Genomic DNA, 57,671 nt, shown 5'->3' with positions numbered 1-57,671 from the left:
GTGTACCCAATCCTCGATCCGAAAACACGTACGTTGCGTGTGCGCCTTAAATTCCCTAACCCAGATGGCGCATTGAAGCCAAACATGTTCGCCAACATTGCCCTTCAACCTGTCACTGATGACGCAGTATTAACGATTCCTAAATCATCTGTTATCCGCTCTGGCGGTATGACTCGCGTTGTTCTGGCGGAAGGTGATGGCAAATACCGTTCTGCTCGAATTGAAGTTGGCCGCGAAGCTGGCGAACAAATCGAAGTATTACAAGGACTTAAACAAGGCGATAAGATCGTTACTTCATCTCACTTCATGCTCGATTCTGAATCAAGCCAGTCGGCGGATCTGTCTCGCATCAATGGTGTAGAAGCAGCGGCAGAAACAGCATGGGCCAAAGGTGAAATCACAGACGTAATGAAAGATCACCGCATGCTGACCATCAACCACCAACCTCTACCAGAATGGGATTGGCCGGGCATGGTAATGAACTTCACTTTCGCAGATGGCGTTGAAATGGGTGACTTGAAAAAAGGTCAGGCTATCGAATTTGAAATGCAAAAGACGGAGTCCGGTCAGTACCAAATCATCGACTACAAGGCAGACAACAGCGTCATTGCCGCAGAGGTTTGGCTAACTGGTGACATCACAATGCTGATGGCTGATTTTGGCATGATCACCTTAAACCACCTACCGGTTGCAGAATGGAACTGGGATGCTGGCGAGATGAACTTCTCTGTCGGTGAAGATGTTGATCTATCGGGTTTTGAAGAAGGACAGAAAGTTCGGTTTCTAGTTGAAAAACAAGGATCTGACTACGTTCTTAGACAGCTAGTTCCTGCAACAACAGCCGTCGAGGGTTAATTATGATCAATGCTATTATTCGTTGGTCACTGAGTAACCGATTCCTAGTGTTGGTCGCGACCTTAGCCCTTATATTAGGCGGACTTTACAGTGTAAAGAATACGCCTGTTGATGCGATTCCGGATCTTTCTGATGTGCAAGTGATCATCAAGACAAGCTATCCGGGTCAAGCTCCTCAAGTCGTCGAGGATCAAGTTACTTACCCACTCACCACCGCCATGCTTGCCGTGCCGGGAGCTGAGACGGTTCGTGGCTACTCTTTCTTTGGTGACTCTTACGTTTATATCATTTTCAACGATGATACCGACATGTACTGGGCACGTTCACGCGTGTTGGAGTACTTAAGCCAAGTAGCACCAAAGCTGCCACCGAACGCAAAACCAACCCTAGGTCCTGATGCAACGGGCGTAGGCTGGGTTTACAGCTACGTATTACAAGACAAAACCGGCAAGCATGATTTGGCGGATCTCCGCAGCCTGCAAGACTGGTTCCTGAAGTACGAATTGCAAACCGTGGATGGCGTTTCTGAAGTCGCTACCGTGGGCGGTATGGTGAAGCAGTATCAAGTGCAGATTGATCCTGCCAAGCTGCGTGCGTACAACCTCACTTTGCAACAAGTGAACATGGCAATCCAAAACGGCAACCAAGAAACCGGCGCGTCCGTTATCGAAGTTGCGGAAGCCGAACACATGGTTCGTACCACGGGTTACCTAACCAGCATTGAAGACATCAAGTCACTGCCGCTAAAAGTCACTGAGAAAGGCACGCCGTTGCTATTAGGTGATATCGCAGACATTAACCTTGGCCCACAAATGCGCCGTGGTATCTCAGAGCTGAATGGCGAAGGTGAAGCGGTCGGTGGCGTTATCGTGATGCGCTTTGGTGAAAACGCCAGTGAAGTGATTGCAAAAGTCAAAGACAAACTCGCAGACCTACAACGCAGCCTGCCAGAAGGCGTGGAAATTGTTGCAACTTACGATCGCTCTACCCTTATCGATTCAGCGATAGAAAACCTCTGGAAGAAGCTTGCAGAAGAGTTCATCGTCGTTGCGATTGTGTGTGCGTTGTTCCTGTTCCACATTCGTTCTTCATTGGTTATCGCTCTGAGCCTACCGGTTGGCATTCTCACTGCGTTTATCGTAATGCATTGGCAAGGCATCAACGCCAACATCATGTCCCTTGGTGGTATCGCGATTGCCATCGGTGCCATGGTAGATGGTGCAATCGTGATGATTGAAAACGTTCACAAGCACATTGAACGAACGCCACTTACCGACAAAAACCGCTGGCAAGTAATTGGCAAAGCCGCAGAAGAGGTTGGCGCACCGCTGTTCTTCTCGTTGCTGATTATTACTCTTAGCTTCGTACCGGTGTTCGCCTTAGAAGGCCAAGAAGGCAAGATGTTCTCGCCGCTTGCGTTCACTAAGACGTACGCCATGGCAGCGGCAGCAGGTTTGGCGATCACACTCGTCCCTGTTCTTATGAGCTACTTCATTCGCGGTAAGGTGTTACCGGAACACAAAAACCCGGTTAACCGCGGCTTGGTCGCGCTGTACCGCCCGCTGTTGAACACCAGCTTAAAATACCCTAAGACCATGATTGTTATCGCATTAGGCCTAATGGCATCGGCTTACTACCCAACCAGTAAACTGGGTAGCGAGTTCATCCCTCCGCTGGATGAAGGCGACTTGATGTACATGCCAACGACCTATCCGGGTATCTCAATTGGTAAGGCGCGCGAGCTTCTACAACAGACCAACAAGCTGATCAAAACCGTTCCAGAAGTGAAAACCGTATGGGGCAAGATTGGCCGAGCTGAGACCGCAACCGATCCAGCACCACTCACCATGATCGAAACCGTGATTCAGTTGAAGCCACGCGACCAATGGCGTGAAGGCGTAACAACCGAGTCACTACGCAAAGAGTTCGACAAACTGGTTCAGTTCCCTGGTCTTACTAATGCTTGGGTAATGCCGATCAAAACGCGTATCGACATGCTGGCAACGGGCATCAAAACCCCTATCGGCATTAAGATCGCCGGACCCGATCTGAAAGTGATTGAGAAGATCGGTTCCCAGCTGGAGCCAATTCTTAATGGCGTACAAGGTATAGCATCGGTTTACGCAGAACGTGTCGCAGGTGGTCGTTATGTCACGATCGACATTAAACGTCGTGCCGCAGCGCGTTATGGCTTAAGCATCAAAGACGTTCAACAAGTGATCTCTACTGCGGTAGGCGGTATGAATGTGGGTGAAACCATCGAAGGCTTGGAGCGTTACCCAATCAACGTTCGTTACCCACAAGACTACCGTGACTCAGTGGTAAAATTGCAAAACTTACCGTTAGTGACACCAAATGGCGCTCGTATTGCACTGGCTGACGTAGCGGACATTCGTTACGAAGACGGTCCTCCAATGATCAAGACAGAGAACGCACGCCCGAACGGCTGGGTGTTTGTCGACATCGATGGTCGTGACCTTGGCTCTTACGTCGTGGAAGCACAGCAAGTCGTGGCCGATCAGTTGGAGCTTCCTGCGGGTTACTCGTTGGCTTGGTCTGGTCAATACGAATACATGGAACGTGCGAAAGACCGCTTGAGTGTCGTGGTACCAATCACTATCGCCATCATTATGCTGCTGCTTTACTTCAGCTTCCGTCGCGTTGGCGAAGTGATGATCATCATGCTTACCCTACCGCTCGCTATGGTTGGTGGTTTGTGGCTCATGCATATCCTCAACTACAACTTCTCGATTGCTGTTGGGGTCGGCTTTATTGCCCTCGCAGGCGTCGCGGTTGAAATTGGGGTCATCATGCTCGTCTACCTCAACCAAGCATGGCACTACAAAAAGCTGGATGCGGAAGAGAGCCAACAGAAGCTTGAGGCGAAAGACCTAACCGATGCCATTCGTGAAGGTGCAGGCCTGCGTGTCCGCCCAGTAATGATGACGGTACTGACGGTCATTATTGGTCTGATTCCGATCATGTACGGCGAAGGTACAGGATCAGAAGTAATGCAACGCATCGCCGCACCAATGATTGGCGGTATGGCATCGGCACTGCTGCTGACGCTGTTGGTACTTCCAGCCATCTTCAAGCTGTGGAAACAACGTGAGTTGCGCCCAAACAACTCAACTCCGAGCCAAACAAGCACGCAAACTGGCAACCAAATCGAAAACGCCGACAGCACAGATCGCACTGATAACAAGGCTTAATCCTTACCTTCCTCTCAAACATGCCGTTTGAGGGGAAGCAACCAAGTTATTAATGAATTAAAACAAGGATATAAAAATGAAAAAGACACTAATCACTCTTGCTCTAGCCCTAACAACAACGACTGCGTTTGCCCAAATGGATCATTCAAACATGGACCATGGCAACATGAAGCATGAAAACATGGACCACGGCAGCATGAAGATGGACCACAGTAAAATGGACCATTCAAACATGATGGATATGCCGGGCATGTCGGCAGTAGGTATGCCAGCAAAAGGGGCAAAGCCAGACAAGGTGGTACACGTAATCTTGGGTGATGACATGACCATCAAGTTCAAAAAAGACGTTAAGATTGAGCCAAACGATGTGGTGCAGTTTGTAGTCATGAACACCGGTAAGATCAACCACGAGTTTACGATTGGTTCGGCTAAAGAGCAGCTAGAACATCGTGAAATGATGAAGACAATGAGCGGTGATCATATGCACGACTCGGGCAACTCTGTGACGGTCGAACCAGGCAAAGCGAAGCAGTTGTTGTGGCACTTCCACGGTGACAACAAGGTTGAGTTCGCGTGCAACATTCCGGGCCATGCAGAATCGGGCATGGTTAAAAAGATTGAACTGTAAGTAATTATCCAACTAGACAAAGGAGCTGATGATTCAGCTCCTTTTATTTCTGGATCAAACTATTCGTTAGCTCATGATAAGAAATTCTGAGCCAGTGTCTCACGCTAAGATATTTTTGTGACCGAATCACCGACGTAATATATAAGCCAAACTACAGGCCTTGATAGCAACACTCTTCTCCCCATATTGAGACCGTTTAAGCGTATTGCAAAGAATCCTACATAAAATAGACATAGATTTAACAGTGTTTAGAGTATTGGCTCGTTATAGTTTACGTGACATCGCTACCGTGCGAACTAAAACTAAAATTGAAGAACACGATCCATGAAAAAGTTATTTTTGTTGGCTGGGCTAATGGTTTGCTCAACCCTAAGTTACGCGTCCCAACTGAATGAGGACATTTCTCTCCTCGAGCAACAAACCTCAAGCAGAATTGGGGTGTCAGTTTGGGATACCCAAGCAGACGAGCGTTGGGATTACCGTGGCGATGAACGCTTCCCACTCATGAGCACATTCAAAACCCTAGCTTGTGCCAAAATGTTAAGTGATATGGACAGCGGTAAGCTAAGTAAAAATGCGACCGCAAAAGTCGATGAGCGCAGTATCGTTGTATGGTCTCCAGTGATGGATAAGCTCGCAGGCCAAAACACACGCATAGAGCACGCGTGTGAAGCCGCTATGTTAATGAGTGATAATACTGCAGCCAACTTGGTATTAAATGAAATTGGCGGCCCTAAGGCCGTAACAATGTTTCTGCGAACAATTGGAGATAAAGCAACGCGCCTAGACAGAATAGAACCTCGCTTGAACGAAGCCACACCAGGCGACAGCCGCGACACAACCACACCTAACGCCATACTAAACACTCTACGAACTTTGGTCGAAGGCGAAACGTTGTCTTATGAGTCTCGTGTGCAATTAAAAATCTGGATGCAGGACAACAAAGTTTCAGACTCGTTAATGCGTTCTGTATTACCAACAGGTTGGTCTATTGCAGACCGTTCTGGTGCGGGAGGTCATGGTTCGCGTGGCATTAACGCGATTATATGGAAGGAAAATCATCGACCTGTTTACATTAGTATTTATGTCACAGAAACCGAGCTCTCACTTCAAGCTAGGGACCAACTCGTTGCGCAGATAAGTCAGTTGATTTTACAAAAGTACAAAGACAATTAACTCACCACTCACCTGACCCTATTTGTATCCTTTTCTAGCCCTTCTCTTCCAGAAGGGCTCATTCTGCACTTCCATCTTAAAAACACCACTTATTGAGTAATGACTTACTTATAAATAGGTATAAGATTTACTTATTTAGGGTGAGTTAACGCCCACATTAAGCAACCAAATGCACAAAAACGGCGATAATTGAACCATACTCTTACCAAGAAGCACATTTTCTACAAAATAGCTTCACGTAATTTATTGTTGGTATTTGCAACATTGCCAAGGAGATGTCTATTGAGACTTGAAAGAACTTTTAACCCTGATGACTTATCGATGCAAAACATGGAAAGTCCGATATGTATGCCGATAGGGTTTGTTCACTTTTTAGCTCAATCGGAAACACTACAGCAAGTACTTGATACGGTGGCAGAATGGATAAATCGTATATTTAATTCTGACCGTGCGAGTATCACACTTTATGAAAACAATGATCATTTAAAGGTCTACTCTTTCTCTGGTAGTAAAGCGATTCCCGCTGAATTTTTAGTGCCCATTCATCAAGCGTTTGTTGGCCGAGTGTTCAAAAAGCAACAACTGATGATCTGCGACGATGTTACGCAATCTGATGAGATCGATTGTGTGATGCTCGCATCCAATGGTATGGGTACGTGTATGGACGCGCCTTTAATGCACGGTAAAGTCTGCCTAGGAACGCTTAACGTTGCGCATCATCAAACGCACATTTACACAAACGAACAAGCGGCACAGCTTCAGTGCATCGCTAATTGGATTGCTTTAAACATTGCCCTTCATATACAGATTATGAAAATGGAGCACCTCGCCACGACGGATGATCTAACAGGTATTCCAAACCGCAGAGAGTTCATGCGACAAATCGAAAGCCGCCTAAATGAATACCGAACCCAGGGCATTGACTTCCATGTTGCTATTTTAGATCTCGACAATTTTAAAAGCCTCAATGACCGATTTGGTCATGACGCAGGCGATAAATCACTGATCCATGCAGTTAATACTATTAAAAGTCATCTACTTGATTGTGACTTACTTGCCAGAGTTGGCGGTGAAGAGTTTGCCATCGTATTAAGAAGTCGCTCATCACAGCAAGCTCTAGACACATTAGAAACGATTCGTAATGCACTAGAAACGACGACCGTTCAACATTCAGGTTGTGATATGAGCTTCACCGCGAGTATTGGGGTAACTCAAGTCTGTCGTCTCGACGACTCATTTGAACCACTCGTTAAACGCGCCGACTTAGCACTTTACAAGGCAAAAGAAACCGGAAGAAATCGCGTTGAGTTTCATATTGGTGAAGAAAGGTAGAAAAAATAAAAAAAGGTAGTGACTCATTGCGCTACCTTTTATCGATTCTAACCCGCTTAAAATAACTAATACGAACTTTAAGCCAGTTAAAAATAAGAATGAGCAAATTTAATTATGCTTTCTTAAGATCTTTAGCTGGGTAAGTTAGTGTTTTTTCGCCTGCTTTTACATGTGTGTAAAAACCGCCACTGCTTAAACCTGTAACAACCATTTCGCCAAGATCGATACCTTTAGTCGCTACTACTACGTCACCGATTGAAAACATATTGAATACCTTGTTTGTTTAGATTAAGACACTAAGTCGTTGCGCGGTATTTAATACGATATTAGGCAAAGCACCTAATCGAGTTTTTTATCGTAAAGATTAATTTATATTTGTCGTGAACTCTAAGTTTCCACATTGAAAATCACAGGATATTTTCCAAAAAAAGATGCGCGATTCTTGTGAAATACGGTAATATTTTCTAGCATCAAGTGCGGAGGTATTCTCCGCCCTCATTGGAGAAAAATGATGAAGAAAGGCCTAAAAATGCGTGCATTAGAGCGTTCTGATTTGCGCTTTATTCATGAACTGAATAACAACCGAAATATCATGGCCTACTGGTTCGAAGAACCTTACGAGTCTTATGACGAGCTCGAAGAACTTTATCGAAAACATATACATGATGACGCTGAAAGGCGTTTTGTCGTCGAAGATGAAGACGGCATCGTAATTGGCTTAGTTGAGCTGATCGAGATTAACTACATTCACCGCAGCGCGGAATTTCAGATAATCATCGCCCCAGAGCATCAAGGCCGAGGTTATGCGACAGAGATGATTAATCGTGCGTTAGATTACTCATTCTCAATTCTTAATCTACGTAAAATCTACTTATTAGTCGCAGTGGATAACGAAGTCGCTATTCACTTATACAAAAAGTGCGGCTTTATCGAAGAAGGTCACCTTGTAGAAGAATACTTTATTAACGGCGCTTACAGCGATGTTAAGCGCATGTATATATTAAAACACCAGTACCAGAAAAAGATCGAAGAAAACAACTCAATTCACTAGTTCATTCTATCAAAGTAAAAACGCAGCTATTTGGGCTGCGTTTTTATTTATTCAAATTGATATTGATATGATAATACGATGCGCTTGTCTGCTTCATCCAAATAGGTGTTGTTGTCCATGACAAACGTCATTACGTTAAAAGAGTGGCGTTTGCTCACGAGGTAACCAAGACCAATACCACCAAAGAAGCCTTTGTAGTTCTCTCCTTCACTGTTTTCTGAGCCGTAAGTGCCTGCTGCGAAGCTGATTAACGTCAGCTCTTTGGTAAACGATTTCAGCGCAAATGCACCAACGTAACCGCTACTGCCTGAAGAGCTCATCATATTGAAGCCATTCTCTGCACTTGGCGTACCCGTAAAGTTAGGCTCGCTACAGAGACTACTTTCTGCACCGTCACAAACAGGAAGATCACCAGTGTTGTACGTATAGCCTGCCATTGGGAAAATTTGGAAGCCTGCTGGCTCAATCCCGAAATAACTTAGCGGCATAAAGGTACCAACGCTGTAGTTGGTTTGATCCGCGCCGTTTACGTATTCATTTTTACCGAAGTTGAAGTTCACGATACCGACCGGAAACAGCCACGAGCCACCAATACGCCACTCGCTCGCATCATCATTGATACGCAGGTTAATTTTGCGCGCTTGGTCAAGCGCAAGTGAGCCCGAGAATGAGATGTTTTGATCATCAAAATCGTAGTTGTTTGCGTAAGACGCGCCAAATTTCGTGATGACTTTTGTTGGGTCATCCGCCAACTTGTTTTTATTGCCTTTTACTCGATGCTCGGCACCATGAGCCAACGTACTGACCAACAAAGTCGTACACACTAACGCTAGTTTGTTTTTCATTTTTTAGTCCTTTGAGATGTTGAATACCCGCACTTAGCTGCGCAGATATTTTTTGAATCATCACTCACTGGATGTGACAGAAGCGCCCTAACTACCTTAGATGGCGTGACAGCATCCAGTGCAGGTAGTTAGGGTAGAATGGCCTGTAAGGAAGGCGTTTTAGCGATTAGGAATGATTAGTTTTTCCAGTTGTAGCTCATGCTCATGAAGTACAGCGCAGGCTCATCAAAGCCAGCTTGTAAGCGTGGCGTTTCTGACGATTCCATCAAGATCGCTTCAAACGCGAAACCAATTGAGTTTTCTGAATCCAATTTGTAATCAATGCCTGTACCAATGCGGTACGCCTTGCCAGTAGGAACGGTAATGTCACCGTTTGATTGACTTTCATACATGCTGGTATCGAATGCAAAACCTGCATTCCACATCATTTTTTCATTCAGTTTGTACTGAGTACCCAATGCGATTTGGTAAGTGTCTTGTGTCTCTACGTTCAGCGTGGTTGTGTATTCGCTCCAGTCTTGCCAGTTCACGTTCCACATCACCGCTAGGTCATCATTCACTTCATGGTAAGCACTGAAGATCAGTTGTTGTGGAGCAATGGAGTTACTCTTGTCGAATTCAAATTCGGTTTCAGAAGAGTAAGACAGACCAAGACGCGTGCCTGGTGTTGCCTCATAAAGCACACCTACTCGGCCGTTGAGCTGAGTATCTTGGTCTTCGTCATTGAAGTTCAAGGCTCCCTTCGTTTCCACTTCATACATACCGTACTGAATGCCAAGCGCCGCACCCACAGACCAGTGATCATTGATGCGGTAAGAAGCGGAAGGTTGAATGGTCAAGGCTTGCGTCGTTGCTGTAGGAATATCTAAATGATCACCCAAAAGACCTTCGTACTCGAGGCCAAGGCCGTAGTTGCCATACAGACCAATACCCAGCGTCCATTTGTCGTTCACTTGTTGGCTGTAAAATGCCGACGCCATAGGAACAAAACCAATCACGTTGCCCGCATCGCCAGTCATCGTGTCTAATTGCGCGTCACCGTAAAGGCCAATCAGGTTACCAGAGAAAGATTTACCAGAAACATTCGCCAGACCAGCCGGGTTTGCTGCCATTACTGAGGCATCTTGCGCACGAGCCGCCATACCAGCGGATGCCAAACCAATATCCGATGCTGTTGTTTCGTAAAGGTATAACCCACCCGCTTGCGCAGCAGCACACGTCAGTAAAGAGCTCGCTACGACGATTTTTGAAAGATTTTTCATGTTAAAACCTATTATTGTTTGGGAAACCCACGCTGCGACGGTGGTTGTATATCAATGAAAGGCATTGGCCAATCGCACACAGCGTGGGGGTGTTGTGGAGTCAGTCAGTTGAAATCAGCGTTATTGCTCGCTCACCTCAAGTTCAGTGGGTTTCTTTCGCTTAAACTTCTCGCGCAGAGATTGCATCATCACGAAGAACACTGGCGTCAGTAACGTGCCAACAAACGTAGAGAGAATCATGCCGCCGAATACCGCAAAGCCCAGTGAGTGACGAGATGCCGCACCGGCACCCGATGCAATCACCAACGGGAATACCCCCCAGATGAAGGCGAATGCGGTCATCTGTACTGCACGGAAACGGACTCGAGCAGCTTCTTTGGCAGCATCAATGATGGATAAGCCCTTTTCTTCTCGCAGAACTTTGGCAAATTCCACGATAAGAATCGCCACTTTGGCGGACATACCGATCAAGATGACCACACCAATCTGCACGTATAAATCGAACGGTTGTCCCACCAGCAATAGCGTGCCCATTGCGCCGAGAATCGCGACTGGAACCGCCATCATTACCGCAGCAGGAATGGTCCAACTTTCGTACTGAGCCACCAAGAACAAGTAGGTGAACAGCAAAGACAATGCGAACGCGATTGGTGCCATGTTGCCTGCTTTCATCTCTTGGTAAGTCATGCCTGACCACTCGTATGAGTAACCACTTGGCAAAGATTCCGCAGCCAGTTTTTCAATGGCTTTTACAACATCACCCGAGCTGTAACCTGGCGCTGGCGCACCGTTCACGGTTGCAGAACTGAACATGTTGTAGTTCGACAAGGTATCTGGGCCGAAGATCGGCTTCACTTTCACTAGCGTTGCCAGTGACACCATTTTTCCAGAGCTTGAGCGAACAAACAGATGGTTGATGTCGTCGATATTGTCACGGTATTGCTCTTCTGCTTGCACTTTCACTTGGTACGAACGACCAAACAAGTTGAAGTCAGAAATGTAGGCACCGCCCAACTGCGCTTGCAGTGTGCTGAAGATTTCATTCAACGGTACGCCCATCGAAATCGCTTTATCGCGGTCAATATCGATGTAACGTTGCGGAATGTTCGCACGGAAAATCGAGAACGCACGTGCCACTTCAGGCAGTTGATTGATTTGGGCAACAAAATCAGCGGTTGTTTTTGCCAACTCTTGTGGAGAACGGCCCAAGTTGTCTTGCAGCACAAGGTTGAAACCATCCACCGCACCCATGCCTTTGATTGCCGGCGTCGCGAAAACGAACGAAGCGGCATCTGGCGTTGAGTTCAGCATTTGGTTAACTTTGTTCATCAACGCACGTTGGTGTAGCTCAGGGTCTTTACGTTTGCTCCAGTTATCCAGTTTGATGATCAACATGCCCGAGTTTGGAATCGACGCCATGTTAATTACCGAGAAGCCCGCAACCGAAACCACGTTCTCCACACCTTCCATCTGTTTTAGCTCATCAACGTACTTCTTCATTAATGGTGCAGTACGCTGCAATGCTGCTGCGTCTGGCAAACGCATTTCGACCATGAACACGCCTTTATCTTCGTTCGGTACGAAAGAAGAAGGTACGGTCATGAACGCAAATGCCAGCACCGCAATAAGCGCGCCATAAACACCGATACTCAGCACAATACGACGGCTCAAGAAGCCAACTAAACCTTGGTATTTGCGCGTTATTGCTTCAAAACCTCGGTTAAACGCACGCAAAGGCGCAATAGGTTGCGAGTGAGTAGATTTCAACATCAACGCACAAAGCGCTGGCGTTAACGTCAATGCGTTGATCGCAGAGATCAGCACCGATACACAGATGGTGACCGCGAACTGGTTGAACATTCGACCAGAAATACCCGGCAATAGCGCAACCGGTACGAATACCGCCAACAAAATAAGCGTTGTTGCCAATACTGGCCCCGTCACTTCTTTCATAGCTTGGATAGTGGCCGGAATCGGGTCTAAATGCTCTTCATGGATAACCCGCTCCACGTTCTCTACCACGATGATCGCATCGTCCACCACGATACCGATGGCGAGGATCAAGCCAAACAACGAGATCGTGTTAATGGTCATGCCCATCACGCCCATGATTGCGAAAGTCGCAATGATGGAAACCGGAATCGCTAAGGTTGGAATGATGGTCGCTCGCCAGTTCTGCAAGAAAACGTACACAACGAAGGTGACAAGAAGTACCGCAATCACCAGCGTCTCATACACTTCATCAATCGATGTCTCTACGTATTCGGTAGAGTCATACGCGATGTCATAGACCAAATCATCTGGGAACGATTTCTCGTACTCTTTCATGGCCTCTTTCACGCGTTCCATCACGTCTAGCGCGTTCGCGGTCGGCAACTGGTACAAGGCCAGAACGGCTGCTGGTTCGTTATTCATACGACCATCAGCTTCGTAACCTTGTGCGCCAACTTCGACACGAGCCACATCTTTCAAGCGAATCAAAGAACCTTTCTTGCTCGCACGAATGATGATGTTCTCGAACTCTTCCGCAGAAGTGAGGCGGCCTTTGGTTTGCAAAACATATTGATATTGCTGGTCACCCGGAGCTGGCATACCACCGATCTTACCCGCCGCCACTTGGATGTTTTGCGTTTTAATTGCGCCAATAACATCGCTAGCAGAAAGCTTCAAGGTAGCCAGTTTATTTGGGTTCAACCAAATACGCATTGAGTAGTCTTTCTTACCCAGCAGCGTAATGTCACTCATACCTTCGATACGTTTTAGACGCTCAACGATATTGAGATCCGCGTAGTTAGAAAGGTAGATACTGTCGTAAGACTGTTTCGGAGAACGCAGTGTGATAACGCCCAGCATGTCGGAAGATTTCTTCTTAACCGTCACACCGATTTGGTTTACTTCTTGTGGTAGAGACGACGTCGCCTGTGCCACCAAGTTGTTCACACGAACCTGCGCCATATCGCCATCTGCGCCCACTCGGAAGTAAATACGCAATGTGTATGAGCCATCGTTACCAATCACAGAAGACATGTAAATCATGTCTTCAACGCCGTTGACTTTGGCTTCTATCGGTTGTGCTACGGTCTTTTTAACCACGTCCGCATTTGCACCCGGATACATGGTGCTCACCGTAATTACCGTTGGAGAGATTTGAGGATACTCAGAAATTGGCAAGACTTTCAGGGCGATCATACCCATCAATGTCATCGCCAGTGAGATCACCAAAGCAAATTTCGGCCGGTGAATGAAAAATTTACTTAACATCAGTACTCACTCAGCCTTGTTCACTCTGTAGCTCAACGTCTTTCACCGTTGCACCCGGACGCACTTTTTGTAGACCATGGACGATGACTTTTTCGTTAGCCGCCAAACCAGTCAGCACAGCACGTTTCACACCGTAGGTCTGACCGAGTTCAACGTTACGACGAGACACCACGTGATCATCACCAACCACCATGACGTAGTCACCCGCTTGGTCTTGTTGAACAGCCGCCGATGGGATAAGCAAACCATCAATGGTTTTGTTGCGCAGCTTGATGGTCAAGTTGCCATATTCACCCGGCATAAGCGCGTAAGTTGGATTATCGAATTGTGCTTCTGCTCGAATTGAGCCTGTTTCTAAATCGATCTTATTGCCAACGGCGTAGATCTTGCCATCAAGCGGATACAATGAACCGTCTGAAAGCGTCAGTGTTAAATCAACATCCAGTTTGTCATCGTTACGATGAGCCACATCAATGGCACTTCTTACTCGGCGGTAGAGCTTCTCATCCACATCAAAGCCAAAGCGAATTGGGTCTACTTGAGTGATCGAAACAAGAGGAACGATTTGAATTTTCGAAATACGGTCACCCACTCGGAAGTTGCTGAAACCCACGCGGCCAGAGAAAGGAGCGCGCACAGAGCTAAATTCAAGATCGAGCCTTGCTGAAACCAGCGTCGCTTTCGCCTCTTCTACCGAAGCAATCGCTGCGGCGTGCGCAGCAATGGCGTCATCGTATTGCTGCTCACTGATGCTTTTATCTTTGATGAGTTTCTTCACACGTTCTGCATCACGCGTAGTTTGAACGAGTTGTGCTTTTGCTTTTTGCAACGACGCTTTTGCATACGCCAGTGCCGCTTTGTAAGGACGGTCGTCGATTTCAAACAACAATTGGCCTTTTTCGACCATATCGCCATCTTTAAAATGAATCGCGGTTAATTCGCCACCGACTCGCGGCATAATATCAACGTCATTTACCGCTTCAGTTCGACCGATAAAAGTATGATAAGGAGTGATTTTTGTTTCGGTTAGGGTAACGGTTTCAACAGAGGGTGCTTGGGCTGTTTTCGTTGCGATATCGCCAGTTTTGCATCCTGATAGTAATGCAGAAGATATAGCAATAGATACCAACGCAAATTTATATTTGGCTTTCATGATAAACCTACTTTATTTAGAAAGTGCCCTAGCCTAAATATTTAAATATATGGATAAACACACTTTCTATTCTGGAAATAAACGAGGGAGTTAGAATTGGTAGTTAAATTCGATACGGTGATCACCATCACCGAAATTAACGTGCTCATTCCAGTTTGCAAAGTAACGAATATTTGCGCGAGGATTAATTTGATAAGACAACGCAAACTCATGAGTCAAGATATTATCTTCACCCGCGTAATAAGTATCTTTATATTGACTAGACCCTGACAACGTATGCATATACATTGGGTTGTAGTTAATCCAGATTTTATCGGTTAATTCAATTTTTGAGTACATACCCACAACAGTGAAAGTACCTGGAATTTCATAACCTTTGTCATCACCACTAAAATCATTAGCAATAGTGACACCCGCACCAGCTAAAGGAAATAGCTGCAACATACCAAACTTAGGTAGACCTTGAATAAAGCTATAAGATGCATCTAATTTATCGTTATCAACGTCGTAGTTTACATCTAATTGACGGCCTAGACCTTTTGCGACTTCTACTTGGAAATTACGTAGTCTGAAAGAGTCAATGCTGTCATCAACGTTGGCATATATTGGATCGTCATTGTCGCGAATGCCAAATAGCTCACCACCAATGCCTTTCATTTCAATGATGTTCATCGCCATGGTACCAGGCTGGCTAGATTGATAAGTTTGACCGATTTTGATGTTCGCGCCTTTATCAGTAATACCAAAGCCCGCTTGGGTGTATACCGCAAGTGGGTCAGACATATCTTGTAGTTCTTCGTTATTGTTTGTCTGCGCATAGGCAGAAGACGCGAGTTGTAGGGCTGCAACCATAATGGCAACAGACGGTTTCACTAAATTCATAAAACTGTATCCATTTTAATGATTATAAAATTATTCACGTCATGAGGTCATCATAAATAGCAAGCAACACAACTCGCTTTGGATAACATAAATTATCAAAGCAAATTCAATAATGACGAAACATTCGACGTTTTAATTAAAATAAAATAAAGCATCGTAAAAGTTCAATCACCGCTACTTATATCTTATATAACTTGAAATTTGGTAATACCAATGAAGAAGGAAATATTAAAACTTATGAAAATTCAATTATCATTAGAACAAATGATTAATTAATTTTACCATATAAATAGAGAGTGCAATGGATTTAGGTGATCGCGATCAATGTTTCATTTCGATCGTACAACACTCTTCAGATTAATTAGAACATTATAATAATTTAAAAAACCTTAGTTTGATTAGCCTAGCATCAGATTAGAATAGTAGGCCTATAATAAATAAAAAGGGAGTCACTCTCTGTGATTCCCTTTTATTATCGAGCGATAAAGCGCCGATGCGTTTCGATAACTAAAACGCAAACAATTCGCACTATTGCAGTTTCTCTATTCCCATATTGAACAGTGCAAAACTATAAATATCTGCATTTGTCTCAATTATTTTACGCGTTGGTGTGCCTGCACCATGTCCTGCATTGGTTTCGATGCGAATTAAGGTCGGATTTGACCCCGCTTGCTTCGATTGCAACTCAGCAGCAAATTTGTATGAGTGAGCAGGAACAACACGGTCATCATGATCACCGGTTGTAATCAATGTTGCTGGGTATTCCACCCCTGCTTTTACATTGTGCACCGGCGAATAACTTTTCAGATATTGGAACATCTCTTTACTTTGCTCTGCCGTGCCGTAGTCATACGCCCAACCAGCACCTGCGGTAAAAGTATGGTAACGCAGCATATCCAGTACGCCGACTGCTGGCAGCGCCACTTTAAACAGCTGTGGACGTTGCGTCATAACGGCCCCCACTAACAAGCCACCATTCGATCCACCGTTAATGGCTAACTTGTTTGATGACGTTACCTTTTCATCAATTAGGAATTCAGCCGCAGCAATAAAGTCATCAAACACATTTTGCTTTTGCATTTGAATGCCAGCGTTGTGCCACTCTTTACCATACTCCCCACCGCCACGAATGTTCGCTACCGCGTAAACACCACCAAGCTCCAACCAAGCCGCACGTGTCGGGCTAAAAGATGGTGTGAGGCTAATGTTGAAACCACCATAACCATATAGGATGGTTGGTGCACTGCCGTCCATCGGTGTCCCTTTTTTATAGGTGATGATCATCGGCACTTTTGTTCCGTCTTTTGAGGTGTAAAACACCTGGCGAGAGTCATACAAAGCTGGATCAAATGGCGCTTTAGATTTGTAGTACACCTCGCTATCACCATCTTTGATGTTCAGACGATACGTAGTGCTGGGCATCTTGTAGTTGGTGAAAGAATAGTAGACTTCGGTTTCATCTTTTTTACCCGAGAAACCGTATGCGCTGCCAATATCAGGCAATTTGATTTCTCGGATGAGTTTGCCGTTCATGTCGTATTGCTTCACCATCGAGATCGCATCAACAATATAGCTCGCAAACAAATTGCCACCCGCGGTAGAAACACGTAACACGTTCTTTGTTTCAGGAATCACATCTTTCCAGTTTTTGGGTTGCGGCTGACTCGCATCCACCGTCACGACGCGTTTGTTCGGCGCATTAAGGTTCGTAACCAAGTACAGTTTCGTGCCTTGGTTGTCTATCACCCAAGTATCAGAACTGGTGTTATCTAAAATGGTTTTAAGCGGGCTGTTTGGCTTACTCAGATCTTTAAAGAACAGTTTGTTACCCGATGTCGATACGCTGGCTGAGATAAACAAGTAGCGTTCATCATCCGACGTATAGCCGCCAACATAACGGTATTTCTCTTCCTCAAAGCCGCCAAAAATCAGCTGGTCTTCACTTTGTTTCGTTCCAAGTTTATGAAAGTAGAGCTTGTGTTGGTCTGTCTTCGCGGAAAGTTCACTCCCTTTTGGCTTGTCATAACTTGAGTAATAGAAACCTTGATTGCCGAGCCAACTGATGCCACTGAACTTAATATCCACCAGCGTTTCACCGACGGGCTTTTTGGTTTCTGTGTCTAACACAATGACTTTGCGCCAATCGCTACCGCCTTCCGAAATGCTGTATGCAACCAAAGATCCATCTCGTGAAAAGCTCACTCCCGCTAACGATGTGGTGCCATCTTCACTAAAAGTATTTGGATCGAGGAAAATTTCTGCTTCACCATCACCTAGCTGCCGATAAAGCACGTCTTGGTTTTGTAACCCGTCATTTTTGTAGAAGTAAGTGAACTTACCCTCTTTGAACGGCTGGCTTTGTTTTTCGTAATCCATGAGCTTAGTAATGCGCTCTTCAATCTGCTCGCGGTAAGGGATTTTCGCCAGATAATCAAACGTCACTGCATTTTGCGCCTTCACCCATTCTGCGGTTTCTGGGCTGAGATCGTCTTCCAACCAGCGATAAGGATCACTCACTTTTGTACCAAAGTAGTCATCGACAATATCCACTTTTTGTGTGGTTGGATACGTGATGGCTTTCGGGCTTACCTGTTCAACCGACGATTGCGCCGCTTCATTGGCATGCGCCACAGACAACACACTTCCGAGTGCGAGAGCTGTTGTGAGTGCTAGGGTGTTCTTTTTCATGAAATTCCTTTTTATTTTTCTGTTGTCTTTTTGTGCAATACATCAGAACTCTACTATATATCGACAAAATGAATCTAATTTCATTAAACGAGTTGTGAAAGCCATCCTAACTCCCTCATTTCCTTCCAGTTCTACAAACTAGTAAGTGGAAGTGTAGAACTTGGGAACAATACTGAAGAGCCACGATGGCGTTTACTCTCTTTCGTCTAAGTCAGCTCGATTTGGCGCAAAACCCCAGACTCAGAAGCGAAATCTTGGTCGTGACTAATCAGAACAAATCCACCTTTGTATACATTTAACGCCTGACTAAGCATTATTTTTGACTCGAGGTCGAGATGGTTATCTGGTTCATCAAGCAGCAGCAAAGGCTGAGAATTTTGGTGGCTGACTATCAGCATCGCGAGCTTCATCTTCTCGCCACCGCTCAGTAGGCGCCCCAATCGAAACACTGCATCTCGACGAAAACCGATCCCGGCCAATAAGGTCCTCGCTTCACTTTCCGTCATCTCTTGGCAGCTCTCCATTACGTTCTCAAGTAACGAAAGATTTGGATTCACTGCACCAAAATGTTGGTCGAGATAATACAAAGGCGTATTCACTTGCAACTCACCACTCTGCAACGATAACTCGCCAAGCAACGTCTTTAACAAGGTTGATTTTCCGCAGCCATTTCTCCCTTTGAGATGGACTTTGTCGTTCGCAAAAATCTGCAACGTGATAGGCGTAGAATTCCCAAAAGGTAATATACCTTCTTGTATCGACAACACTTTTCGCGAACGGTTCGGATTATCTGTAAGATAAAGCTTTTGCGCCTTGAGTTGCTCATGTCGCGATTGCAACGCCTGTTCTTTGGCTTGTAAATGCGCTTGTCTGAGTTGCTCATTCTTATTGCGATTTGAAGCGCTGGCGGTCGCGCTATCCTTTTTTCCATCAAGCAAAATTTTGGGCTGACTGCCGTCTTTGCGCAGTTTGTTCCCTTGCGCGGCGCGTTGGTCTGCTTTTTCACGATTTTTCTGGGCTTGCTCGGCTAACCGTTTTTTCTGTTTATCGACTTGCGCTAACTGCCTCTCGACCGCTTGCAGTTCAGTGCGTTTTTTCTCGGCGTACACATCGTAATTTCCACCAAAAGCCTGTAAACCTAGGCCCGATAGCTCCCAAATTTCCTCCATCTCTCGCAGCAGCTCACGATCGTGACTGATGAGTAAAATCGCACCGCTGAAATGCGTCATAGACTCTATCAGCCATTGTTTCGCCTCGGTATCGAGGTGATTGGATGGCTCATCGAGAATCAAAAGATCCGTTTCGTTTTCAAATAACTGCCATAACTGCAAACGCGCCAACTGACCACCACTGAGCCGAGCACAAGAGAAATCAGGGTCTTGCGGCAAGCCCATCGCAGCAAGCTGCTGTTTGAGTTTCAGTTCAATATCCCACTGTTCGCCAACCAGTTCGAACCAATGCTCAGAAACATCACCTTGTTCAATCTGCTTCAAAGCATGTAAGGCCGAGTCTGTTCCCAGAAATTGGGCGATCGATTGCTGACCTGAAAGCAGATCAGACGGCTGCTGGCGATACATCATGAAAGAAGAGGGAGCAGTCACAACACCGCTGGCAGGCTGAATTTCTCCCGCTAAAATGGAAGTCAAAAGCGACTTGCCGATGCCATTGCGCCCAACCAAACCAACACGTCGTTTAGTCATGGAACAAGAAATAGACTGGAATAGCGTATCGCCATTATCAAACTGATGGCTAACATTAAAAGCTTGTAAAACTGGCATAATTTGCCTCCTGTATGACAGGGACAACAGCCGTAGCTATGATTTGAAATGGCAACAAAACGCGTGCACAAACGCATTAAGCTCTATGTAAAGCTCGACGATATACGTCAAATCAAAAAGTCGTCTTGTTGCAAAGAAATATCGGAAAGTGAGCTACGCCTACTAACCCTGCAGATCCAAAAAATAAGTAAAAATATGGATGACAGGTTTAGTTCTTCATGTTGGCGTAATCTCCTAGAGAAATGATGCACAGAGTGTAGCCGCTTTTTTGTTCAAAAAGCAAGCTTTCTAACCAAATGTGAACAAAAAGAAAGTTTCACAGTAAGTTGTTATATCACATTAACTTTTTAACAAGTCTTTGAACAATTTCGAGATCTTAGCAACACAATTTTTATCCAAGCCATACTATGCTTAGGGTAAAGATAATCCACATAAGGGCGTGGTTATGAAATACAAACATATCCTTGTTGCACTCGAACTGTCAGATGAAAGCACCGTGCTTATCGACAGAGCGGTATCAATGGCAAACTATCTCGACTCCGATATCTCCTTTATTCATATTGATGGTACGCACGGAGAAATCTATCGTGAGCTTGTAGACATTAAAGAAAACCCGGATCAAAGGCCATTGAATGAGCATTCAATGGAATGTTTAACAACATTTAGTGATTACATGGATTACCCACTTAAACATTTCTTCGTAGGTACTGGCGACTTGGCTGATAAATTAGAGGTCACCATTAAAGAGCAAGAAGTGGATCTTCTGATTTGTGGCCACCACCAAGATTTCTGGAGCAAGATTATTTCTTACTCGAGACACTTAATTAACAAGTCACCGGTGGATATTCTAGTCGTCCCTATTCATGATTAGTAAAACGTAACGCTTCCCAAAACCACCAATTTATTTGGTGGTTTTTTATTGATATTGAAACAGCTTAAACAGTTTTCCAAACTAGCTTGGCGATCATTTATGAGTTACATTTTCTAACCAACCCGCGCTCCTACTGGGCATGGTTATTTAGATAGCAAGGATCCCTATGGCAAATAAAAAAGTACTCATTCTCTTTGCTCATCCTTCCCAGCATCGTTCAGAAGTGAATACTCCACTTTTCAAAGAAGCTCAAAAAATTGAAGGCGTGACATGTGTTGATCTCTATGGCGAATACCCTCGTTTCGATATTAATATCGACCGTGAGCAGCAACGCTTACGTGAGCATGACGTGGTGATTTTCCAATTTCCACTATATTGGTATTCAACGCCTGCGATTTTAAAAGAGTGGCAAGATCTGGTTTTGGAATATGGCTTTGCTTACGGTACAGATGGCACAGCACTGCAAGATAAGACCATGCTTTGTGTGCTGTCTGCAGGGGGTAAAGAAGAAGCTTATAAGGCAGAGGGCTACAACCACTTTACGATTCGTCAACTGCTTGCGCCTATTGAACAAATGTCCGCACTGACCGGCATGAACTACATTGCCCCTCTCGCGATGTTTGGCGCACGTACAGCAGATGAAGAAGGGCGAATCCCTCGTCATGTCGAGCGGTACAAGAGCCTGCTAACAGCTTTAGTCGAAGATAGGTTGGATGTTGAAGCTGCGGCGTCATTAATCAAGCTTAACAGCGCATTGCCAGAGCTCATTAAGGAGGCTTCATGACAGGGATATTCTTACAAGCCTTCGTATATTTGATTGCTGCTGTAATTGCAGTCCCACTTGCTAAGCGTTTGGGACTTGGGTCCGTTTTAGGCTATCTCATCGCAGGTGTGGTCATTGGCCCAATTATCGGTTTAGTCGGTGAAGAAACAACGACAATACAGCACTTTGCCGAGTTTGGCGTGGTGATGATGCTGTTTCTCGTTGGCTTAGAGCTCGAACCCAAAATGTTGTGGGCGATGCGCAATCGCTTAATGGGCTTAGGAGGTCTGCAAGTCGGCGGTACCGTCGCGGCGATTATGGGTATTGCCTTATACTTTGACCAGCCTTGGACCATAGCCTTAGCCATAGGTTTGATCTTCGCTCTCTCTTCTACTGCGATTGTTTTGCAAACTTTTAGCGAAAAAGGATTAACGAAGACGGAAGGTGGACAAAACGCTTTCTCCGTGTTGCTTTTTCAAGATATTGCAGTGATACCAATGTTGGCGTTCATTCCCCTATTGGCCTTACCTGAATTAATTGAACAGGCACAGTCCGCAGCACAAACAGCCGCAGCGCACCATGAAGAATTAAGCCTCGTTGCGGGGTTGCCAGGCTGGGCATACGGCATCGTAATCACAGCATCGATAGCAATCGTCGTCGTTGGTGGACACTTTTTAAGTCGACCGCTGCTCAATTATGTGGCTAGCTCTGGTTTGCGAGAAATCTTTACCGCAACTGCACTCATGCTGGTCATTGGTATCGCTGCGCTGATGAGTTTAGTGGGCTTATCTCCTGCCCTAGGAACCTTCTTGGCTGGCGTTGTATTGGCAAACAGTGAATTCCGCCACGAATTAGAGTCCAACATCGAACCATTTAAAGGCTTATTGCTGGGTCTTTTCTTTATTACCGTTGGCGCAGGGATCAACTTCTCGGTTCTATTTGGTGATTTCTGGCTGATCATGGCGCTGACCATTGGCGTGATGGTTTTGAAAGCCTTGGTGCTGTTTATTCTTGCACTGATATTTAGGGTGAAAGGCAGCAACCGCTGGCTGTTTACCCTAAGCTTGGCTCAAGCAGGTGAATTCGGCTTTGTGCTTCTAAGCTTTTCAGTGCAAAACCACGTCATCCCATTTGAACTCTCACAAACTCTTGCGTTAGTGGTTGCGATTTCGATGTTCCTGACACCAGGTTTGTTTATTCTGTTTGATAGAGTGATTCTGCCGCGCTTTGAAAGCCAGTCAAATGAACGCGAAAGCGATACGATTGAGGAAACAGGCACGGTGATCATCGCCGGCATCGGCCGCTTTGGACAAATAGTGAATCGCCTATTGGTATCAAACGGCGTGACTACCGTGGTACTTGACCATCAATCTGACCAAGTCGATAACATGCGCCAAATTGGCACTCGCGCCTATTTTGGCGACGCGACTCGACCAGATATGCTACATACAGCCGGCATTGAGCACGCCGCTGCTTTGGTTGTGGCGATTGATAACCAAGAATCGAGTGTAGAACTGGTGAAGTACGTTAAGCACACGTACCCAAAAGTAACAGTGATTGCACGTGCCTTTGACCGTGGACATGGCTATCTTTTGCGTCAAGCGGGGGCTGATATTATTGAATCAGAGACCTACCATTCTGCATTGGAGATGGGCGGTCACACAATGAAAGCCCTTGGCATTCACCCCTTCTTTGTTGAACAACAGAAGGCGACATATAAGCGTGTTGAAGCACGTAAGTCAGAAATACTTTACAAAGCTTGGGAGGATGATTCTGAAGGTGAACGCTATGACAACAATTTCCGACAACTGTTTATTCAGTTAGAGGAGAAAATGGCGGAAGAGATGCAAAAAGATCGTCATGACAAACTATCGCGGTCAGAACGTGGTTGGACACCGCCACCTAAAGGTTACGCCGATGACTTTAATGAAGATAACGTCCAAGAGCTAACACCACCAAGAGAAGAGCCTATCCAACGATAACGCACTCCATATTAAAAACCTCCCGCTTGGGAGGTTTTTATTTTTTCAGTACAGAGCCACACGCCGTGCAGGATAAAATGATCTTCTCGATATTACATAAGATCATTCATTAAAATCTCATACTCTTCGTTTGCTTCTTCCACTAAATGAGAAAGCTCTAACGCATCAGTAACTGCAAGATTGAACTGCCACGGAGTTGTGTCTTCTTTACCACAGATTCGAGTTTCACACCCACGACTCTCAAAAGACAAATCATCAAACTCTGTGGTGTGGCGCTCTTGAAGTTCAACAATCTCAACTTCTAATTTACCGACAGGATTGACTTTAACGTGGGCATGTAACTCCGAACTGTTAGACAAACAATAATCTCTATGAACCGCAATCATGGCCGCCTCCTTGGTCTGCCAACTGACAACTCAACATTGAGTGTAGACGAGGGATTTTGAACGTGGCGTGAAATAATAATGAAGATTGATCTGTCTCATTAGAACAGACAACTGTTGTCATGAAGGCATGAGCCAGTATGAATCTCATCTGATTTAAATTGTTCTGAGATCGTAATAGTTGGCATTTACTGAGACTTTCCCTATTATCGAAACAAAATTACTGTGGTCATTCTTTAGAGGTCAGTATGGAGCTTGAAGCCGTTGCTAAAGCACTAAAAGAGTTAGGGCATCCGACTCGTTTAAGTATTTACAAAGAAGTCGTCAAAGCGGGATACAAAGGTATCGCGGTAGGCGGCGTACAAGAAAAGCTTGGCATTCCAGCATCCACTCTCTCTCATCATATCTCGAGCCTTGCTTCAGCTGGTCTTCTCACCCAGCGCCGAGAGGGTAGAACCCTTTTTTGTGTTGCAGAATATCAGTGCTTAGATGACGTAATTGTTTTTTTAAAAGCAGAATGTTGCGTTAACGAGTGCTCATAAATTTCTAGCAAAAACGAGAGAGTTTGAGTTTATATTGAATTTCAGCAGAACGTGAATGACGATGATAAACATACACACCGAAATTGCTAACCTCGGTGTGTACATCTTCTAGTTCGCGACGAGTAACATCGACGACTTAGATGGTACGATTAACTTACCGTCACTTGGAATGATTTGTTCTGTCATCAAATCAACCCAATCACCATCGATTTTTAATGTCAAAGACTGTTGACGCTGTGATTTATTAAGCACCACAATACCTTTGTCACCTCGCTTAAGTACGAGCATGTCATCGTTACCTTCAAGAACACTCATCGGCTCGCCATGCGTCATATTATGGAACTGGATCATTTTTGCCATTCTCGGATCGCTCCATGCACCCTGCCATCTTGGCTGACCATTTTTACCTTTAATACCGCTAGTGTTTAAGTCGGTATAAATCAACGGCACACCACCATCTCGGCCTAGAATATAGGCATAAGCTAACCATTCGTTTTCCTCGTCCATGATGAGCTCAAGAAAGACATCATTGTTAGGAATATCATGTGTGATAGCAAATGTAATCGCACGACCGGGGGACAGAGCCTGACCAAAACAATAGGGATCAATCAGAGACTTGAAGCTACCCTTTTTAGCAAACGCCTTAAACATGGTTGAGAACAAAGGGAAATCGTACGCACCTAGGCGAGTTTCCTGTAGATACGGCTCAAGAAACAGCTGATACTCTTCTTCCGTCGCACCGCCATCGGTAATAATTTCGCCAAATATGTGCACATCCCGCGTGATGTCGTCTGTCCAAACACGCTTAAGATGCTCTAACGTCATGTGTTTCGCAGCGTCAATACGAAAACCTTTCACACCAATAGCTTTCAGCGCCGTTAGGTACGCTCGCTGCTGTTCAACGACATGGTCACAAACACGAAGAGTTGGCAAGCCAGGGTCGGTTGGCCCACCTGTGATACGTCCGTTTTGAACCTGCCACTTATCTTTCCAGTCTTTGATGCCGAATGCTTCAACAAAGTCCTCTTCATCAAAAAGTGGTTGAGATAGATCGCCAAACAACGCTAGCGACTGATATTTCTGTTTGTTGTTCTGGTATTCCTCCAAGACCTCTTGTCTTGGGTACTGAAGGTCTCTGCGAAGGTGGGCCTCATTTGCCATATGGTTAAACACTACGTCGGCATAAACCCACACACCAACTTGCTCCAGTTCACGAACCATATGAATAAAATCTTTGGTATCACCCAAGGCATTATCGATAACACGATAATCCTGTGGTTGATAACGCTGCCACCAGCGCTCATCGTGTGCGCTTTTCATTGGTGGCGAAACCAACACAGAGCCATAACCAAGCTCGCGGATTTCTTTTGCTCGTTGGGCAATGTCAGCATACTTCCAATCAAACGCATGTAAGATAACGTTTGCACCGAATGATTGTGTTTCCTGTGAGCCACTCATGTTGTTCTCCTGCTCGTTTCCACTCACGATTACTTGTTTGCATTTTTTTGTGAGTGAATTCAATAATCGAAATTATAAAAGCTATTCATCAGAGGCACTCACCCTTTTAGCACTAACTCAAGGCTGAAATCGAAGGCGTAGCGACTCATCCATTGCACAGCGATAAATCGTTCTGAGTGAATAACGGGCACACGACATACAACCCGAACAGACCAACACAAAACTAAGGCATTGTTTTGATTAACAAAAACTTAAATTCAAAAAGATAGAACATAAGACCTATGTACGCCCTAAAATAGGCCCAAAGGATAAAAATAGCCAAGCCAACCCGTTGAGTAATCAATTGTTAATAAAACGAAACTGGCAGATGGATCACGTTTGGCGCGTTTCAAAAATCCAGTAAATCACCATACCTAGCGTTAAAAGACTAAAGATTTCTGTTTGTATCTGTCCCGAAATGACTTCAAAATGCGAAACTTAGCTTATCTCTATGGGGTATGCTCTACCTTGGAGGATAATAATGAATATCAAAGAATTTTCTGACCTCGTCGGGCTATCTGCTCATACACTTCGATACTATGAAAAAATCGGTTTACTTAAACATGTCCATAGAAACGCGAGTGGACATCGAATGTATAGTTCGAAAGATCTAAACTGGATAAGCTTTGTTAAGCGTTTAAAAGAAACTGCAATGCCACTTGAAGAGATTCTAGAGTATGCCAAATTAAGGGAAGTCGGCTCTCAATCTGTACCACAACGTCAAGCCCTGTTAGAACGCCACCAAGAAAACCTCAAACGCCACATTGAACAACAGAAAAAGCACTTATCGGCTCTAGAAGAAAAAATTGCCTTGTATAAAAGCGGAAAAGTTCGTTGACTTAGAGTTAACTCTAACGATTAAGGTGTGTTTACGTTTATTCACTAGGAACATACCGATGGAACAATCACGCTTTAACAAAGGATTAGAACTACTCTCTCAAATTGATGGCGACGCTGGTCATAATGTCATCGAAAGCTTACAAGATATTTGTCCAGATTTAGCTCAGTACACCATTGAGTATCCGTTTGGCGATATTTATGCTCGCCCGGGCTTAGACCTAAAATCGAGAGAAATCGCAACCGTCGCCGCGCTAACGGCAATGGGGAATTGCGCGCCGCAACTAAAAGTGCACTTAAATGCAGCGCTGAATGTAGGCTGTAGCGAGGATGAGATTAAAGAGATCATTTTGCAGATGTCCGTCTACGCAGGGTTTCCCGCGGCATTAAACGGCATGTTTGCATTCAAAGAAGTGCTAGCGGAAAGAGCAGAGCAATAACGACGTTGAAATCAATTTAACCGCAATTAAAAACGGCCCTTGGGGTTCGGGCCGTGATTAAAACAACGAGTGAATTAGCGCTCAGGAGTTTCAAGCAGTTTAACCGCGCAATCTACCGCGTTGTTAATGCCTTGACTGCTCTCCAACTTGCCTGAACTTGCAGGACCAAGGGCACAAGAATACAAAGCCAGCTGCTTATCGAACGGCAGATCCAACTGTTCATAGAGATTTTGTCGGATTCTTGCATGTTGTTCTGGTTCTTGGTTAGCAAGGCTAATCAACGTTTCATAAATAAGCGTTTTCATGTCTTTCCCTTTTCACTTTATTGCACGGGGTGCATATATATTGTATCCATTTGGGAAACACAAATCAGAAGCTAGGTCACAGAACGCGTCGCTAAAAAAGTTTATGTGCGCGGTAAATTGCAATACAAACCTAAAGCCGTTTAGAAAAAGGGCAACTGATAACTCGATAGATCAGCCGATTAACTAGCATTCGCCGCTGTTTGTTTATAATCGTGTCCGATATAAACAAAAACGTCGCTGTATCAGCGACGTTTTATCTCGACTTTAGTTAATCGAACCTGTTTAGTTGAAGTGCACTAGCATTTCAACGTCATCGCCTTGCTCTGGAGCCTGAAGAGCGAAGTGCACGTACCCTGCTTCAGTAACAGGAATCGCAAGGTATTCATTGCTGCCTGCATAGTTGGACGCATACTCGTGCTGCTCTACTGTAGGCCAATGCTCCCTACTCGCGTATAGATCGACATTACCAGTTTGAGAGTGAGCCGTTAGCCATACACGAACCTCTTCTACACCTTCAGGCACATGAACTGCTGCATAACGCTGCTTGTGAACGGTAAGCATTTTGGCTTCACCAGACTCTAGTACCACAGGTGCTAAATCATCTTGCACTTGGGTTGGCGGTGTTTGCGCTTCCACTTCTAACGCAGCCACAAGATTTACTGAGTCATAGCTATCACGTCCAGTTAAGCTGATGTAGTAACGACCCGCTTTAACGTAACCATCTTGCTCTGGTTCAAACACAATCTCTTCATTGCTGCCATCAGCATATTGACTCATTTCGAAATCATAGTAATGCGCGACTTTGTTGTAGCTCATGTAAAGATCCGCATCACCCGCACCCTCAATAGATACATTGAAGTTAACGGTGTTGGCTGGAACATCAACGTAGAACAGTTTTTCGCTGTATGCTTCGCCACTGAGCTGAAGGCTTTGGTTCGCCGTCAATTCAGTCACTTGTGCTTCAGGGCTTGTTGGTTCTGTTGGCTCTTCTGGGTCTGTATCAGGTTGCTCAGGTTCCACTTTTAATGTGTCCAACCAACGTTCAAACTCAGCATCGTATTGTTGACCTAAAGACGTCACCTGCTGTGCCCATTGTTCGAACTGGCCAGAGCGCGACAATGCCAACAAGCTTTCGACGTCTTGTGGATGATTTTCTAACATGAATCGAACAGCTAGATAACCCCAACGATAGATACGATTGGTATCGTGAGAGTACGTGGTATCAAACACAGTGGAAAGGCTCAGTTTACCATCTGCAATCAGCTCAATCGCAGCTTGGTAACCTTGCTTGTAATGCATGTATTCAGCAAAACCTTCTAGCCACCAAACAATATGACCATGAGCCAAGTTATCGCTGAACGAACCGTATTGGTTAAATCGTGCATCTAAATAGTGCGTGTATTCATGTTCTAGGTTCAAGATAGAGAGATCTTCACCATTCGCGTAGCGATAAGCGACGAAACGCGCAGTATTGTCCGCTTTTGAAGGGTCACCTTCTAGGTACTGACCACCGTTGTCCGTTGTATTACCAAATAGGAATGAAGAGTAATCAACGTAACTAGTGTTACTCGCGAATACCGCCACTTCAACACGATCATTCAAATCATCAGCGACAGGTTGATTACCCGTATTCGCAACTCGATGGAAGTCGGCTTCTTTTGCCGCTAGCACTTCACACGCTTTCGCTGCTTGAGCATCGGTCAGATCCTCAGAGCGAATAATGGCAGGTCCCTGACATTCAAAACGATTTGGCATTACACGTGCAGCTAAATCTTGCTTGGCTTGCTCAATATTCAGACCATTTAGGCCTTCTGGTGCGTAGTAGCTCATCATTTCAACGGCAGCAAGCCATAGTTTGTCATGCTCACTACCCAGTGGATAACGCTGCATCACCTGTTGCATTACTGCCAATGCTTTGCGTTTGGTCTCCTGATCTGGGCTCGCGAGCAAACGACCAGTTTCACGTAATGCATTGAAAACGATAAAGCTTGCATCCGTATCTAATGCCCAAGCATTATCAGATGCGAATTTCACCAACGTATCAATATGGTGTGTATTGTTTGCCATGTATCGGTAGAACGCATCGTTCGCCGCATGGCCTGCCATAGAGCGGAACAAGTTGTTTAAACCATCGACCCATTGCGTGTCCTGCGCGGTTTCACGATTAAAGTGCATCAACGCGGCCATCATGCTATCCATGGTCAGCGGCAACTGCTTAACGTTATCAACCATCAAAGTCAGGCTCTTCATTGCACCAACTTGTTCACGACCTTGATCCAAAGCATGAGGGTTGTTTAGGAATAGGTTCGTCGACTGAGCAAAACGCTGACTCAACGCTTGCGAAAACTCAGGTGTACCAGTACCAGCGTTGTAGCGAACGTAGTAGGCCGCTCGAATAAATTCGCCTAGGTTCTCTAGAATACGAGCTTGATCTGCTTCACCACGATAGCGAGCGATTTCTTGATCCAGCGCGACTTGGATACGGCTTAGGCTCGCTTCACTATAGATATCATTCAGCGTTTCTGAAGGTGCTGAAAACCAAGCGTGGTAGCAATCATACTCAGCACCAGAAACGGCAGTAGCCAGATCTCGCGATTGTTGTAAATCAGCAACAGCACACTGATTTTGTGCAAAAGAGAAGCCAGACACACTCGCTAGCATACAAGCAAGCGCCAAACGATGGCGCGGGAAAAAACGGATATGAGACATAACAACACTCATTGATTATTAACATACATTGAGTGGGGGTTTATATTCTTTACAGCTCAAACAGTGAAATCAGTGTCATAAAATTTATGAAACCGCTCCCAAAAATAGGTCTTTTACTCTAATTAAATGGGAGCAGTCCCACTCCAAAAAAACTCACAATTATCAATAAAAACATTAATTTACCTTTTTCTAAATAACGACTTTATGAGGAAAATTGCCCTTAAACGCCCCCCTTAACTCTTCCAGATAGAGTTCACGACAATCAAAGGTTCTAAATTAAATTTTGATGCTTGATACCATCTATTTTTATTTGTGACTCATTCCCAATAAGTCATAGAGTGCATATCAAAAGGTTGGCATTAATGGTAAATTCTCCGCCAAATCAAACACATTTACTCCTCCAGTCATTGATGAGTGAATAAAGCAGATATTTGGCTAGGGATAATACATGTCACTTTGGGGATTTTGGGGAGCGGGGATTGCCTACTTCATGACAACGTTTGCCTTTGTTTTTGGCGGCATTTTTTGGTTATGTTCTGAAGGTAATACATTAAGAGAAACAAAGCGCCAATCATCAATAATGTCCGGGGTTATTGCTTGTACTATTGGAACTTGGGTGCTTGCTTTTGGTGTTTACGTTTACGGTTACTTTTGGGATAACTCTTCTCACTATTATTTTTATTTGCTCGCTCCATGGGGACTTGCCATTTTTGGGGTAAAACTTCGTAACCGCTGGGTTAAGCAATACGCGCGTGTAAAACACGCAAAAGAAGAACAGTGGCAAAAGCGCTGGCGAGAATTATTAGGGGAAGATACTGAAGAGCTTCCACCATATACACATGATTACGAGCTCTACTCGGGCATTTGGCAAGCCAATGAAGCGCTCCAAGAACAGTGTTTTGCAGCCCTTCCTCACGGGAAAGCAGTCTACGAGAGAGTGAAAGACTTCCAAACGATGGCCTCCCCCGCTGGTGACATAAACAATCAAGTTTTGCTGAGTAAACTCGATCAACTAGAGGATGAAATCATTCAAGTTCTTGAGCAACACTCGCAAAAGAAAGTAAGCATTGAAACTGGCGCAGGTACTTTACACAAAGAGTCAAAACGCAATGTTTATCACCATGAGAATGGCCCAACAGAAGAGCAACTGTACGACTCAATCAACCTCCAACATGATTTGGATCGAGAGCTACGCAACATTATCTATGATCGGCTCGGTTACGATGGCGAAGATGAGTACTTTTTCCTCCAAGCGCCACTCGAAGAGCTTACCGAGAATGAAACCGCAATCAACTGGATGCTCTGGGGGTTAGTAAGCGACCATTTTGCTGTTGACCCATACCAAACGGCGTTGGATCTCAGCCTAATGAATGCGGAACCAAGATGGGGGCAAAATGAACGGTTTGTAATGATTACGGCTCAATAAACGCAAGTACTAAGTCTAACTTTAATACAACCTATTCTGAGACCACCCTCGCGTTGGTTAACTTAGCCAGTAAGCGGCCAACGCGATCGCGCATTTCACGTCTATCGACAATCATATCTAGCGCACCATGCGCTAGTAAAAATTCACTTCGCTGAAACTCGTCTGGTAGCTTTTCACGTACCGTTTGCTCAATGACCCGTCTTCCCGCAAAGCCAATACTTGCTTTAGGTTCACCAATATTGATGTCTCCTAACATGGCTAAACTCGCCGAGACGCCACCATAAGTTTGGTCCGTCAATACTGAGATATAGGGTAATCTGTGCTCAGATAAGTGGTTTAACGCGGCGCTGGTTTTTGACATTTGCATGAGTGCCACCAAAGACTCTTGCATGCGCGCCCCTCCGCAAGCGGAAAAACATACTAACCCAGATTTTGTATTAATTGCGCTTTCAACTGCTCGGACAAACTTCTCGCCAACCACTGCGCCCATCGAGCCTGCCATGAAAGAGAATTCGAATGCACACGCAACAACAGGCAGCCCCAATAACTTGCCCTCCATCACCACCAACGCATCTTTTTCTCCAGTCGTTTTCTGTGCTAAAGCAATTCGCTCTTTATATCGCTTTAAGTCTTTAAAACCCAAAATATCTTGTGGCTCCAACTCACTTGCCAACTCTTGTTGTGTTCCATGGTCCAGAAAAGAGATCAACCTTTGACGCGCAGCCATTCTCATGTGATATGAGCATTTAGGGCATACTTCCAAATTTTCTTTTAACGCGGCACGATAAAGTATTTGTTCACACACAGGACACTTTGTCCAAACGCCCTCAGGGATAGACGCTTTGCGCGAACCTATTATATTTTTATTCTCAAATAACCGTTCTAACCAGCTCATAAATTCACCACTATTGATTACGTTCTAGCGCGATATCTCGTTGTTTGTTCGCTTAAACTTGTAAATAAAATTGTATGTAACTTAGTACAGAGATAAAGTGCGATATGCTGGCTTGATAATCCAATAAAGTGGGATAATGAAATGTTTGATAACGTTGACCAAATCTGGTTAAAAAGTTTTCACTGTGTTTATGAGAACAACAGCTTTAAGCGAGCCGCTGAGTGTTTGAACATACCAACATCAAATATCAGCCGACACATTGCCCTGCTTGAAGAAAAGTTAAACATTAGGTTGTTCAATAGAACAACAAGGCGAATGACGCCTACCGAGGCTGGAGAAGAGCTCTATAGCAGCACTCATCCGTTATTGGAGCAACTCAACGCCGCACTAGAAACGGTAACGCGCCACTCACACACGGTAACAGGGAAACTGCGAATTCTTATGCCAGACACACCTGTACTGGCCAAAGCGGTTGTCACCTTTTGCACGCAATACCCGTCAATCTCTTTGTCTTGCGATACAACGCTAAACCCTAAAGATGATGTTATTGACAGCTTTGATGTCATTTTGAGTTTTCATAGAGGGACTTTGTCAGACAGTAACTGGGTGGCGAGAGAGATAAAACGCTGGCCCAGTGCCATTTTAGCCGCGCCTCAACTAATTGAGAAATACGCCACCCCTTACAAAATTACGGATCTAAGTCATGTTCCCTGCATCACGACGCTTACCGCAGTAAATGGTGCACCATGGGTATTCAGAAACCCTGTTGGGGGCCATATTACTCAAACTGTGCAATCTTCATTCAAAGTAAACAGCGGTCATCTCGCCAGATATGGCGCGTTATCAGGGCTTGGATACGCAATATTGCCAATTGAGTCATGCCAAAATGAGATCAAAAATGGTGAGCTAGAAATCGTCACTCTAGAGTACGAACCTGAGGATTTAGTGCTTTACGCCTTTTACTCGTCTAGAAAACATGTAGCTAAGAAAATATCTATATTTGTTGAACATTTAAAGCAAAATGCGAAACTTAACGCTTAGCTAAGCTTTACTCAACTAATTTATCATATTTTGTTTTATCGTTTAGAAAGGACAGACACCGCTAAGCGATTTGAGACTCGATTTTTTCAAATAAAAAAGCCAGCAATTAACATTTACTGGCTTTTTATTAAAGAGGGTCAGTTGGCGTTTAGATTCTAAACGCTCCCACGTGACGATCGAGTGTTCGCGATAGCTCCGCGAGTTGTTGACTTGATTCTTCTAGTTGCTCACTCGCCGTTAGCGCACTTTTCACTGAGTGGCTGACGGTATCCATGTTCATATTAATTTCGTTTGCTACCGTTGATTGCTGTTCTGTTGCGGTTGCTACTTGAGTATTGATATCTGAAATAGTCGTCACTTGTGCAGCTATTGCTTCTAAAGCCTGTCGAGCTAACTCAGTTTCTGCCGTTCCTTCTTCAATAAGAGTCTTACTATTACTCATTGAATTCACCGCACTTTGAGCTTCAGTTTGTAGCTGGTGAATCATATTGTCAATTTCATCGGTAGAATGAGCCGTTTTAGTCGCTAGGTTGCGAACTTCATCAGCGACTACTGCAAAACCTCGGCCGGCATCACCAGCGCGTGCAGCTTCGATAGCCGCATTGAGAGCCAATAGATTGGTTTGCTCCGAAATACCTCTAATCACCTCTAGAATACTACCAATCGACTGAGTATTTTCAGCAAGACTCACGATAATGTTGGAAGTGCTGTTCATCTCGTTTTCAAGATTAGTCATCGCCGTTTTGGTTCTTTCTAGCGTCGTGTAGCCATCTTGCGCTTCATTACTTGCTGCACTCGCAGCATTTGCCGCTCCGGCAGCATTGGAGGCAATTTCATTGACCGTCGCAATCATTTCGTTCATGGATGTGACAACCAGCATGGTTTGCTCGTTCTGCTCTTGCCCTCTTGTGAGCGCTTGCTGAGATTGCCCACGCAAAGCGACAGCTGAACTATTAAGCTCCACACCAGTATTTACAACTTGTGTAATAATCTCATGTACTTTCCCAACAAAAACGTTGAAAGCAGAAGAAATTTGCGCGACTTCGTCATTACCTTTCGCTGGCAAACGAACGGTTAAGTCTCCGTCTCCTTTTGAGATGTCTTGTAGAGCGTCTTTAAGCGCAGAAAGCGGTCTCATCAGTTTATTTAGCAGAAGTGACAGAATCAAAACACACATAACGAAGATCGCCACCATAGAGATCAACTGGTAAGTAATAATTCCATTCGTCGCTTGGCTCACTTCGGTAATAGGAATACCAATATCAAAAGTACCGTATAACTGACCATCCACATAAATTGGTGCCATGATGTCAAACACCCATACTTTCTGGACATCGGCATACCACTTTGAGTACTGTTGAACACCTCTCGTCGCGCCTTCAACAGTATATTCATCGTTATAGGTTTTGTTCAGCTTGTGCTTATCACTGTGGGCTACTGCCGTTACGTTACGGTCAATTACAACGGCATAACTCACGTCTGAACGTTGTTTCAGCCCCTCAACAAGCGATTGTAAATCTTGCATTGGATTGGCTGAGTTCTCCAAAATATAACTCGCATTTCCCGCTAGAAACTCAGCTTGAACTTGGGATTTGTTTAAGATGATGTCATCGATTTTCTGACTCGAAATTAGGTACGTTGATGCCATACTCGCCACGACAGCAATACCAAACATGGCGCAGACTGCTAATAAGATGATTCTTTTCATTATAATTGTCTCAATACAATTCAATTGATGCTCATTAATCGAGCGCTAAGCCTTTCTTCTCCAAAACCAACCAAACTGCATTTTGGGTCTGTTTGGCAGAGCAAGACATAACTTTATAACTATGTATCTGCTTGGTTCCCGATTACTTTAGACAGAAGGAAAAAAAGTCTTCAAAACGTCACATTTCTACGAGGTTTGGCGAAGGGACGAGTACGCAAAAGGAAACGTTTGCATAGTTAAATTTAACTATGCGACCAAATTGGTATCGAACATTAAAGAAAAGACTTCTAATTAGCGTTTTGACCGTCGGGAGCGCTGTGGTCAGTGCTCCCGTTTTATCATTTAGTATCTCAGGTTCAGATATTAGAGCCACAATCGCAGCGGTTGTAATACGAGATGTTTGGTGAAGCGAGAATGACTTGGTTTGTAGATATGGCAGCGATGTCAGATCGAGTAATTCTCAATCAAGAATCGGCAGCAAAATATGCAAACCAAGGCATGAAGCCATTGCCCATAAAAAAAGAAAGGAAAAAAATCTTTACCACAGAGTTTAGCTCGTCAGCGATATGTATCCATGCATACCCATGTATAAACCAACTGCACTGATCAAGACGCCCGATAAGTAAGGAGCTCGACGTGCAACATCATTCAAACCGCTCCATTTAGATGTCGCTTTTTGCACGCCCACTGCTGCCACAACGCCAACAGCAACCAGAGTCAAGGCTAAGCCAATACTGAATGACACAACTAAAGTCGCACCAAGAGTCATTGCCTTAAGCTGCAAACAGATAAGCAAAACCGTTACCGCAGCAGGGCATGGAATCAAACCGCCCGTTAATCCAAACAGCAGAATTTGCCCATTCGTCACGTCTCGATTCTCAAAGCGCTTTTGAATGTCTAAAGCGTGAGCGCGCTCGTGAGCATCTTGATATTCCTTATCTTCGCTTTCTAAATGAGAACCAGGACGGAAATGTACATCAAAGTCATGGGTATGATCATGGTGCCCGATGATCAAAGTGACAGAAAGTCCATTAGAGACTTCAATGCAAGACGCCGATTCCAAGTATCCATCACGCTCTATAAAGTGATAAATATCAGCAGGTTGATAACCATCACTCGATACCGAAACCTTGATACCTTCAGCAGTTAAAGGTTTACCGATGAGTGTTCGCAACTGGAAACGGTGATGCTCCCCTTCCTCTGTAATCGAAAGCGAAACATGCCCATGTCCTGTATCCACAACTTGCGTCGTCCAATCGCGAGCATGATCCTGAGCTTTGTTCCAAGCTCGCTCATCGCTCCATGTCCGCCAAAACATCCATACGCCGGTTGTCACGATAATGACCCCAGACATAAGTTGCATCCATGGTTCAGCCGCTTCAGCGGTGAATTTCTGGCTAATATACATCCCGCCAACAGCGATTAACCATACAATTACAGTGTGAGAAAGTGTGGCAGCTAAACCCAGCATCACGGCTTGTTTGACCGTTCCTTTCACCGCGACAATGAACGCCGCCATCATCGTTTTAGAGTGCCCAGGTTCTAAACCATGCAAAGCGCCAAGCAAAATGGCACTGGGAATAAAGAACCACCCATTACCTTGTTGTAGTAACGCGACAAAATCCATTGTTGTTCTCTGTTGTTGATTCTAATTTATCGCAAACTATACTCCCCCCTAGTATTAAATACTACCCCCCAGTATAAATTGAGTGCTACATTATCAGTTAGAATAACTCTGCCCGTAACTTAAAGAAGATAAGACATGTCGCATACAACCAGAGATCAAAAGAAGCTCAACACTCGAGTCAGTAAAATACAGGGTCAGGTGAATGGACTTAAAAAAATGCTGGAAGAAGAGCATGAATGCCAAGATGTGTTGCAGCAGATTGCCGCTATTCGGGGGGCAGTAAATGGTTTGATGCGAGAAGTAATTAAAGGTCACTTACTTGAACACGTCGTACTTGAGGAAGACAAAACTCAACGTGAAAAAGATATGGAAGTCGTATTAAAAGTACTGGACTCTTATATAAAGTAACCCTACTTCGCTAGAGTAAAGTCACTAAGGTTAAACTCGAATAGATCCTTTATAGGTAATCGCTTACTAAGCGGGAAATAGCAATGGCAGATATAGACCATACTACCTGCCATTTACATAACAATATATTCCGTAACAACCTCACATAGTGCCGTAAATTCCCTAATAATGCTCACATCAATCATTCTGGCTGCAACTTTAACCAGAACCGACTTGATACACATAGGGGCAAAATCTATTCAGGTTGGAAAGTACTTATATCCATCAGATGGATAACTTTAACTCACACAAATTGAAAAAAGCCAGCTATCTAGCTGGCAAAAGGCATTGTGAAAATTTGAAAAGGCTTTTCTTGGGACTCAAACTTTATTTGTGAGCTCTTTTAATGTTTTACGCAATGTATTGATACCGAGAGCACCCGGTACAACCCACCCTTTATTGATAACCAACGTTGGCGTAGAAGTGATGTCATATTCTTGAGCCAACTTTCTGTCACGCTGTATCTCAGCTTGTCGCTCCGGAGAAGCAAAGTCCTCAAGAAAACGAGCCTTATTCAGCCCAACCTCACCAGCAATTTCTGTAAGCTCGTCCAAATCACCAATATTTCTGTTTTCACTCATATGTGCATGTGTAACAGCATCAAAATAGTCCCAGTAAGCACTGGATCCTCCCTGTTGTTCAGCCGCCTTACATGCCACCAAACCTGGCGTTGAAAATGGGTATTCAAACGTCTGCTGACGCATCCCTTCTACGTTTACGCGCTTTTTATCGTCGGCACGCGCACATTGCTCCCAGTGTTCCAAAATAATTTGCTTCGCTTGTTTCATTGAGCCAAACTTGCCAATCATTTCTTCCCGTGAGGCAGACAAAGCAAATGCATGATGATGGATATCTAAATTAAACTCTTTTTCAAGCTGGCGTAGTCGAGGTGACAAAACATAACACCACCCACAAATGACGTCGTGAAAAAAATCGACTCTAATTTTTTTGCTCATTACTTTTCTCCAAGATTGAAAGTATTACTGGCTTACCAACTAATGACCGGTCCTGCTGGAACAATTCCATAAGGGTTAATGTGCTTGTGCGAGAAGTAGTAATGCAACTTCATGTACTCGATATCGATCGTTTTTCTGATGCTCTCATGACTGAGTAAATCCAGCATATACTGGTAAAGGTTATCGAAGGCTTTTAGTGGCTTTTTATTGGCCTTAAAGTGAACTTCATAAACGGCTTCAAACCTGACAAGTGTGGGTAACAGAAACAGATCCGATAGTGTGATATTCGAACCATACAGATAACGAGTTTGACTTAGCCTGTTGTTCAACTGCTCCATAGCATCAAATAAGGTGTCACTGGCTAGATCATATTCTGCCTGCTCTGTGGCAAAACCAACGTGGTAGACCTTTCGATTCACATTGACGTGTAACCACTCGTTGAGCTTTTCTATTTCTTCTCGCAGACTATCTGGAACCAACTCAACTTTGTTCTTAGCTAAAGGTAGCCAGTTGGTAGCAAGCTCCATTGCTATCGCAGAGGAATCATTACCTACAATTGCATGATCTTGTCTGTCCCATAGTATCGGTACTATTGCTCTTCCCGTGTAATTTGGATTTGCTCGTTGGTAAAGCTCTATCAAGTTTTGAGAGCCGTACAAAGGATCTGAGTTAGCATCGTCAAATAACCATCCGTCGGAATATCGCTTTGCTGCAACAGAAGAAACAGTTATTGCGTCATTCAATCCTAGGTAATTGATCACCAGATAAGGCCGATGGGCAAAAGGGCAAGCAAACGACATGTACAAGTGATAACGCCCTTGCTCAGCGACTTTTGGCAATTCAAAGCTGTCCTCATGAGACAGGTCTTTTACTTCTTTATTTGGATACCAAATCCCTTTTTCTAAAACAGCCATGGGGTGCACCTACATACTTAAATTAAGGAAACATATGTAATAACGCGAGCTTTCGCTCAACGTTACATTGTTAAGGTATACAGCGACGAATTTGACTCACAGCATTGAACGTAACATCCAGGCTGTTTTTTCATGCTCTCGCATTCGATCAGAAACCAATGAAGCAGAAGATTCATCATCCCCATCCTGAGCCAATTTCAGAACGTCTCGGCAAGTCTTGACCACTTGCTCATGAGAACGAACAAGAATAGACACCATTTGTTCTGCTGAGGGCACGCCATCTACTTCAGAAACTGAGCTAAGGTCGGCGAACGCTTTGTAAGTCCCTGGCGCAACTTCACCTAGTGTTCGTATTCGCTCAGCAATGTCATCGACGGCGATTGCCAATGCGTTGTATTGCTCTTCAAACATAAGATGTAGCTCGCGAAATTGGGGGCCAGTAACGTTCCAATGAAAATTATGCGTTTGCAAATACAAAGTGTAGGAGTCTGCCAGAAGGCGTTTAAGCGCTTCTCCAATCACAACACGATCCTGTTCGTTTATACCAATATCCACTTTCATACCTACGCTCCTATAGTGCGTTTTCAAAGGAAGACATCAGCGCTTCCAGTTCAACTTTAGTCGCTACGTCAAACTCACCATCGTGAATTTTCTCCTGATAACTCCCTAAACTGTAGATTCCTTTAACGTCGCCACCCCACCATGGCATTAGCTCCGCCATCGTTCTGAGATTGGTCGCACCGCCATTCGGTCCAGGAGAAGTACTGACTAAAAGAACGGGTTTCTTATCGTCACCAAAGAAGGATTTACCTGATTCAGCAACACGTGAAAGCCAGTCAATGACATTCTTTAAAAATGCGGGCATAGAGCCGTTGTGCTCAGGAGAAGCAATAATCAGCGCATCGTGTTCATTCATCATTTGTCTCAATGTGATGGCGTCGGCTGGTATACCTTTTGACTCTGCATCAATGCCATACATTGGCAAATCGAAATCTTTCAATTCGATGATGGTCACTTTAGTTTGGGTGGCTTTTTCAGCCAAGGAACGAATCAGAGTATTATGGATTGACTGACTGTGATTACTTCCCGAGAGCGCGAGTATCTTTTTCATGAGTTAGTCCTGTTAGGTATTTAAGGTCAACACCTCAGTGTTGGTGATTACAATAAATACTAATTGACTAGCATTGGTGAATAAACTATATGTTAGTAACTAAATAGTTTACTTTTGGTAAACAATAAGAGTTTAAATGAGGTCGAAGTGGATAAAATAAGGGCGCTAACCGTTTTCAGAAGGGTTGTGGAACTGGGAAGCTTCAAAGCAGCAGCTGAAGATTTAAGTCTGTCAAAAGCAGCCGTTAGTAAGAATATCAATGAGTTGGAAGACTATCTTAAAAGCCCTCTGATAAACCGAACTACGCGTAACATGCACATAACGGATAATGGTCAACTTTACTACAATCAGGTTTGCAACATATTAGATGATTTGAAACATGCTGATTTGTCAGTCATCGAGTCGTCTCATACGTTAAAAGGATCACTGAAAATAAGCGTTCCTATGTCGTTAGGAATTTTAGAAATTAACCCCATCATTTGTGAATTCATGCACCAATATCCTGATTTGTCTATTGAAGTTGTCATGAGTGACCAATATGTCGATCTCATCGACTCAGGCATTGATATAGCGATTCGAGGAGGGGGAGAATTAAGCAATTCTAGTTTAAGATCCCGAAAGCTTATCGATATGAGACGAGTGCTTTGCGCTTCTCCTGAATATCTTTCAAAATCCAGCGAGATTCTTAAGCCAGAAGATCTCGCTCATCATAAGTGCCTCATATACAGTTTTTCTTCGTCAGCAAGACGTTGGCTATTCAGAAATGAGGATGAAGTCAAAGAGATCGAGCTTCAATCAAGTTCTTATGTCGTAAACAATGGATTAGCGCTCAAGCAAACAGCGTGCTCAGGCCATGGTATTTTATTGCTGCCGGATTTATTCGTTAAAGGCGAGTTAGAATCTGGGGAATTAGTTGAGGTTTTATCGATGTGGCAAGCTGATAGGCATTCACTGTATGTTGTTTATCCTTTCCATAAAGAGCAATCTCAAAAAGTCAGAACTTTTATTGATTTTGTCGTTAAACACTTCGAAAACAAACAGCACTAGCCTTCATCTTCTCCTGTCAAATTGATTACCTGAGCATGAAAACGCAACCTTTGTGAGAAGGTGGCCAGATGTGAGAAGGTGGCCAGATTTTTCAACAGACTTGATTTCGCTCGGCCTGACTATTCGACACTTGCAATACCACAGTAGAAAGAATGGATAGTGCAATACCAGGATATACAGCTGTGGGTATACTCTTTCCATCAAATAACAACATGATAAAAGCAACAAATACAGGACTTAGATAAATATAAGCCATCACTTTTGCAGGCCCCAGTACAACGGTGGCTTTGTGGATGATAAAGGTTGAGAGCAATGTCGCAAACAAAGCGAGGTATAGCATGTGCAAGGTAAGCTCGGCATTTAATGCAAACCAGTCTAGTGGTTGATGGAATACAAACAATGCCAGCAACATCCAGAAGGCACCGCCAATCAGAGTACAAAACACGGTAACAATGGTTTCTTCTCCACGATGAAAAACTTTCATCGAGACAGAAAAACACACCATAGACATACACCCGAGCAAAAACAAAATATCTCCTTTGTTGAGGTTTAGTTTCAATAATGTCTCTAAATCTCCTTTCACAACCACCCAACATGTCCCGACAGTCCCTACCAAATAAACGCCAAGCATCTGAATAGATAATTTTTCCTTAAAGAGGAAAACACTAACAATGGCAGTAATAAATGGCACTAATGTATACAGTGTGCCTGTGTTTAATGCCGTGGTTGTCTGCAAAGCCCTGAACATACATATAAAAAAGATCGCAAAGAAAAGGCTCATGATAAGACTTCTTGGAAACACATCTTTTGCCATTTTGATGCGATGTTTCTTTGTCAGAATAAAAGGAAACAATACCAGTGCTGCAAGCAGGAATCTCAATAACGTTAAGGAGAATGGATTGATTACACCGGATAGTTTTTCTGAAGATAAAAAAGATCCTGCAACCAGCGCTGTCACTAATAAGGACAAAAGGTGATATTTAATATTTTTCACATCAAGGCCATCTATTTTAAGGGGATAAATACTCTACTAGTGCTCAAGCACTAAAGACTTAACCATAACAGCCGCATTGAGTAATTAAAGCTCCATTTAGTAACTTAACTGTTTACCAAAGAGAAATAGTTTGTAGTAATTGACTCCTTATTAATACACCTCCACATCGTCAGTTCACTATTGGTAAACAATTTGTTTACCTGAGTGCTGTTTATCTGATTTAGCGCGACTTCTACACTTAGGCCTGAAAACACAACTCATCGTCCTATAATCAAGCAGGAGACCGAATGATGAAAAAATGGATCAATTTAGTATTAGTGAGCATGATTGCCACTATGCCGATCGCACAAAGCGTAGCAAAAACAATGTCAACAGAGGGTCAGCTGACTCTGTCTTACAGTGATGGTAGAGCGCCAACTCAAGGCGTTGAGAAGGTCAACGAAGTGCTCAAAACTATTGGTGTGCGAGTTAGTACCGTTTCGCTGCCTGAAGAAGCCAAACCTATTCTGGAAATATCCAAAAAAAGAGCTATTACAAAGGAAGAAAGTGAAAAACTAATCTCACTATTTTCTATGCACCGTGGTGACTTACTGGATCAAATCGAAAAAGCTGGCCGATTACCAGAGGCACACAGAGGCGGTTTCCTATCGACGTCTGAAGTAGGCGTTGCTCCATATCCAAAGGTTTATGATATGAAAGCAATGACTCCAGAAGTTATGCACTTTCTACAAGAAAAATTCGGCAAGTTACATGTTAATAGCTCAGAGAATGGCGTAGGTATCGATGAAGTGATGACCATCGTGTCTGGTGGGCCATGGACTTGGTTCTTTGTATTACCAGACAATGTGATTGGTAAACTGACGCTGAGTCACGTCTCACTAGATGGTGATGCGTGGCGAATCAGCTACCCAGGTCTCGTACCTCATGGTGGGTTCTTAGATGCACCTTATGGCTTGGTTGTCGCTTATGCACACGGCCCTAAAAACTTTGTTATGCGTTATGAAGAGCCGAGTGTTGAAGGTACGGAAACGCTGGGTACTAACTCATGGATCGACTTCAGCGGCGATATTCCAAAGCTACTGGATTAATATCAAAAGTACGACAAACCAAGACTAACGAAAAAAATGACTCGGCTTACTTGCTGAGTCTTTTTTCATTTTTAGGGGATATCACTCCTTTGGTTAACGAAGTGTCCTTGGTAAGTATAACTTTTCTTTAACTAGCAACAGCTTAGCGATAGAAAAGCCAACTGTATAGGTAATAAGTGGGGATTGAGCGCTTCCAATATACATAGACCGTGCTGTGTACTTTCTGGCAGAAAACACATCCTTTTGTTTTCTAAATTACCAAATTACTGATTACATCTGGATATGGAAGCTCACTTCGCTTTATCGCTGCTCGTCACTTGTCATCAAAAATCAAATTCACCGCAATTGCCATCAAAACTAAACCTGAGATTGGCAGCAAGACACCCAATGGTGAGCGCTCGATGTAAGGCAAGTTTTCCGCAATCAATAAACCCCACTCAGGTTCTGGCGGCTTAACGCCAAGTCCGATAAAACTCAGAGAAGTCAGGCTGAGCGTAATGTACGGCAAACGTAGAAACGCATGACGAATCAATGGCGGCAGCACATAAGGCAACAAGTAGTAACGGAGTACTCGCCACTGACTGGTTCCCCAAATGGGCGCAAGATGCGTGTAAGGCTGCGCTTTGGCTTCCATCAACAAACTTGCACAGTGCGCTGCTAATGGTGCCCATGACACCATAACAATCGCAATCAAGGCACTGTTTGGGTTCATCCCCGTTAGACCAGCAATCAGCAGACCCGCCACAATGTATGGCACACCTTTGGTAATCTCAATTAAGCCTTGGCTATAACGAGTCACAAAGCCGAGCAGCAAACCAATCACCAAACTAAGGAAGGTTGCGATGATGCCCATTTTGATTGTCGACATCATACCGCCGCCAACACGAGCAAGCAGATCTCGACCAACCGCATCGGCACCAAACGGTGCTGCTAAGCTAGGCGATTCAAGGCGAGTAAATTGGATAGTGTAAGGATCGCGCATTAACGCCCATCCCGCACAACCAATCAGCAAGGCAAAGATTGTTGCACTGACGATACGTTTGGTGGTGCTTTGGGTAAAACGGAACGTGCTGTGACTGCTGATCAACTTGCCACTCGTGACACTGTGCCCGAGTAACCAGCGTTGCAATAAGATGCTCGCACTGCTGATCAACATCGAGAACACCAGCAACACCAACAAGCCACCTTGCAGCATCGGTAGATCTTGTGACTTCGCTGCGCCTAAGATTAGTCGTCCGATGCCCGGAATGGAAAACACTTGTTCCACAGCAACCGCGCCGCCGGTTAAACCAATCACCGTCATTGCGATTTGAGGAATCAAGTTACTAACGGCACGCCACAAGGCAAAGCGTAAGATTTGAAACTTACTGACGTTTGCCGATAGCCAAGTGATCACCCAAGGCTCATCTAATACTCGCTTGAGGCTGTCATTGAGCAAGCGCCCGAACAAGCCAGCAGCAGGCAATGCCATTGCCAAACTTGGTAGCCAGAGGTTTTGCACGCCTTGCCAACCATAAGGCGGGAACCAGCCCAACCAAATGGAAAACACCATGATCAGCAACGAAGCAATCACGTATTCTGGCAATGAGACCAACACCGAACTGAGCGTGTCATGATGCTTGTCTAAACGATTCTGTTGCCAACGACGCACGGTGTAAAGCACGCTCGCCATGCACATTACAAATGCCATACCTAACGCTGTAAGCATCAGTAATAGTGACGTTTTTGCGGTTTGTTGAACGCTCTCCATGACGGACGCCCCGCTCACCCAAGAGACACCTAGGTCACCTTGCATGGCAAGCGTCAACCAATCCCACAGTCGCTCAGCAGCGCTGCGGTCAAGTTGAAGATCTTCTCGAATTGCTTGCAGAGCTTCTGCCGTCAGCAATTGTTGAGCCCCCGCACGGGCACGGAGGATTGATTGGCTTGGATCGATACCGGCAATATCCGGCATCAAACCCACCAGTACAACCACTACCCCGAGTGACAGGAAGCGCGACAAAAAACGCGCAAACCATTCGGGCATACAAGCGCCCCAACGAAAGCGCATGTTGGCAACAGACGACATCGAGTTAGTTCACCTCAGTAAACTGGTCGATCAGGCGACGCTCACGTGGGTCACGTTGTGCATTCTTCACGCGGTCACTCTCACCTTGGATTACACGCTCGTGAAGCAGTGGAATCACAGCGTATTGCTCAAGGATTTTGCTTTCTGCTTCGATTATCGCTTGTTGGCGTTTCTCACCCAATGGCTGACGATCAGCGTGTTTCAATGCTGCGTCCACTTCTTCAGAGCAGAACTGACCTAGGTTGTAAGAACCTTTACAACTAAAGTCACTTTGCATGTACGCTACTGGGTCACCAGAATCCAGCACTGTTGCACGTGACAACAAGAACGCATCGAACTTACCTGCTAGTGCATCGTTTTCGATTTGTGCGTATTCACGAACATCTAGCTCAACCACAAAGCCAGCCGCTTCAAGTTGTTGCTTTAGCAGCACCGCTACTTCTGGCAACTCAGCACGGTCGGTAAATGTACCGATGGTGATCTTCTCACCGTTCGCGTGGCGCATTTCCATGGTTTCCATACGAGGGTTCGCATCACGAATTGGCTGAGCCCATGCCAATGCAGGACCTAACAAACCTTTTGCTGAATCGGCGTGGTTCTCGTAAACCGTTTTGATGATTTGCTCACGGTTAACCGCTTGAGCCGCTGCTTTACGCAAACCGAACTGGCTAAACACATCTGATTTGTTGTTTAGGTAAAGCGTGTTGGTACGCGGCATGGCGACTTCGTGCAGCTGTGAAGATTCCATCATCGCGATTTGCGATACAGGAACCGCTTCAACTACATCCGCCTCACCGGTACGCAGCGCTGCAGCACGAGCAAAACCGTTTGGTACGTATTCAGCAAAGATACTGTCTACTTTTGCTTTTTCACCCCAGTAACCGTCAAAACGCTTCAGTTTTGCGCTGGTTGTCCCGTTGATTTCTATCAGAACGAATGGACCCGTACCCGCATTGATTGGCACAACACGACCGTTTTCTTGATATGCAGCACCAGAAAGGATCGCTAGCTGTGGGCTAGAAAGACGGCTTGGCAACAGTGGATCGTTAAAGGTCGTTTTGATTTCAACAGTGAAGTCGTCCAATGCGCGAACTTGCCATTCGATACCATCCAAAATGCGTGGCTTAGGAGCGGCATCTAATGCTTTTTGTAGAGAGTTCACAACCGCATTGGCATCAAGGTCAGAACCATCGTGGAATTTCACGCCCTTACGTACCGTAAATTGCCACGTCATCGGGTCAATTTGTTCCCACTCTGTTGCCAGCATAGGCTCTGCTACCGACTGATCGTTTAGGTTCACCAGCGTTTCTGCCGTGCTCCAACGTGACAGTTTGAACGCGTCATCTGAAAGTGGTGACAAACCTGTGCGTGGTGGTTGCATCATGGCAACGCGAATTTCCGTTGCTTGCGGTGCAGCTGCTTTTTCCGCTTCTGGCTTGCTTTCGCCAGAGTCAAAACAACCCGTCAGCAGTGCGCTTAAAGCCAGCGACAAAGCTAACTTGGGAGTACTAAGGTGCATAAGAAACCTCTCCAATGGTTTTTGTGAATTCATTACTTTTGTGTTGAGCGCTCATCAAGGCTCTCGTGATCAAGTGCGATGGGTTATTTGTCACGTTCTGTGCTGTGCCGTGCTCGACAACGCGTCCTTTGTCTAACACTAGGATTTCATCGCATAGGGTTTGTGCCGCATCGAGGTCATGTGTCACCAAAATCAAGCGCATCTGACGACTCTTTTGAATGCCTGCCAACAAGTCGAGAATCTGTTTACGACTGACGGGGTCTAAGCTACTGGTTGGCTCATCGGCAACCAACACGCAAGGCTCAACAATCAAAGCTCTGGCGATAGCCACACGTTGAGCTTGCCCAACTGATAATTGCTGCGGGTTACGATCCAGCAATGTGAGATCCAAACCGACATCCGTCAAAACCTTTTCCACCTTCTCGTTAAGCTCTTGCGTCAAACCAATGTTGCTTAGCGGCTCCAGTAAGATCTGGCGAACGGTGTAGTACGGATTCAAGCTCGATTGCGGCTCTTGAGGAATCAGTTGAATGTGCTGACACAACTCTTGACGCTGCTTAGCCGAGCTACGCGATAACGGATAACCACACACATACACTTCACCAGATGTGGGTTTACGAAGACCAAACAGAAGTTCAATCAAGGTCGATTTACCCGCACCAGAAGGACCAACAATCGCAATGTTCTTTGTGTCGATGGCAAGATCCAGTTGTTCGAGCGCTTTAAACGGTTTGCCCCCTAACCAACTTGGTTTGGAGTAATAGTGAACACTGGCTTGCTCAAAGCGAACTTCCGCCGATTTAGGCTGCGTGTGCCCGCTCAAGTTGTGCTTAGTCAAAATAGGCTCCAGAGATGAGGTTAAGGCAGCAGTTGCGCAAGTTGTTGGCAGAAAGGATGCGAACTTTGCTGAATGGCTTGCCATGGTGCGCCATAAGCCACCATGGTGTTGTCCGCAATCACCAAAACTTTGTCACACGCCAAAGCCGCAGATAGATCGTGCGTGATCAACAAACCACTGATGTTGCGTTGCTGAACACTGCTGCGGAACAACTCAAGGATCTCCGCTTCGGTGATTGGATCGAGCGCACTGGTGGGCTCATCCGCGATGATCAAGTTGGCACTACCAAGCAACGCGATCGCAATACAAATACGCTGACGTTGACCACCAGATAGCTGGCTTGGATGCTGCGCTAATGCTGCTTTTGGATCCGTAAATCCGAGTTGAGACAGCAAGGTCGTCACCGTTTCTCGGTTTGCTGAAGACAAACGTGTTTTGTTGCCCGTCAATGCCAAACACAGTTGTTGCTCGACAGAGGCCAATGGATTCAGTGCTTTAAGTGCATCTTGGAAAATGACCGCAGGACGCTGCGATTGACTGCGTTGCAGCATGGCAGTCTGTGCGACTTCACTGCTGTTAAGCTGGATACTTCCGTCTACCCAAATATCAGACGGCAAAAAACCTGCGACGGCTTTCGACAACATGGATTTACCAATGCCGGAAGGTCCCATAATGGCAAGAACTTCACCTTGAAACAGCTCAAAAGAAATGTCTTTGAAGAGTGTGCGTTCTGAGTCTGTAAGGCTGAGATTATTAACGGAGAGTATTGGTCGAGAAATCACGGCATCAAACTAAATGTAATAATATAACATCACAAATAATATCATGCGGGTTAAAGCAAGGAAACCAGTCGGAAAGGTTATTTCATCACCTTTTTCAGATTTATCAACAAGGGCAGATAGCTCCCCCCCCCCTTGTGATAAGAACATCTAAGTTAGGTCATTTGTGACAGTGTGTATTAAAGACACTTTTGTTTAACTTGACCGAGGTATGGAAACAAGAAGACAAAGCGCCCAACGTAGAACAACGTGAATGCCAGCCATAAACCGTGGTTGCCCCAATATTGCACCGCAATAAATTGAGTCACTAAGAACAACACCATGGTTAGAAAGGTAGAGTTACGCACTGGTCGCGTCGTCCCTGTACCGGTAAAGATGCCGTAAAACGTAAGACCAAAACCAGCAACCAACGGGAATGCCAATAACCAAGGGCTCATGTCCAAATACAGCTCAACAAGATTTGGCAAAGTGGTAAATAACGACACCACTTGGTGTTTGAACTGCGCTAGCAGCAAGGTCAAGACAACAACGAACGCTGCGGTCCATTGCGTGTTTAGCTTAATCACGTTATCAAGCAATGTCTTATTCTTCTGCCCTACTGCTTTACCTGCAAAGACGCTCGACGCGTTCGCTACACCGTCGAACATGTAGCTGACGATAAAGGTCACTTGCATCATGATTGCGTTCGCCGCGAGCACATCAGAACCAAGCTGAGAGCCCACACGCGCCATCATGTTGAAGAACACCAATAGACACACAGTACGAAGCAGCAGATCCATATTGGAAGACGCAATGACTCTGAAATCTTTACGCGTCATTTTTGCTGTTTGAATGTAATCAAACAGCGGGAAGCGACAAGTTTTCAGCACCAGTACCGCACCAATAACAAACGTCGAAATTTGCGCGATAAGTGTCGCTACCGCAACGCCAGCAATGCCCATATCGAAGTACAACACAAAGACGATATCCAGCACGATGTTCAGCACGTTACCAAACACTTGCGTGAACAAGGTTTCTTTGGCTTTCGCCTGCCCCATCAACCAACCAATCACGGTGTAGTTCAGCAGTACAAATGGCGCACCAAAGATCATGATATCGAAGTAAATCTTAGCGTTTTCTGCCACGACGGCATCAGGGGAGATAATCAGCTCTGCCCCCATCCAAATCACGGACTGCAACGCAATGAAAATCAAGCCAAGGCAGAGCGAAAGCACGAAAGGACGCAATAAGCTGCTCGCTTGATCCTCTGGGCTATTTTTACCTAATGCGATTGCACTTTGCCCGGTAGTACTGACGCGGAAGAAGCCAAACAGCCAATACAAGGTATTCATGATGACGGTGCCTATCGCTACACCACCAATCATCTCAGCCACACCGAGTTTACCGATCACCGCGGTGTCCACCGCCCCCAATAATGGTTGGGTTACCGTAGAAACGATGAAAGGAAATGCGATTTTAAAATAGTCTTTATGAGTCAGGGACATCTTAAATTATGAACAGGATTAATTTTTATAAGGTCGCTATCATATGCGAATGGCGTCCGAACATGAACCAAAGTTCGCCAGCAAGGAATAGCATTGATAATTGATACAACCAGCAAACGTATTCTCATACCAAAGCTTGAAATAGGATAACAACTTATGAGAAAAGCCAAGTTAACTGCATATAAATGAGTTTCTAGTTTGGAAAGATTAGCGTTTGGTTGAGCATGGCAGATCAGAATGTATCTGCCATGTCATAACGGTAGTGATTGGTGAAAAGAGACCGTACAGATGATATTTAATGCTTGTGGGTTTCATCTGACAATGTTTAGGTCGATACCAAGCCTTATGTTCTGTAAAGCACCTTCACAACATGCCAACCGAACTTGGTTTTAACTAAATGCGGCGTTAACACTTCGCCAGAAAAGCACACTTTGTCGAATTGAGGTACCATTTGACCACGGCGGAATTCACCAAGGTCACCACCGCGTTTGCCTGACGGGCAAGTTGAATACTTCTTCGCTAATGTCTGAAACTTTGCGCCTTTTTTCAGTTGCTTGATTATGTCTTCCGCTTGCTCTTTGTGCTTCACAAGAATATGTAATGCGGCTGCTGTATTTGCCATTGTTCTATCTCTCACTATTCTGGTCGCGCAAGTGTACCCAATCCTTTTTAACAGACCAAACATTTCTTAATAATAGCTCAGCGGTAAAGGCCCAAATACACGAGGAATATAAAATCGTCTACATAATGAGTTTAAAATACAAACAAGTTTTGCTCAGTTAATCACTATTCTCTAAAAGATTGTCTAAAAAGCTCACATTTGTCTCTCCGATGGTTGAAGCCTTCGTCTGATAAGATTAGATTAGACACAATTCGGTGGTATTTATAAGGTTATTTTCATGGCAAAAGTCGTTAGCAAAGCGAATCAATCTCAGGGCATGTTGATGTTTAAGCTCACCCTGCAACAGAGTTTCGCTATCGGTACGCTAAAAGTCCGTGAAATCGTCCCGTACATGCCAACGACAAAGATCCCTTACTCGCATCATCACGTCATTGGAACCGTTACGATACGTAACTTAACAGTACCAGTGATCGATATGTCAGCGGCTGTTGGCTTTCGTCCTATTAGTGAAGAAGAATATAAAAGCTGCTACTTGATCGTGACAGATTGCTTGCGAACCGTGGTTGCGTTTATGGTTCGTAGTATAGAGAAGATCATTGAGTGCGATTGGAAAGCTATTGAAACGCCACCTCCGAGCGCTGGAAAAAATATTTTCGTGACTGGAATTACTCGCTACGAGGACAAAACTGTTCAAATGCTGGATGTGGAGCTGCTACTTTCCAAAATTTATCCGCAGTACGAGAATTCAAAGATCCCAATGCTGACAGATATTGAGCGAGAACGCCTAAAAGCACTCAGTATTCTATTGGTGGATGACTCTTCCATCGCTCGTAAACAGCTGTGTGACGCACTCGATAGCATCAATATTGGGTATCAAATCTGTAAAAATGGTTTAGATGCATTGGAACTGATGAAAAGTGACGCTGCGGCTCATCGCCCAATTGATATTCTGGTCAGCGATATTGAAATGCCCGGATTAGACGGTTATGAATTAGCATTTGAAGTTCAGAATAATTCCTCTCTGAACCATTCATACCGCATTTTACATACATCGTTATCGAGCGAAATCTGTGTAGACAGAGCTCACCAAGTTGGCGCGCATGAGGCACTTGAGAAATTCAATGCAGGAGAACTAATCGAAGCGATGCTTCGCGGAGCAAAAGAGCTAGAAGCCAAAGCTATGACTTCTTAACTCTTATTGGACGAGTTGATTTGAGAATATAATGCAGTACTTGTCCTATCCCTGATGCTCACATCCGCTAATTTCTCAGCTCACTTCTTTGGCATCGCGTAACTACGAGAAACGAATTCCGTCTCTTTGACTTGGTGAGCATGATTAATATAAGAAGCTAGGCTGTAAAGTACATTCGCTAATAAGTTCGCGTAACGAAACAAAATAGGTGCGGGCTGCTTCTTACCTGTATGTTCAACGGCAACTAATGCTCGTACCGTTTTTTTAGCTTGGCAACGGCACAAATGCAATTGACTGGCTGCCGGGTGCCCTCCGGGTAGAACAAAGCCTTTGAAGCCGCCATCAATACGTTGCTTGAGCAAAGCATAATCGGCCTTTAACTCTTCGACTTCCGTCTCTGTAATCGCTAATTTTCCGCGAACCGAACCATTTAGATGATAAACATTAGGCTGCATTCTTGTCAGTATATCGCGGCTAAACTCGTCCAACTCCATAGCGAGAACAAGGCCAATACGACTACAAAGTTCATCTGCTGTAATTTCAAAGTCACAAACCGGACTGTCCTCGTAAATAAACGGATAGCAAATCTCGCTCAATTCCTTGCTTACAGGTTTCATGCTTTTGTTCCAATATAAAAAAGGGAGTCAGTATAACCTAACTCCCTTTAAACGTTCATTATGCCAAATGATCGACATTCATATGATCGGTTTACAATCAGGCACTTTCGACTTTCTTGTGACCTTCTTGAAGGTGAACAAAATCGACTAAATCATCACCAGACACTTGATACGCCTGACCAAAACCTTTAACAAATAGCCCCGATTCTGGCTTTAAGTTAAACAAAACGAAATCCTCTAGCTGGCTTAGACCATCAATAATCTCACCAAAACGCTCTTTCATTTGTTCAACAACTTGTTGCCACATCTCTGTGTCTCGCTCAACTACATTTGCTACCGCATCAAAAGTTAAGCGCTTACGAGCAAACAGCTGCTTTGAAGACTCTTCATCTTCGATCATCATCAATGAAACATTTGGATTTTCTAAAAGGTTACGGGCATGACGAGCGATTTTAGAAATGAGAACGAAATAACCTTCCTGGTTTTGGACATAAGGCGCGTAGCTTACATTCGGGCGACCTTCTGCATCGACAGTTGCAAGCTGAAGTGTACGGCGCTCCTGACGAAACTCTTTGATCTCTGGCCCTAAACGACCTTGCAAACGCTCTTGTTTAACTTGTTGATCCATATTGATACCTGACTTTACTAATTAGTATTCGAGTTAAGCCTCGATTATGTTTGTGATTACTTTTTTAATTCGGCTTGTAGGGCGCGAAATGCGGTTACTTGCTCTACAATCAACTCGCGCTTTTCGTTACGGCCTAAATAAACCTTGAAAATATTGCTTCCGCACTCTGAGAAAAAACCAAAATAGTGACTCTCTCTACCCATAAACGGTTTACTGACTAATGCGACATTTTTAACGTTATCTAATTTAAGGTGGCCGTGCAGTTCACCTTCTCTACCCATTAAATTGTAATAGCCACGCGCCACTTTTCCTTTTGGAAACGGCGCTTTAACTTCAAAGATAGAACCAAAAGAGTGGACGATGGTCGTCACCGGGCCAAAACCAACCAAACTTTCTAGGATGCTTTGCGCTTGCTCTCCTGGTGCAATAGCCACCATTTCCTGAGGTAGAGCCGCAACAACCTCAAACTCGGAAATGCCAAGACGCTCTGCCATCGCAGCTGGCAATAATTGTGGTTCTTGCTCTAGTAATACTTCAACTTGTTGCTTGATTGATTCCATTGTGTCTTCCGTTTTTGTTCAATTTGTTTTCATTAATTATTGGATGCTTTCGGTACGGTTTCGTGCATCTCTGACGTGAGTACCTGAATACAACTTTGAGCCAGTGACACTGCCCAGAAGCTGCCTGCAAGAGTAAGGATTGCGCTACGTTCATGTAGTTGTACTAAGCCTTTCGCTTGCCACACTTTAAATAGAGGCAATAAAAACCCGAACGCGTCCTCTCCCATAAATGATGGAAGTTGATTTGCTTGAACAATGCCACGGTCAAACGCAGATTTGAGTGCAGAAAAAAGTGGTTCTAGAGGGCTTTGCTTCATCATCATCGCGATGGTGCTTTGACCTTCTTTGACCGCTTTAATATAGGTCTCTAGTGTGCGGTGTTGCATCATCCCGTAGCCACCGATATTACCTCCAGCACCACAGCCAATTGGCAATACCTCTGCATAAGTCTTGGCTAAACTATTGTATAAACTACGCTCGCGGTTATCGATTGCCCAATGGTTCACACTCAGTTGCTTCATATGGTGTTTGGCCATAAAGTTCACACCGAGCTCATACATTCCCGCTTTTTCTGGTGTGGTCGCAGGTGGCGGGATTTTTCCCTTTTCTACGAGGTTGAGCATGGGAGCTGACCCGCCAACCACTAACTGATACAAATCCAGTCCGTGTGCGCCAGTCGAGAGGAAATCATTTAAATCTTGCTCTAACACTTCTTTGGTTTGATAAGGTAAGCCATAGAGTAAATCGATAATGACCGGAATTTTGTCTTCTTTGGCGATCTCGCTCACTCGTTTGAGGACATCTTCCCTATCATCTAAACGTTTTGCGCTGCGGCGCACTTGTGTATTAAAACTTTGCACACCAAAAGAGAAACGATTAAACCCACCCTCTAAAGCGCCTTGATACAACTCATCAGAAAAACGATTGATGCGACCTTCTAAGGTGATTTCGCAGTCTGCAGCCAAAGGAAAGTGGTCTCGGATAGCCTGGCCTAACACACGAACCTGTACTGGAGATAAATCCGTTGGCGTTCCGCCCCCGATATATACGGCGTGAAAAATACCATTTTGTGTCCAAGGTAATGCCGCTTTCTCTCTAAGCTCCTGCATTAATGCTTCAAAGTACTCATCAACCAGTGTGCGACTTGCAGCATTTTGAAAGAAGTTACAAAAAGTGCAACGAACGCGACAAAACGGAACATGAATATAAAGACAGCGTTTATTGGTCGCTTTAACTGAGTTAGCCGTAATACTCGAAAAAATCGCCTGTTGTTGAGACGAGGGCACAGGTACGCTCGCTCCCCCGGCATGTGCAGAATGCTTCTTAACAAAAGCAAATCGCAATGGATCAGGACTATCACTGCCCAACACTGATTCATCAAGCTTATCGATATCGACGCTCATATATACTCGCTTAACTCCCATCATGTAAGGGATGGAAGCTGATCTTAAAAATTCTGCAAGAATCATAATTTGAGCGTAATGATAATGCAATTGATAATTGATCTTATTTCCATTGTAAGTAATAATCTGCCCAAGTTTTCATAGTTTCCCGAGATATTCCGTGAACGTACAAAGATATGTCATTGCAGGAGGTGCTTCCCTTGCCATCCATGCCGCACTTCTTTTTGTTTCTCAAGAGACAAAGGTGTTCGCGATGCCGGCTGGAAACCCAGCAAGTTCGGTAAGTCTAAATCTTGTGTCTGCTCCTCCCGCTGTCGAAAAATCTACACCAGAAAATGTAGCGCCACCAAAAGAGCAGCCTCAAGACCAACCTGAACCAGAAAAGAAGATTGTAAAAAAACAGGTCGTCAAGAAAGACGCTGTTAAGAAGAAGGTAGTAGAGAAAAAACCTGAACCGGTTAAACAATCTAAACCTAAAGCGGTCGAGCCCACCAAAACCGTAACAAAGCAAAAGGTTCAGCCCGAAGCGAAACCAAAGAAAAAAACGGAACCGGTGAAGAAAGAGACGGTAGCTCAACAATCCGCACCTGCGAGCCAATCCAAAGGGGCAACATCTCAGCCTGTCTTGGTCGACAAACCAACGTTTGTGAGTCAACCAACACAACCCCGTTACCCAAGGTCTGCACAAAGACGCGGTATTGAAGGTGTAGCCTTGTATGAGATATGGCTAGATGAGAATGGTAACCAGATTAAACAGGTTTTGATTGAGTCTTCCGGCACAGAGTCGCTAGATGCCTCAGCACTTCGTGCGATCAAACAGTGGCAATTTACACCACATATTTCAGGTGGGCTAAAAGTCGCTCACCGAGTACAAGTACCTGTTCGTTTTAAGTTGGATGGATAATGGAACAACTACAAGAATTACAAACTCAATTTGGGCTGATGACATGGCCTTTGATCATTTGCTCAGCTCTAACCGTGATGATCATCGCCGAGCGATTATTCCATGTGTTAATTAGCCTTGGTGTAGGAAAGCGAGCCATTCGCCAAAAGCTCACAGGATTAGACCCAACAAATGGGAGCGAGCTTGAAGCACTTGCTGAAGAGTTGTCGAATAAGCGGCCGCTTCTGTACCGTGGTGTTGCGATGTTGCTTGCTCATCATTCTTTCTCGAAATCTTTAAGAGAAGATGCCGCAGGTATTTGGCTGCAAGAAAAACGCCATCAGCTGCATTCCGGCCTTCGTTTGCTGACGCTGATTGGTGTCATCAGTCCTTTAATTGGCTTGCTTGGTACGGTACTTGGCTTAATTGACATGTTTAAAGGCATCGCGGTTTCAACGGGGAATATCACTCCGAATGATTTGGCTGACGGCCTAGGTCTTGCTATGCGCACCACTGCCGCGGGTCTCATTATCGCACTTCCTGCCATTTCAGGAGCGCAGATCATTGGTTTGTGGGCGGATCGTGTAATCGCCAAGCTTGAGCACACTTTAAACTACGTCAACTTATGGCTTGAAGGTATCTCGTTACAGCATGTCTCGCCAGACCACTCAAAAGTAACACTGCGCTCTTCTGAGAAGATTGAGGCTGCAACTCAATGATTAAAACACCACAAGAAAATAGTCGTAACGGTTTAACCCCCGATTTAACACCGCTGTTAGACATTATTTTTATCGTCATGGTTTTCCTGATGTTAACCGCAGCGGTCAAACTCGATTCATTAGACGTCAATTTACCGAGCACAGAATCTCAGGCTGTTGCAGATGTCGATAAGCAATCCATCACGGTAAATATTCTTAAAGACGAGCCTTACTGGGCTATTAACGGCAAGACATATATCGATTGGGACAACTTTACCCTCGCGCTGTTAGAAGAGAGTAAGTCAAGCGATAAACCGATTGTAATTGGAGCAGAAAAAACCGCGAATATTCAGTCGCTAGTACAACTTCTCGGCTTTTTACAAGAAAACGGAATTCAAGCAACTCAGTTACTCACTGAAGAGCCATCATAAAAATAAGTAAGATAGAGATCCTTTCAAAATGAAGAACACACGCATCACTATTCATGCTGTTGTCACGGCAGCTATTTCCCTACTTGCGAGTAGTCAACTTTTTGCCAATGAAACGCCATCCTCAGAGCGCGTTGTTAGCGCAGGCAGCGCCGTCACTGAACTCTTGCTTGAACTCGACGCTAAAGATAGCTTGGTTGCTATCGACGTCACCAGTCAATTACCAAAAGGAATGGAACTGCCTAA

General features: G+C 44.7%; 52 protein-coding genes (2 of these 52 cut by a window edge). 22 read left to right on the top strand and 30 right to left on the bottom strand.

The features are described 5' to 3' along the window. From R7F67_RS15650 to R7F67_RS15630, 5 genes are all read left to right on the top strand, one after another. A protein-coding gene (locus R7F67_RS15650) for an efflux RND transporter periplasmic adaptor subunit (RefSeq protein ID WP_258476167.1) crosses the window boundary here: on the top strand, nt 1-855 show its 3' end. The gene continues 864 nt to the left of window position 1, outside the view; only the last 855 of its 1,719 coding nucleotides appear in the window; its start codon lies beyond the left edge, outside the window; the stop codon is at nt 853-855. 2 nt (nt 856-857) lie between these two features. After that, nucleotides 858-4,067, top strand: coding sequence for an efflux RND transporter permease subunit (locus tag R7F67_RS15645; protein ID WP_318057264.1), 3,210 nt, complete (start codon nt 858-860; stop codon nt 4,065-4,067). A gap of 76 nt (nt 4,068-4,143) precedes the next feature. Next, nucleotides 4,144-4,695 (top strand): copper-resistant cuproprotein CopI, encoded by a 552-nt coding sequence (gene copI, locus R7F67_RS15640; protein WP_054574439.1) that lies wholly within the window; start codon nt 4,144-4,146, stop codon nt 4,693-4,695. A 324-nt stretch (nt 4,696-5,019) separates the two neighbouring features. After that, entirely contained in the window at nt 5,020-5,871 is an 852-nt protein-coding gene (locus tag R7F67_RS15635) for a carbenicillin-hydrolyzing class A beta-lactamase CARB-42 (protein ID WP_005375420.1), read from the top strand. A 282-nt stretch (nt 5,872-6,153) separates the two neighbouring features. After that, nucleotides 6,154-7,203, top strand: a complete 1,050-nt coding sequence (locus tag R7F67_RS15630; RefSeq protein ID WP_053303796.1) for a sensor domain-containing diguanylate cyclase — start codon at nt 6,154-6,156, stop codon at nt 7,201-7,203. A 112-nt stretch (nt 7,204-7,315) separates the two neighbouring features. On the opposite strand, the gene R7F67_RS15625 is transcribed toward R7F67_RS15630, so the two are convergent. Beyond that, the gene (locus tag R7F67_RS15625; RefSeq protein ID WP_005375418.1) at nt 7,316-7,468 is read right to left on the bottom strand and encodes a hypothetical protein; all 153 of its coding nucleotides are present in this window, start codon (nt 7,466-7,468) and stop codon (nt 7,316-7,318) included. Between the two features lie 246 nt (nt 7,469-7,714). Between R7F67_RS15625 and speG the strand changes: the two genes are divergently transcribed. Beyond that, nucleotides 7,715-8,254 (top strand): spermidine N1-acetyltransferase, encoded by a 540-nt coding sequence (gene speG / locus R7F67_RS15620; RefSeq protein ID WP_005375417.1) that lies wholly within the window; start codon nt 7,715-7,717, stop codon nt 8,252-8,254. Between the two features lie 47 nt (nt 8,255-8,301). Here speG and R7F67_RS15615 read toward each other — a convergent pair whose 3' ends face one another. From R7F67_RS15615 to R7F67_RS15585, 7 genes are all read right to left on the bottom strand, one after another. Continuing rightward, entirely contained in the window at nt 8,302-9,099 is a 798-nt protein-coding gene (locus tag R7F67_RS15615; RefSeq protein ID WP_258476169.1) for a hypothetical protein, read from the bottom strand. Between the two features lie 176 nt (nt 9,100-9,275). Beyond that, complete coding sequence (locus tag R7F67_RS15610; protein ID WP_193837204.1) at nt 9,276-10,361, bottom strand: OmpP1/FadL family transporter; 1,086 nt, start codon at nt 10,359-10,361, stop codon at nt 9,276-9,278. A gap of 120 nt (nt 10,362-10,481) precedes the next feature. Continuing rightward, complete coding sequence (vmeQ, locus tag R7F67_RS15605; protein ID WP_138939638.1) at nt 10,482-13,622, bottom strand: efflux RND transporter permease subunit VmeQ; 3,141 nt, start codon at nt 13,620-13,622, stop codon at nt 10,482-10,484. A 10-nt stretch (nt 13,623-13,632) separates the two neighbouring features. After that, entirely contained in the window at nt 13,633-14,775 is a 1,143-nt protein-coding gene (vmeP, locus tag R7F67_RS15600; protein ID WP_053303798.1) for an efflux RND transporter periplasmic adaptor subunit VmeP, read from the bottom strand. Between the two features lie 90 nt (nt 14,776-14,865). After that, the gene (locus tag R7F67_RS15595) at nt 14,866-15,657 is read right to left on the bottom strand and encodes a hypothetical protein (RefSeq protein ID WP_017635247.1); all 792 of its coding nucleotides are present in this window, start codon (nt 15,655-15,657) and stop codon (nt 14,866-14,868) included. Between the two features lie 528 nt (nt 15,658-16,185). Further along, nucleotides 16,186-18,345, bottom strand: coding sequence for a prolyl oligopeptidase family serine peptidase (locus tag R7F67_RS15590; RefSeq protein ID WP_053303799.1), 2,160 nt, complete (start codon nt 18,343-18,345; stop codon nt 16,186-16,188). Between the two features lie 206 nt (nt 18,346-18,551). Next, nucleotides 18,552-20,123 carry an ATP-binding cassette domain-containing protein gene (locus tag R7F67_RS15585; RefSeq protein ID WP_064376763.1) on the bottom strand — a complete coding sequence of 524 codons (1,572 nt, stop codon included), beginning with the start codon at nt 20,121-20,123 and terminating at the stop codon, nt 18,552-18,554. A gap of 445 nt (nt 20,124-20,568) precedes the next feature. Here R7F67_RS15585 and R7F67_RS15580 point away from each other — a divergent pair, with 445 nt between their 5' ends. The 3 genes from R7F67_RS15580 to R7F67_RS15570 all read left to right on the top strand — a co-directional run bounded on the left by R7F67_RS15580 (nt 20,569) and on the right by R7F67_RS15570 (nt 23,739). Next, nucleotides 20,569-20,994 (top strand): universal stress protein, encoded by a 426-nt coding sequence (locus R7F67_RS15580; RefSeq protein WP_047101695.1) that lies wholly within the window; start codon nt 20,569-20,571, stop codon nt 20,992-20,994. 166 nt (nt 20,995-21,160) lie between these two features. After that, nucleotides 21,161-21,778, top strand: a complete 618-nt coding sequence (locus R7F67_RS15575; protein ID WP_047101696.1) for an NAD(P)H-dependent oxidoreductase — start codon at nt 21,161-21,163, stop codon at nt 21,776-21,778. Continuing rightward, entirely contained in the window at nt 21,775-23,739 is a 1,965-nt protein-coding gene (locus R7F67_RS15570) for a monovalent cation:proton antiporter-2 (CPA2) family protein (RefSeq protein ID WP_206958965.1), read from the top strand. The genes R7F67_RS15575 and R7F67_RS15570 overlap by 4 nt, the downstream gene beginning before the upstream one ends. 92 nt (nt 23,740-23,831) lie before the next feature. Here R7F67_RS15570 and R7F67_RS15565 read toward each other — a convergent pair whose 3' ends face one another. Then, the gene (locus R7F67_RS15565) at nt 23,832-24,125 is read right to left on the bottom strand and encodes a hypothetical protein (protein ID WP_005375389.1); all 294 of its coding nucleotides are present in this window, start codon (nt 24,123-24,125) and stop codon (nt 23,832-23,834) included. A 245-nt stretch (nt 24,126-24,370) separates the two neighbouring features. On the opposite strand from R7F67_RS15565, the gene R7F67_RS15560 reads away from it, so the two are divergent. After that, nucleotides 24,371-24,664 (top strand): ArsR/SmtB family transcription factor, encoded by a 294-nt coding sequence (locus R7F67_RS15560; protein WP_047101698.1) that lies wholly within the window; start codon nt 24,371-24,373, stop codon nt 24,662-24,664. Between the two features lie 108 nt (nt 24,665-24,772). On the opposite strand, the gene R7F67_RS15555 is transcribed toward R7F67_RS15560, so the two are convergent. Beyond that, nucleotides 24,773-26,122 (bottom strand): alpha-amylase family protein, encoded by a 1,350-nt coding sequence (locus R7F67_RS15555; RefSeq protein ID WP_047101701.1) that lies wholly within the window; start codon nt 26,120-26,122, stop codon nt 24,773-24,775. A 520-nt stretch (nt 26,123-26,642) separates the two neighbouring features. On the opposite strand from R7F67_RS15555, the gene R7F67_RS15550 reads away from it, so the two are divergent. Together R7F67_RS15550 and R7F67_RS15545 are read left to right on the top strand one after the other, a co-directional pair. Further along, nucleotides 26,643-26,999, top strand: coding sequence for a MerR family transcriptional regulator (locus tag R7F67_RS15550; RefSeq protein WP_047101703.1), 357 nt, complete (start codon nt 26,643-26,645; stop codon nt 26,997-26,999). 58 nt (nt 27,000-27,057) lie between these two features. Beyond that, nucleotides 27,058-27,438 carry a carboxymuconolactone decarboxylase family protein gene (locus R7F67_RS15545; protein WP_054728771.1) on the top strand — a complete coding sequence of 127 codons (381 nt, stop codon included), beginning with the start codon at nt 27,058-27,060 and terminating at the stop codon, nt 27,436-27,438. A 74-nt stretch (nt 27,439-27,512) separates the two neighbouring features. Here R7F67_RS15545 and R7F67_RS15540 read toward each other — a convergent pair whose 3' ends face one another. Both R7F67_RS15540 and R7F67_RS15535 read right to left on the bottom strand, forming a co-directional pair. Further along, a complete protein-coding gene (locus R7F67_RS15540; protein ID WP_005375384.1) occupies nt 27,513-27,743 on the bottom strand; it encodes a PAS factor family protein in 231 nt (76 codons plus the stop codon). A gap of 282 nt (nt 27,744-28,025) precedes the next feature. Continuing rightward, on the bottom strand, nt 28,026-30,452 hold the full coding sequence (locus R7F67_RS15535; protein ID WP_054574450.1) for a M9 family metallopeptidase: 2,427 nt from the start codon (nt 30,450-30,452) through the stop codon (nt 28,026-28,028). A gap of 448 nt (nt 30,453-30,900) precedes the next feature. Here R7F67_RS15535 and R7F67_RS15530 point away from each other — a divergent pair, with 448 nt between their 5' ends. After that, entirely contained in the window at nt 30,901-31,878 is a 978-nt protein-coding gene (locus tag R7F67_RS15530) for a hypothetical protein (protein ID WP_318057263.1), read from the top strand. Nucleotides 31,879-31,909: 31 nt separating this feature from the next. On the opposite strand, the gene accD is transcribed toward R7F67_RS15530, so the two are convergent. Continuing rightward, on the bottom strand, nt 31,910-32,773 hold the full coding sequence (gene accD / locus R7F67_RS15525; protein ID WP_053350528.1) for an acetyl-CoA carboxylase, carboxyltransferase subunit beta: 864 nt from the start codon (nt 32,771-32,773) through the stop codon (nt 31,910-31,912). 141 nt (nt 32,774-32,914) lie between these two features. Here accD and R7F67_RS15520 point away from each other — a divergent pair, with 141 nt between their 5' ends. Further along, nucleotides 32,915-33,814 carry a LysR family transcriptional regulator gene (locus tag R7F67_RS15520; RefSeq protein WP_053303804.1) on the top strand — a complete coding sequence of 300 codons (900 nt, stop codon included), beginning with the start codon at nt 32,915-32,917 and terminating at the stop codon, nt 33,812-33,814. Nucleotides 33,815-33,962: 148 nt separating this feature from the next. Here R7F67_RS15520 and R7F67_RS15515 read toward each other — a convergent pair whose 3' ends face one another. Together R7F67_RS15515 and R7F67_RS15510 are read right to left on the bottom strand one after the other, a co-directional pair. Next, nucleotides 33,963-35,522 (bottom strand): methyl-accepting chemotaxis protein, encoded by a 1,560-nt coding sequence (locus R7F67_RS15515; RefSeq protein WP_017635256.1) that lies wholly within the window; start codon nt 35,520-35,522, stop codon nt 33,963-33,965. A gap of 550 nt (nt 35,523-36,072) precedes the next feature. Beyond that, on the bottom strand, nt 36,073-37,149 hold the full coding sequence (locus tag R7F67_RS15510) for a nickel/cobalt efflux protein RcnA (protein ID WP_318057262.1): 1,077 nt from the start codon (nt 37,147-37,149) through the stop codon (nt 36,073-36,075). Nucleotides 37,150-37,284: 135 nt separating this feature from the next. Between R7F67_RS15510 and rcnR the strand changes: the two genes are divergently transcribed. Then, nucleotides 37,285-37,557 carry a Ni(II)/Co(II)-binding transcriptional repressor RcnR gene (rcnR, locus tag R7F67_RS15505; RefSeq protein WP_005375370.1) on the top strand — a complete coding sequence of 91 codons (273 nt, stop codon included), beginning with the start codon at nt 37,285-37,287 and terminating at the stop codon, nt 37,555-37,557. 359 nt (nt 37,558-37,916) lie between these two features. Here the strand turns inward: rcnR and R7F67_RS15500 are convergent, their stop codons facing one another. The 4 genes from R7F67_RS15500 to R7F67_RS15485 all read right to left on the bottom strand — a co-directional run bounded on the left by R7F67_RS15500 (nt 37,917) and on the right by R7F67_RS15485 (nt 40,577). Then, the gene (locus tag R7F67_RS15500) at nt 37,917-38,552 is read right to left on the bottom strand and encodes a DsbA family protein (RefSeq protein WP_053303806.1); all 636 of its coding nucleotides are present in this window, start codon (nt 38,550-38,552) and stop codon (nt 37,917-37,919) included. A 32-nt stretch (nt 38,553-38,584) separates the two neighbouring features. After that, complete coding sequence (locus tag R7F67_RS15495; RefSeq protein ID WP_318057261.1) at nt 38,585-39,466, bottom strand: glutathione S-transferase C-terminal domain-containing protein; 882 nt, start codon at nt 39,464-39,466, stop codon at nt 38,585-38,587. A 96-nt stretch (nt 39,467-39,562) separates the two neighbouring features. Continuing rightward, nucleotides 39,563-40,027 (bottom strand): Dps family protein, encoded by a 465-nt coding sequence (locus R7F67_RS15490; RefSeq protein WP_053303808.1) that lies wholly within the window; start codon nt 40,025-40,027, stop codon nt 39,563-39,565. A gap of 10 nt (nt 40,028-40,037) precedes the next feature. Beyond that, complete coding sequence (locus tag R7F67_RS15485) at nt 40,038-40,577, bottom strand: NADPH-dependent FMN reductase (RefSeq protein WP_053303809.1); 540 nt, start codon at nt 40,575-40,577, stop codon at nt 40,038-40,040. A gap of 147 nt (nt 40,578-40,724) precedes the next feature. On the opposite strand from R7F67_RS15485, the gene R7F67_RS15480 reads away from it, so the two are divergent. Then, nucleotides 40,725-41,624 carry a LysR family transcriptional regulator gene (locus tag R7F67_RS15480; RefSeq protein WP_053303810.1) on the top strand — a complete coding sequence of 300 codons (900 nt, stop codon included), beginning with the start codon at nt 40,725-40,727 and terminating at the stop codon, nt 41,622-41,624. 91 nt (nt 41,625-41,715) lie between these two features. Here the strand turns inward: R7F67_RS15480 and R7F67_RS15475 are convergent, their stop codons facing one another. Then, complete coding sequence (locus tag R7F67_RS15475; RefSeq protein ID WP_053303811.1) at nt 41,716-42,618, bottom strand: DMT family transporter; 903 nt, start codon at nt 42,616-42,618, stop codon at nt 41,716-41,718. A gap of 287 nt (nt 42,619-42,905) precedes the next feature. Between R7F67_RS15475 and R7F67_RS15470 the strand changes: the two genes are divergently transcribed. Continuing rightward, nucleotides 42,906-43,706 carry a hypothetical protein gene (locus tag R7F67_RS15470; RefSeq protein WP_202599865.1) on the top strand — a complete coding sequence of 267 codons (801 nt, stop codon included), beginning with the start codon at nt 42,906-42,908 and terminating at the stop codon, nt 43,704-43,706. A gap of 313 nt (nt 43,707-44,019) precedes the next feature. On the opposite strand, the gene R7F67_RS15465 is transcribed toward R7F67_RS15470, so the two are convergent. The 6 genes from R7F67_RS15465 to ppiC form a co-directional block, all read right to left on the bottom strand. Then, entirely contained in the window at nt 44,020-45,732 is a 1,713-nt protein-coding gene (locus tag R7F67_RS15465) for an ABC transporter permease subunit (protein WP_196363368.1), read from the bottom strand. 46 nt (nt 45,733-45,778) lie between these two features. Next, on the bottom strand, nt 45,779-47,293 hold the full coding sequence (locus R7F67_RS15460; RefSeq protein WP_318057260.1) for an ABC transporter substrate-binding protein: 1,515 nt from the start codon (nt 47,291-47,293) through the stop codon (nt 45,779-45,781). Next, on the bottom strand, nt 47,283-48,131 hold the full coding sequence (locus tag R7F67_RS15455; protein WP_017635266.1) for an ABC transporter ATP-binding protein: 849 nt from the start codon (nt 48,129-48,131) through the stop codon (nt 47,283-47,285). The genes R7F67_RS15460 and R7F67_RS15455 overlap by 11 nt, the downstream gene beginning before the upstream one ends. 20 nt (nt 48,132-48,151) lie before the next feature. Further along, nucleotides 48,152-48,913: an ATP-binding cassette domain-containing protein gene (locus tag R7F67_RS15450; protein WP_213885192.1), complete on the bottom strand. Its 762-nt coding sequence runs from the start codon at nt 48,911-48,913 to the stop codon at nt 48,152-48,154. A gap of 176 nt (nt 48,914-49,089) precedes the next feature. Beyond that, the gene (locus tag R7F67_RS15445; protein WP_206970776.1) at nt 49,090-50,394 is read right to left on the bottom strand and encodes an MATE family efflux transporter; all 1,305 of its coding nucleotides are present in this window, start codon (nt 50,392-50,394) and stop codon (nt 49,090-49,092) included. Between the two features lie 343 nt (nt 50,395-50,737). Then, complete coding sequence (gene ppiC, locus R7F67_RS15440; RefSeq protein ID WP_081007916.1) at nt 50,738-51,079, bottom strand: peptidylprolyl isomerase PpiC; 342 nt, start codon at nt 51,077-51,079, stop codon at nt 50,738-50,740. Between the two features lie 214 nt (nt 51,080-51,293). Between ppiC and R7F67_RS15435 the strand changes: the two genes are divergently transcribed. Further along, complete coding sequence (locus R7F67_RS15435; RefSeq protein WP_005385059.1) at nt 51,294-52,208, top strand: chemotaxis protein; 915 nt, start codon at nt 51,294-51,296, stop codon at nt 52,206-52,208. A gap of 80 nt (nt 52,209-52,288) precedes the next feature. On the opposite strand, the gene R7F67_RS15430 is transcribed toward R7F67_RS15435, so the two are convergent. The 4 genes from R7F67_RS15430 to hutW form a co-directional block, all read right to left on the bottom strand. Then, a complete protein-coding gene (locus tag R7F67_RS15430) occupies nt 52,289-52,825 on the bottom strand; it encodes an ATP:cob(I)alamin adenosyltransferase (RefSeq protein ID WP_005375333.1) in 537 nt (178 codons plus the stop codon). 97 nt (nt 52,826-52,922) lie between these two features. Continuing rightward, complete coding sequence (hutZ, locus tag R7F67_RS15425; RefSeq protein ID WP_017635270.1) at nt 52,923-53,453, bottom strand: heme utilization protein HutZ; 531 nt, start codon at nt 53,451-53,453, stop codon at nt 52,923-52,925. A gap of 56 nt (nt 53,454-53,509) precedes the next feature. Further along, nucleotides 53,510-54,013, bottom strand: a complete 504-nt coding sequence (gene hutX, locus R7F67_RS15420; protein ID WP_269334217.1) for a heme utilization cystosolic carrier protein HutX — start codon at nt 54,011-54,013, stop codon at nt 53,510-53,512. Between the two features lie 32 nt (nt 54,014-54,045). After that, nucleotides 54,046-55,416, bottom strand: a complete 1,371-nt coding sequence (gene hutW / locus R7F67_RS15415; protein ID WP_269334216.1) for a heme anaerobic degradation radical SAM methyltransferase ChuW/HutW — start codon at nt 55,414-55,416, stop codon at nt 54,046-54,048. Nucleotides 55,417-55,576: 160 nt separating this feature from the next. On the opposite strand from hutW, the gene R7F67_RS15410 reads away from it, so the two are divergent. The 4 genes in view from R7F67_RS15410 to R7F67_RS15395 are tightly spaced (at most 28 nt apart) and all read left to right on the top strand, a layout consistent with a single transcriptional unit that may run on beyond the window. Next, a complete protein-coding gene (locus R7F67_RS15410; RefSeq protein ID WP_025998667.1) occupies nt 55,577-56,320 on the top strand; it encodes an energy transducer TonB in 744 nt (247 codons plus the stop codon). Beyond that, nucleotides 56,320-57,018 carry a MotA/TolQ/ExbB proton channel family protein gene (locus tag R7F67_RS15405; RefSeq protein ID WP_005385044.1) on the top strand — a complete coding sequence of 233 codons (699 nt, stop codon included), beginning with the start codon at nt 56,320-56,322 and terminating at the stop codon, nt 57,016-57,018. Before R7F67_RS15410 ends, R7F67_RS15405 begins: the two co-directional genes overlap by 1 nt. Then, nucleotides 57,015-57,428, top strand: a complete 414-nt coding sequence (locus tag R7F67_RS15400) for an ExbD/TolR family protein (protein ID WP_005375322.1) — start codon at nt 57,015-57,017, stop codon at nt 57,426-57,428. The genes R7F67_RS15405 and R7F67_RS15400 overlap by 4 nt, the downstream gene beginning before the upstream one ends. A 28-nt stretch (nt 57,429-57,456) precedes the next feature. Beyond that, nucleotides 57,457-57,671: the start of a hemin ABC transporter substrate-binding protein gene (locus tag R7F67_RS15395; RefSeq protein ID WP_005375320.1), read on the top strand. The gene runs 655 nt beyond the window's last position; the window shows 215 of its 870 coding nt (coding positions 1-215); its start codon is at nt 57,457-57,459; the stop codon falls past the right edge of the window.

The sequence above is a fragment of the Vibrio sp. YT-17 genome (assembly GCF_033337375.1).
GTDB classification, from domain to species: Bacteria; Pseudomonadota; Gammaproteobacteria; order Enterobacterales; family Vibrionaceae; genus Vibrio; species Vibrio alginolyticus.
Note: the sequence above shows the minus strand (reverse complement) of the source record. Positions and strands in the feature narration are given on the sequence as shown.

Excerpts from the sequence above, each read along its gene's own strand:
- R7F67_RS15615 (WP_258476169.1), bottom strand. The coding sequence starts at position 9,099 with ATGAAAAACAAACTAGCGTTAGTGTGTACGACTTTGTTGGTCAGTACG.
- R7F67_RS15515 (WP_017635256.1), bottom strand. The coding sequence starts at position 35,522 with ATGAAAAGAATCATCTTATTAGCAGTCTGCGCCATGTTTGGTATTGCT.
- R7F67_RS15535 (WP_054574450.1), bottom strand. The coding sequence starts at position 30,452 with ATGTCTCATATCCGTTTTTTCCCGCGCCATCGTTTGGCGCTTGCTTGT.
- R7F67_RS15400 (WP_005375322.1), top strand. The coding sequence starts at position 57,015 with ATGATTAAAACACCACAAGAAAATAGTCGTAACGGTTTAACCCCCGAT.
- R7F67_RS15435 (WP_005385059.1), top strand. The coding sequence starts at position 51,294 with ATGGCAAAAGTCGTTAGCAAAGCGAATCAATCTCAGGGCATGTTGATG.
- copI (WP_054574439.1), top strand. The coding sequence starts at position 4,144 with ATGAAAAAGACACTAATCACTCTTGCTCTAGCCCTAACAACAACGACT.
- R7F67_RS15500 (WP_053303806.1), bottom strand. The coding sequence starts at position 38,552 with ATGAGCAAAAAAATTAGAGTCGATTTTTTTCACGACGTCATTTGTGGG.
- R7F67_RS15495 (WP_318057261.1), bottom strand. The coding sequence starts at position 39,466 with ATGGCTGTTTTAGAAAAAGGGATTTGGTATCCAAATAAAGAAGTAAAA.
- R7F67_RS15595 (WP_017635247.1), bottom strand. The coding sequence starts at position 15,657 with ATGAATTTAGTGAAACCGTCTGTTGCCATTATGGTTGCAGCCCTACAA.
- R7F67_RS15405 (WP_005385044.1), top strand. The coding sequence starts at position 56,320 with ATGGAACAACTACAAGAATTACAAACTCAATTTGGGCTGATGACATGG.
- R7F67_RS15580 (WP_047101695.1), top strand. The coding sequence starts at position 20,569 with ATGAAATACAAACATATCCTTGTTGCACTCGAACTGTCAGATGAAAGC.
- R7F67_RS15555 (WP_047101701.1), bottom strand. The coding sequence starts at position 26,122 with ATGAGTGGCTCACAGGAAACACAATCATTCGGTGCAAACGTTATCTTA.
- R7F67_RS15430 (WP_005375333.1), bottom strand. The coding sequence starts at position 52,825 with ATGAAACCTGTAAGCAAGGAATTGAGCGAGATTTGCTATCCGTTTATT.
- R7F67_RS15550 (WP_047101703.1), top strand. The coding sequence starts at position 26,643 with ATGAATATCAAAGAATTTTCTGACCTCGTCGGGCTATCTGCTCATACA.
- R7F67_RS15545 (WP_054728771.1), top strand. The coding sequence starts at position 27,058 with ATGGAACAATCACGCTTTAACAAAGGATTAGAACTACTCTCTCAAATT.
- rcnR (WP_005375370.1), top strand. The coding sequence starts at position 37,285 with ATGTCGCATACAACCAGAGATCAAAAGAAGCTCAACACTCGAGTCAGT.
- R7F67_RS15485 (WP_053303809.1), bottom strand. The coding sequence starts at position 40,577 with ATGAAAAAGATACTCGCGCTCTCGGGAAGTAATCACAGTCAGTCAATC.
- R7F67_RS15470 (WP_202599865.1), top strand. The coding sequence starts at position 42,906 with ATGATGAAAAAATGGATCAATTTAGTATTAGTGAGCATGATTGCCACT.
- R7F67_RS15645 (WP_318057264.1), top strand. The coding sequence starts at position 858 with ATGATCAATGCTATTATTCGTTGGTCACTGAGTAACCGATTCCTAGTG.
- R7F67_RS15520 (WP_053303804.1), top strand. The coding sequence starts at position 32,915 with ATGTTTGATAACGTTGACCAAATCTGGTTAAAAAGTTTTCACTGTGTT.
- ppiC (WP_081007916.1), bottom strand. The coding sequence starts at position 51,079 with ATGTTTGGTCTGTTAAAAAGGATTGGGTACACTTGCGCGACCAGAATA.
- R7F67_RS15635 (WP_005375420.1), top strand. The coding sequence starts at position 5,020 with ATGAAAAAGTTATTTTTGTTGGCTGGGCTAATGGTTTGCTCAACCCTA.
- R7F67_RS15585 (WP_064376763.1), bottom strand. The coding sequence starts at position 20,123 with ATGCCAGTTTTACAAGCTTTTAATGTTAGCCATCAGTTTGATAATGGC.
- R7F67_RS15530 (WP_318057263.1), top strand. The coding sequence starts at position 30,901 with ATGTCACTTTGGGGATTTTGGGGAGCGGGGATTGCCTACTTCATGACA.
- accD (WP_053350528.1), bottom strand. The coding sequence starts at position 32,773 with ATGAGCTGGTTAGAACGGTTATTTGAGAATAAAAATATAATAGGTTCG.
- hutX (WP_269334217.1), bottom strand. The coding sequence starts at position 54,013 with ATGGAATCAATCAAGCAACAAGTTGAAGTATTACTAGAGCAAGAACCA.
- R7F67_RS15460 (WP_318057260.1), bottom strand. The coding sequence starts at position 47,293 with ATGCACCTTAGTACTCCCAAGTTAGCTTTGTCGCTGGCTTTAAGCGCA.
- vmeQ (WP_138939638.1), bottom strand. The coding sequence starts at position 13,622 with ATGTTAAGTAAATTTTTCATTCACCGGCCGAAATTTGCTTTGGTGATC.
- hutW (WP_269334216.1), bottom strand. The coding sequence starts at position 55,416 with ATGAGCGTCGATATCGATAAGCTTGATGAATCAGTGTTGGGCAGTGAT.
- R7F67_RS15490 (WP_053303808.1), bottom strand. The coding sequence starts at position 40,027 with ATGAAAGTGGATATTGGTATAAACGAACAGGATCGTGTTGTGATTGGA.
- R7F67_RS15590 (WP_053303799.1), bottom strand. The coding sequence starts at position 18,345 with ATGAAAAAGAACACCCTAGCACTCACAACAGCTCTCGCACTCGGAAGT.
- R7F67_RS15510 (WP_318057262.1), bottom strand. The coding sequence starts at position 37,149 with ATGGATTTTGTCGCGTTACTACAACAAGGTAATGGGTGGTTCTTTATT.
- speG (WP_005375417.1), top strand. The coding sequence starts at position 7,715 with ATGAAGAAAGGCCTAAAAATGCGTGCATTAGAGCGTTCTGATTTGCGC.
- R7F67_RS15610 (WP_193837204.1), bottom strand. The coding sequence starts at position 10,361 with ATGAAAAATCTTTCAAAAATCGTCGTAGCGAGCTCTTTACTGACGTGT.
- R7F67_RS15565 (WP_005375389.1), bottom strand. The coding sequence starts at position 24,125 with ATGATTGCGGTTCATAGAGATTATTGTTTGTCTAACAGTTCGGAGTTA.
- R7F67_RS15575 (WP_047101696.1), top strand. The coding sequence starts at position 21,161 with ATGGCAAATAAAAAAGTACTCATTCTCTTTGCTCATCCTTCCCAGCAT.
- R7F67_RS15560 (WP_047101698.1), top strand. The coding sequence starts at position 24,371 with ATGGAGCTTGAAGCCGTTGCTAAAGCACTAAAAGAGTTAGGGCATCCG.
- R7F67_RS15570 (WP_206958965.1), top strand. The coding sequence starts at position 21,775 with ATGACAGGGATATTCTTACAAGCCTTCGTATATTTGATTGCTGCTGTA.
- vmeP (WP_053303798.1), bottom strand. The coding sequence starts at position 14,775 with ATGAAAGCCAAATATAAATTTGCGTTGGTATCTATTGCTATATCTTCT.
- R7F67_RS15540 (WP_005375384.1), bottom strand. The coding sequence starts at position 27,743 with ATGAAAACGCTTATTTATGAAACGTTGATTAGCCTTGCTAACCAAGAA.
- R7F67_RS15625 (WP_005375418.1), bottom strand. The coding sequence starts at position 7,468 with ATGTTTTCAATCGGTGACGTAGTAGTAGCGACTAAAGGTATCGATCTT.
- R7F67_RS15445 (WP_206970776.1), bottom strand. The coding sequence starts at position 50,394 with ATGTCCCTGACTCATAAAGACTATTTTAAAATCGCATTTCCTTTCATC.
- R7F67_RS15465 (WP_196363368.1), bottom strand. The coding sequence starts at position 45,732 with ATGCCCGAATGGTTTGCGCGTTTTTTGTCGCGCTTCCTGTCACTCGGG.
- hutZ (WP_017635270.1), bottom strand. The coding sequence starts at position 53,453 with ATGGATCAACAAGTTAAACAAGAGCGTTTGCAAGGTCGTTTAGGGCCA.